Below are 57671 nucleotides of genomic sequence, written 5' to 3'. Positions count from 1 at the left end.
CGCTGGAAGCATTTCACTTGTAGTCGCTTTTTGACTTCATGAGAAATGGTGAAGCGACTCGAGGGGATAGGCGCTGGAGCTAGACATACAGAAAGCAGAAATGGCCACAACATTTTAACAATGCTGTAGCCATTTTTCTTTATAGCAAACTAGAATCTAATAATTTCATAAAATATTAAACAACTTCCATTATGCGTTTATAGTAGCATATTGCTCAATGTAAGATAAAGTCACTGCTCCTAGTGTTTTGGCAGCAATTAACATAGCCTCTTCATCAATATTAAACTTAGGGTGATGATGTGGATAAGCTTTTTCCCATGTAGGGCTCTTTGCTCCTGTGAAAAAGAATGCGCCTTGTACATGTTGAAGATAATACGCGAAATCCTCTCCTCCCATAGAAGGCTCACACGTAATAACTTCATCTACACCAGGTACATTTTTCGCTATATCCATTAAATACTGAGCTTCAGCTTGATGATTAATTACAGGAGGGTAACCTCTTGTAAAGTTAAATGTATAATCCGCATCAGAAGAAAGGCATGTTCCTTTGACAACTCTCTCTAACTCTTGTTCAATTAGATCTCTCACTGTCTCATCAAATGATCGAGCTGTACCAATTAGAACAGCAGAATCTGATATGACGTTAAATGGATTACTCGCCTCAAAAGACCCTACAGAAATTACTGCCGATTGTAAAGGGTCTACTCTTCTAGAAACTATTTGCTGCAGATTTGTAACAAGTTGTGCTCCTATAACTACTGAGTCTTTTGTAAGGTGAGGCTCTGCCCCATGACCTCCTTTACCTTGTACAGTAATTTCAAATCTATCAGCGGCAGCCATGAGTGCACCTTCCCTACATGAAATCTGTCCAACAGGTGAAGTTGCCCATAAGTGTGTTCCAAAAATTACGTCAACACCATCAAGGCAGCCATCATTAATCATGTCAATCGCCCCTCCTGGAGCTACCTCTTCTGCGTGCTGATGAATAAAGACGATATTTCCTTGTAACTCTTCCTTCATCATATTTAACACCTTAGCTAATACTAACAATGTCGCAGTATGACCATCATGTCCGCAAGCATGCATAACTCCGTCAACCTTTGACTTATATTCCACATCATTTTCTTCATGGATTGCTAATGCGTCAAAATCAGCTCGAAGTGCCACTGTCTTTCCAGGTTGACCACCTCGTAACGTAGCAACAACTCCACGTCCTCCTACTTCTGTTCTAACCTCATGGCCTAAGTGCTTATGATAATCGGCAATGTATGCAGGTGTTGTTACTTCTTTAAAAGAAAGCTCAGGGTGCTGATGTAAATGTCTCCGGATTTCCACCATCTCATCATAATGGTTTTTAAGAAGTTCATATAACCTTTCCATTACTTCCACCTTCTTCATTTAGTATTCATTACTTTAAGTATATATAATTCTATGGTCAAAGTGGAAGTCCCGACCACACATAATAACCTATATTTGATTCAAAATAGTACTTTCGAACTCGTACATCCTTGTCGGTTGCCTCTTTTGTCTTTCTGCTTGTTTATATGAGGTCCCCTTCTTTGTCACATTGGATCAATAATTCCAGCGCACAATCAACATTATTTATGCTATATAATTGACCTACATTACTTAATCCCTGTTATTGATTTCTTCAATATTGTTTGTATTCTTTATGCTTGAGGTTTTACTTTTTCTCTCTGAAGTAAATCTTCCATTATACGTATAACGGAGGACTTTATCTCGTCATTTTTCATAGAAAACTCTAATGTCGTTTGAATAAAACCTAATTTTTCACCCACATCATATCTCACACCATCAAAATCATAAGCAAAAACACGTTGTATTTCATTTAACTTTTGAATGGCATCAGTCAACTGTATTTCGCCCCCAGCCCCTACTTCCTGCTTATCCAAAAATCGAAATATTTGTGGTGTTAATATATAGCGACCCATTATTGCTAAATTTGACGGAGCTGTACCTTGCTTTGGTTTTTCTATAAATTCACTAACTTGATAACGTCGGCCATTTTTTTCTATAGGGTTTATAATTCCATATTTTTCAGTCTCATGCTCTTGTACTTGTTGTACACCTATAATTGGTGCTTCTGTTTCCTCATATTCATTAATTAACTGCCTTAAGCAAGGTGGGTCTGATACGACTATGTCATCCCCTAACAAAACAGCAAATGGTTCATCATTAATAAACTTTCTTGCACTCCAAATAGCATGTCCTAAACCCTTCGGTTCTTTTTGCCTAATGTAATGAATATTAGCTATATTAGATGCTGCTTGAACTTTATGAAGCAGGTCATATTTTTCCTTTTCTATTAAGCTCTGTTCTAACTCAAAAGCTGTGTCAAAATGGTCTTCAATTGCGCGTTTACCCTTTCCAGTGACAATCATAATATCCTCAATACCTGAAGCAACTGCCTCTTCCACAATGTATTGGATAGTAGGCTTATCTACAATTGGAAGCATTTCTTTAGGCATTGCTTTTGTTGCTGGTAAAAACCTAGTGCCTAAGCCTGCGGCAGGGATAATTGCTTTTTTTACAGTTTTCATCTACTGACCTTCCTTCTTTATAAGTAGTTAGTATTTTATGATAATTACTTGTTGGCTGTTTTCGAATTATTTGTTGCTTTTCGCTCTAAGATATAAATACGTAGATATCTATTGTTCCAGGGCATCTTTTCTTCTCTAGGAACTATAAAAAGACGTTTACGAAAAGAGCCCTTTCTTGACCAACCTTACTTTAAACATAAATTAATTAATTAATTTATTTATTATTCCATTTCTTTGATGAGTTTAACGGTTCTTTGTCCTACTGCTGGAGAAAGTTTATACCCTCCACCACTCCATCCAGCTGATATTATTAAGCCTTTTAACCCAGATACTTCTTCTAAAATTCCTACTTCATTATTTGTGTAACCATCAAAACTTAACCTTCCACCAGAAAAGGTGATGTTGTCAAACCATTGAAAACGCTTCTTAGCGATCTGGTTTACCTTTAATGTTTCATCATAATCCATTGCACGTACATCATCGGGATTTATATCCCACTGATTTGTTGGATAGCCAACTAGTACAAGATCATGAGTATCTGGTCTACTAAATAACTCTGTCGTATTATCAATGAAAGCTGGTGGTATCAATGCTTCTTCAGGTCTCTTAACAAATTGAATTTGAATACTTTTACTCCGAATTCGATAGTTTAATTGAAGCTGCTGTATAAAAGTTGAACTCCAAGCACCTGTAGCTAGAATAACTGCCTTTGCTTGGATAAAACCTGCTGTCGTGTTGACTCCTACTACTTTCTCATTATCAAGTACAATATCTGTGACTTCTGTGCCTTCCATTGCTATTGCTCCTAAAGATCTAGCTGCATCAATCCAAGCTTTTGTTGTTAGAACTGGATCTGCAAATCCACCTTCTGGTTCATAGGCAACTGCTCCGACTCCATCAAACGAAAGAGAAGGGAACAGCTTTTTCGCTTCATTTATTGTCAAAGCTTCAATTGAATATTCATATTGTTGTTGTAGCTTTTTTACTTCATCTAACATGTAGGTAACTTGATTGTCAGGTATTAAATGTAGCAATCCTGTTTTTACGTAACCACAGGACCTACCTATTTCTTGTTCGAAATTTTTGAAAGATGAAAAGCTTTCCATCGACATCTCCGTTAAAAGTGGATTAGAGTGGTAGACTCTTATGAACCCACCAGATTTTGCAGTTGAACCGCAAGCAAAATGACTTTTCTCTATTAATGCAGCATTATTATATCCATTTTTCGATAAATAATATAATATGGATGCACCAATGACTCCTCCACCAATTATAACTACATCTCTTTCCATCAAGTTACTTCACCTCTAATTCTCTTAGACATTCCTTAATAGGAAGAAAGAATGTATCCTGGGAACTAGAAATTCGTAAATTACCTTCTATTATGATTGGATTATATTCCCATTTAATTGGTTCGTTTATTCCTAGGCATTTCCAAAGTAACTGTGAAAACTGTGGCATAATTGGCGCAACTAATATTGCTAATTGTTTTGCCGATGTCAGTTCTAGCGATATACTTGTTTGATAGTCATCAATTAGTGAGGTAATATCACCTAAATATTGCTCGGATTCACCAAAAGCTGAGGATTTACGAACAAACTCATTTAATAATCTAGTTACTTGTTGTGGTGAAAAGCTATCTGCTTCATATGCCTTAGTTACTTCAGTGACAGTGGTTTTTATCATTTCATAAAAAGATAGATGCCTATCTGACCAATTACCTACGTGAGGAGTTACTCCATCGTATCGATGATTTACTTTATCTAATAAGTGTTGCAGCCAATTTTGCCACTCATTCATTAACACCTGTTCATTCGTGTGCTCAAATTCTAATAAAGAGAAATTTGTTTGTCTATTTTCTGGACGAATGTAGGAAAGAAAAAAACGGACTTGGTCAGTTGGAATTTTTCTAAAAATATCCTGACCCCAGATAGCGTGACCTCTACTCGTAGAAAACTTTAAATTATCTAATTGTAAAAATTCATTCGTTACAAAAACATCAGGTAAATGCATGTCAGAATCAAATGCCATATGTAACGCTGGAATAAGGACTGCATAATAGAAACCATTATCAAAACCAAAAAATTGTATATTTTTTGATTGATCATTTTTCCATATCGTTTTCCAACTGTCATTTGTCTCATATTGCTTTAAACACTGATCGGTTGCAGCCAAATAACCTGGTGCCATTTCAAACCAAACGTACAAAATTTGATCATTATACGTATCTAATGGTACTGGTATTCCCCAATCTGAAATATGGGTGATACGAATGTCGGGTAACCCGTCTGATAATAGCTTTTCACAAAGCGAACGTAGATGTGAACCCATCGTAACTTTTTTATAGTATTCACGTAGCTGATTATTATAATTTTGAAGAGGAAAGTATAAATGCTTTGTCATTTTTATTGAAGGAATATGATCACACTGCTTACACTTTACATCGAGCATATCTGTGCAATCATTCGGTTGACCACACTTCTCACACCCATTTCCATCACTGCTTTCTAAACAGTGAGGACAATTTCCCTTGACATGAGCACCATATAAATAACAATTACAATATTCACAAAATAAGGATGGTACTTCCTTTTCAATTAACTTACCTTGGTTATATAGTTTCATAAAAAATTGTTGGATAAAATCTAAGTATTCAACAGAGTGGTTTGGTCTGTATAAATGATCCATTTTTATCGAAGCTAAAGAAAAAGTATCTTCAATCACTTTACCAAAAGAATCGGCTACTTCTTTTGGGGATCTTTTGAGCTGATCTGCTTTAAGGGGAACATAACTTTGAAAGTCATCTGTCCCGCTTATATAATGGCTCTTAAGATCTTGTAGCTTCAAAAATCGATTAAAAATATCTGCGCCTAAATACGGCCCAGATAGATGACCAAGGTGTAAATCGCCATTAGGTGTTGGTGGCGGGGCAGTAATTAACGTCTTATGCGCATAATTATGAGAACCTGTATCGAGCGCTTCCTCTAGTAATTTACTATCTTCCCACCATACGGCTAAAAATGTTAAATCTTTATGGTTCGTATTATTTCTTAAAGAGTGCGTACTAAAAGCATTTAAATAAATGACGTCCCCACTCTCAACTTCTGCTATCTCATCATCAACTTCAATAACTCCGCAACCATCTAATATATAAAATAATTCGCCTTCATGGTGATTATGTGGTTCAGAAGAATGGCCTGGTTTAATAACACAATATGAAGATCCAAAAGGAGGATCAGGAACATTCTCCCAAGCAGCAATTCTTTTACAAAGTATTCCATATTCGTGAGAAAACTCATTTTCGTTAAGCTTTTGAATATTCAATTTTGTTGCCTCCCAATTATTTAAGTTTTCCTGCTATATAATCGGATAATTGTTATTCTACAAAATTATTAAGCTGTAAACTCTTTAAAATTTCGCCAGCTCTAAAAGGTAAAATTGATAATAATGTGTCACTTAAGCCATTATTTTGTTCATTAAAACCCTGCACATAAATTGATGGTGACAAGGAGTCTTTAACAACTAATTTATGGTCTCTATCTACCTTGACTTGACCTTTTTCGTCTTTTTCCATATATTCAGTAATACCATCTATTAATGATGGAATTTTTCTTTGATAGCCAGTTGCTAAAAATATGCCATCAGCTGATATCTCTTCAAGTTCATTTTTCATATTTAAAAACTCACCAGCTAAATCCTCGCCCTTTTCAACAATATTTTTCAAATCCATAAATGGTTTTATTTCACATCTGTTTGAACCAGATAATTTTTGAATATATATCATTTTATAAATATCCTTAATTAATTGCGCATCTACTACAGCATAATTCGTATTTTGATGTTCATCTAAAAAAGATGATCTTTGCTCAGATGTTAAATTGTTAAGAAAATCTACCATTGAATGGTGGTATAACTCGTTTACAAACGGGCTATCATCTGTTTGCCTATAGGCATAGTTTTTAAAAGCAGCAGTTACATGGGCATTTTTATAATGATTCATTAAATAATAAAAAATTTCTGCTGCACTTTGACCAGATCCCACTACTACAAAACGATATGGCTTATTAGTATCTGGATAGTTTTCTTTTAGTTTATAAAGAAACTGGTTTGAATGAATAACTTTATCAGAGTTTATTTCGAGATGTTCTGGAATGTTTGGTTTACCACCAGTAGCTACGATAATATTTTTCGCTAAAAACTCTGTAACATCTCCAGTCTTTAAGTTTTCTGTAGTCATTTTAATATATTTAATTCTATGATTTTTTTCTTCACCATACGGCTCAATTCTACTGACTTTTGTTCCATAGTGTACCTGATTAGCAAAATGACCTGCTGCCCAACGAAAATAATCATTATATTCTAACCTTGTTGGGTAAAAATCTCGTAAATTAATAAAATCATTTAATCGATTTTGTACTTTTAAATAGTTTATAAATGAAAAATAGCTTTGTGGATTTCTTAAGGTTACTAGATCCTTTAAAAAAGAAACTTGTAGCTGCATTCCATCTATTAACATATTAGGGTGCCATGCAAAATGATCTTTACCTTCAAAAAACACACTAGAAAAATTGCTATCAGACTCTTCAAGTGCTATAGCTAATGCAAGGTTTGATGGTCCAAAACCTATTCCTGCAATATCAACAACAGGCATATTATCAATTATTTCATTTACTTCCTCTTTCATGACAACCTCTTCCACACAAATCCCCCCAGATTTATATAATTCAAATCTACTAATACACTATATGTATTGTAGTGGTGATTATGCCCATATAATTAGAATTAATTGTATATTCATGGCTGTTTTAATTAATAGTTAGATCGTTTTAACAGTGATAATAGTGAAAAAATGAATTTAACTTTATCTATTTTTCTCGAAGTAAGTAATGTTCAATTCGAATGTAGTTTAGTAGATTTTAAATGGCCTATAAAAGTGACCGTGGGCTTTATTAATTTCGAAGACAGGACTATAGTAAAATGCATCACACTAGACATTTTTATTTTGCAATAAATATCAGGATACTATGATAGTATTGTACATAGAACGATCTATTAATTATCCAAATAGCTTGCCCGCCATTAAACTATTTACAATTTAATTAATTGAATATTCTTGTAATAACTCGTGATAATTCAAAAAGTGACAATAATCGAAATATCTTAACCCATTAATAAAATTTATGCCAAGTACACCATAACTAATAGTATTTTGATAAAATTGCTTAAACTTCTATATCACAATCCAATCTACTTGATTGGTATTAACACTTAGTCTATCGATAGAGTAATTCTAAATTGCTGCCCCATGAACTTGCTTTAAACCTATCTCTGCAGGATAACATCCAGTAACTAAACTATCAGACGCTATTCCCATGATAGAGATATTCATAATTTATCCTCTTCAATTTCTTATCTTAAATATGCTGGTAGATTCCCCCTTAAAATATATTATTATTAAAAAATGGTATGGAAATAGCAGTGACTAAATTAATATATAAGATTATATTTAATTGTTAATTAGTTTATGCTATATATCTCATTTACTTTTGTAAAAACATAGATAGAAGCTTTGATCCTAGTATAATTCCATGGACACAGCTTCATTATGTCCTAAAACAGTACAAGGATAGGTTTTGTGTATAATGATGGATAAAAATACGGATAAAAAGCTATGATTATGAACGGTCTTTATCGTTCTAGTAGATGAAGAATTTAAAGTGAAGTAACGATTTGTTTTCTTTTATTGAGTAAGAGTATGGTAACAGGTGAGGACCTTGTCAACAGGCTGTTTTGCCTTGATTGTTGCTTTTCGTACTTACATATCAGCACGCTGGTATTTTTCCTTCCTTTTTACAATTATTGAACTCTCGTAATACGCTCCATTCTGTTCGTTTTAAGTAAAAATTACAACAAAGATTACTAACAGAGTCAACCAAAGTGAAACAGCAAATGCACCATAGCAAAATCTTTAACAAAGACTATTGCTGCATTCGCAAATAAGAAAACAAATAAAAATAGACATCTCATTATGTAAAGATGTCCATTTCTAACCCTTTTGTTGAATTTTGGTTTAATATAAACCTTACACGTTAACTAATTGCTTTTTTTTTAGCTTTTCCAACATATCTACTGTCATTTTTTCTAAGTCATAATTCACACTGAAATCCCACTCATCCTTAGCAGCTGAGCAATCTATGGCATTAGGCCAACTATCTGCTATTGATTGTCTGACAGGATCAACATCGTAGTATAGCTTGAACTCTGGAATATGTTGTTGAATAGCTACCTCAATATGCTCAGGTGCAATGCTAATTGCAGATACATTAAAAGAATTTCGATGCTTAAGACGTGTTTCATCAGCCTCCATTAATGTAATAACTGCATGAACAGCATCTGCCATATACATCATATCCATATACGTTCCTTTATTAATAAATGAAGTATATTGCTTCTTTTCAATTGCTTGATAGTAAATATCGACTGCATAATCAGTTGTTCCTCCGCCAGGTGGAGTCATATAAGAAACTAATCCTGGAAAACGTAGACCTCTCGTATCAACTGCAAACTTATGATAATAATAATCACATAATAATTCACCAGATACTTTATTCACACCATACATTGTTGTTGGTCTTTGAATGGTGTCTTGTGGTGTTTGTTCTTTTGGCGTGTTCGGTCCGAAAGCACCAATTGAACTTGGAGTAAAAAATTGACACCCTAGTTCCCTAGCTACTTCTAAAGCATTAACAAGTCCTCCCATATTAAGATTCCATGCAAGTAATGGCTTTGATTCAGCAGTAGCTGACAGCAGCGCTGCCAAGTGAATAATCGTATCTACTTCATAACCTTTAGCTAAATCGAACATTTTCTTATCATCTGTTACATCAAGAATCTCAAATGGACCTGAGTGTACCACTGCACTATCAATATTTCTAATATCAGTTGCAATGATGTTGTTCGGTCCATAAATATCACGCATTTTCATGACTAACTCGGAACCAATTTGACCTAATGCACCAGTAACCATGATTTTTTTCATCTTACATCCCCCAAATCATTTTGATATGGAGTTTCTCAAGGGTATCATGCTATAGCTACACTCCCTTGTTCTTCTCCGCCTTTTGAACCGAACTATTAGAGAACAGCTAATTCTTTTCCTACTTTTTCAAATATACCAATCGCCTGATCTAACATTTCCTTCGAATGTGCTGCTGTAGGCATATTACGAATCCTTCCCGTTCCCTTTGGTACTGTTGGAAAAACAATTGACTTAGCATACACACCTTCTTCATTTAATCTCTTACTAAATTGTTGAGTTTTCACTTCATCACCGATGATTACTGGGGTTATTGGTGTTTCACTATGACCAATATCAAACCCTAAGTTGCGAAGACCTTCCTTTAAATAATCTCCATTTCCCCATAATCTTTCCTGTAATTCCGTACTACTCATTAATATATCAATGGCTTTCGTACATGCTGCTACATCAGCTGGAGTTAATGCAGTTGAGAATAAAAATGGTCTGCTTCTTACTTTTAGCCAATCGATTAAATCTCTTTTTCCTGCAACGTAACCACCTACAACACCGATGGCCTTTGACAGCGTACCAATTTGAAAATCTACTTTATCAGATAAACCAAAATGCTTAACTGTTCCCGCACCTTTCCCTAGAACACCAGAGCCATGGGCATCATCTACATATGTAATCAGGTCAAACTCTTCAGCTATTTCAACGATTTCAGGTAATTTTGCAATATCTCCGTCCATCGAAAATACGCCATCTGTAATGACCATAATTTTGTTATAAAGTCCAGATTGTTTCGCTTCCTTTACCTTTTGACGCAAATCATCCATGTCAGAATGATTGAAGCGAATAATTTTTGCTTTTGAGAGACGGCATCCGTCAATAATAGATGCATGATTTAGCTCATCAGACAAAATCGCATCATTCTTATCCATTACAGCTGAAATTGCTGCCATATTACAATTAAACCCTGACTGGTAAGCAATTGCAGCTTCTGTATGTTTAAATTTTGCTAACTCTTCTTCCAACTTAACGTGCAAATCCATCGTTCCATTTATCGTTCTGACTGCACCTGCACCCACGCCATACTCTTCAATCGTTTTTATAGCAACTTCCTTCAATCGTTCATCAGTCGCTAAGCCTAAATAATTATTAGAAGATAAGTTAATCAATTCTCTTCCAGCAATTTTGATGATCGGCCCATTCGGGCTTTCTATTGGATCTATGACATTATATAGTCCGTTGTTTTTTAAATCCTCTAAGTTATTTTGTAAAAAAGAAGCTAAAACATGACTTGACATGGTTAATCCCTCCAATATGTTGTCTCGTTTCCATTTTCATATTTGTGGTAAGCTGTCATCTAAAGATAAACAGTTGTCCTTGTGAAAAACACATAATAATATTTTAAAACGCTATAAAACAAGGTTATTTAATTGATATTCTATCATACATTAAATTATATGTTTATATATCATGGACAAATTCTAAAAATTATTTTTCTTTTTGATCATTTTCACATTAGTTATTCTTGTTCTACTAGGCTCTTTTCGTAAACTTTGTTGCTATTCTTATTAACAATGGATAGTAAGACAGGACCTGACCCTAGAAAAAGTAGAAAAGATGCCACGACCGCTTGGTTATTTCTTAGAACGAAACCAATACGAAAACAGCCTTCTAATAAAAACTCTAGCTATACAGTTAGCTATTCATTACATTTTTTCTACAACATTCATCAATACGGATTGAATAAAACCTCTCTCTACTCCAATAGATAGTAAATTGCAACAAAGTTGCCACATGGTCTTTCTTATCGACATATACCTGACAATATATATATTGGTAAGAAATAGTCTTTTTCATACAAGAGATTAAATGACGGAGGTTCTTTCATATTTTTTTCTTGAGGCTACTTTCGTATTGAAATAAGCCCGAAAAACCAGTTCCAGACATCAATTCTTCGTTTATAATGCCACCTTGCGCTTTATGTGCGTGTCCATAGCCCAAAGTTAAAAAGCTACTGCAACAATGGTAAGCAATCTCATGAAATGTTAAGTAGCTTCAAATATTTAGTCCTTCAAATTAAAATGGGGCTGGGACAAAACCCACCTTTGAGATGAAAAAGCCGGTGAAATTTTTACAAGAAGTAAAATTTCACCGGCTTTGTTTATTTTGGAATTAAAATAAGGACCACTTCTGATAAAATAAAGTTACCACACCAAATTTCATCGGAAAGAAGGGTCCTTATGTTTAAAAATTATATCATGAATCAATTAATTTTGCCTTTAGATCTAGAAGTAAAATTACAAAAGAACGATATTGCCTTCCATGTCCATCATTTAGTTGAAAGTATCCCTCAGGAAGCGTTTGAACCATTTCTCCGAAATGAAGGCTGTCCTGCCTATCATCCACGCATGATGCTTAAAATAATTCTATGTGCCTACACGCAATCTGTCTTTTCTGGACGCAAAATTGAAGCCCTATTAAAAGACAGTATTCGTATGATGTGGCTAGCTCAAGGATATGAACCAAGCTACCGCACAATCAACCGATTCCGTGTTCAACCAGAAGTGAAAGAATTAATTCGTGAATGTTTCGTACAATTCCGTTGCCAATTGATCGAAGAGAAACTTATTGATCAAGAAGCGATTTTTATTGATGGTACAAAAATCGAAGCAAATGCGAATAAATTTACGTTCGTCTGGAAGAAATCCATAGAGAACTATCATGAGAGTTTAATTGAAAAGTCAAACCAGCTGTACAATGAGTTACTTAAGAATGAAATCATACCTGAAATTCAACGTGAAACGGCTGAACAGTTATCATTGGATGAGCTCGCTCAATTGGTTCAAAAAGTAGACGATGTCGTAACCAAGTATGATAAACAAATTGAAGATACGTCAGACGTTTCAGAACGAAAAGCCTTAAGAAGTGAACGTAAGTACCCAAAACAAATTCGAAAGCAATTGATTGATTTCGTCTCACGTAAACAGAAATATCAACAAGACTTAGAAACCTTTGGCTCACGTAATAGTTATTCTAAAACAGATCCCGATGCGACATTTATGCGAATGAAAGATGATTATATGAAAAACGGACAATTGAAAGCTGGTTACAATGTACAAATCGCAACGGAAGGTCAATACACACTTGCCTATAGTTTGTTTTCAAACCCAACAGATACACGTACATTAATTCCATTTTTAGATGAAATTGAGCAACATTATTTCGAGTTACCGAACCACATTGTTGCAGATGCAGGTTATGGTAGTGAACAGAACTATAATGATATCCTTTCTAATAGAAAACGAGAAGCGCTTATTACGTATAACTTATATTTAAAGGAACAAAAGAAAAAGTACCGACAAAACACATTTAATCCCGAAAATTGGGAGTATGACGAGGAAACAGATACATATACATGTCCTAATCAAAAGCGCCTTCAATTTCAATATCATTCTATTCGCAATGACCGTACAGGATTTGAACGGAAGTTCAAAGTCTACGAGTGTGAAGACTGTTCCGCATGCCCATTCCGTTCATTATGTACAAAAGCAAAAGAAGGCAACAATCGAAAACTAATGGTGAATGAAAAATGGGAACAGCAAAAAGAATATGTAAGAGCGAAGCTTTCAGAAGAGACAACGAGTGCCATCTATCGAAAACGAAAAATCGATGTGGAACCAGTTTTTGGATTTTTGAAGGCGAATTTGTGTTTCTCTCGATTTTCTGTACGTGGAAAATCGAAGGTGGAAAACGAAATGGGCCTTGCGTTAATGGCTGTGAATTTAAACAAAATCACTGCCAACAAATAAGGTAATAGAGGCCCTACCACTCTAAATAGAAAAAAGGTGAATTTGAGCTCACTCAAATTCACCTTTTTCATTTTTTGAGGCTAGTTATGTCCCAGCCTCACGGTTTTTATCTATTTACAAGCTTTAAAAATTGCTTCGTGCGCTCATGTGTTGGATTTTCAAAGAAATCTTTTGGAGCAGCCGTCTCAATTATTGTGCCTTCGTGTAGCATAACAATTCTATCTGCTACGTCTCGTGCAAAATTCATTTCATGGGTAACAATAACCATTGTCATTCCTTCTTTGGCAAGGTTTTTTATTACTTGGAGCACCTCTCCCACCAGCTCAGGATCGAGTGCAGAAGTGGGTTCATCAAACAACATTGCCTTTGGTTTCATAGCAAGTGACCTTGCAATTGCTACACGTTGCTTTTGACCACCTGAAAGCATATGAGGATACGCATGTGCTTTGTCCTGTAGTCCAACTTTTTCTAACAATGCTAAACCCTCTTGTATAGCTTCGTTTTTATTAACTTTTTTTACAATTATAGGTGCTTCAATAATATTTTCAATAACTGTTTTATGGGGAAATAAATTAAAATGCTGAAAAACCATCCCTACCTGCTCTCTCACCTTCGATAAATTGTCTTTTTCGGGAGATATTTTCTTATGATCAATTAATATTTCTCCACTATCAATTGTCTCCAAAAAATTAAAGCACCTTAGCAATGTACTTTTTCCAGAACCACTAATTCCAACCAAAACTACTACCTCTTGAGGCTTAATGTGTAGATCAATACCTTGCAACACTTGAAGATCACCAAATGCTTTAAATACATTCCTAGCCGTTAGCACTGTTTATTATTCACCTCACTTTTTCAACATCGACCCTTTTTTCCACCACATGTAATAAATACGTAAATATCATCACTAAAACTAAATAATATAGTCCAGCAACAAAGAATGCTTCAAACTGCTGGAATGAGTTTGCCGCCTCCATATTTGCTAAAGAATAAATCTCAGCAACCCCAATGACATATACTAACGAAGAATCCTTTAAACAAATAATAAATTGGTTTCCAAGTGGGGGGATCGATCGTTTAAATGCTTGTGGAAAGATAATTCGATACATACTTTGTGTTCTCGTCATACCTAGTGAACTACTTGCTTCGCGTTGTCCTTTATCAATGCTTTGAATGGCTCCCCGAAATATTTCAGCTATATACGCACCATTATGAATAGCTAATGCGATTGACCCTGCCCAAAATCCAGATAAAACAATAAGGGAAGAGATACCAAAATACAAAAAAGAAATTTGTACTATTAAAGGGGTGCCACGAATTAGCGTAATATATATTGAAGCAATTGTTTGCAATAGCTTAGATTGAGAGATTTTAAAGAAAGCAAAAATAATACCTAACAATGAACCTAGTGTTAGACCTACGATCGTTAACCGTATAGTCATCCAGCTAGCTTCTATAAATCCGGAAAATGTTCTTAAGAACAAATCAACAATAACCATAGGCCGCACCCCCTATCCGCATAATAAACCTACTATTATTTATATATTTCAACACCTTCAAGATTGACATCTAATAGATTCGTACCAAAAAAATCATTTGAAATGTCTACATACGTACCGTCCGTAACAATTTCTTCTAACACTTCATTTAAAGCTTCCAACAATTCTTCGTCATCTTTTCTAACCGCAATACCAATTCGTTCGACCCACAGACGGTCTCCAGCATCTTTAATAGTTAAACCTGCTGCTTGAGCTTCAAAGCCAACGATTGAATCCGTAATAACCGCATCTAGCCGACCTTTTACTGTTAAATCATTGAGTGCTGTAACATCACTGTTATAATACTTAATATCGTCAGTATACTTCTTCGCAGCTTCATCATATGTGCTCTGTGCTACAACGCCAATTCGTTTCCCAGCTAAATCATCTGCTGATTTAATTTCTTTATTTTCATCCGAAACAAAAACTGTACCACCTGAATAATAATATGGGTCTGTAAAGTTAACTTGTTTTAATCGATCATCTGTTATAGCCATACTTCCTAAAATAATGTCAAATTTTTCTCCTTTTAAACCTTGCAATATTGTTTCCCATGGTGTGGTAACAGGATTTGGCTCAAGTCCAAGCTTTTCTGCTAGTGCATAACCAATCTCAACATCAAATCCTTTTAGTTCTCCGTTTTCTGAGTAGTTAAAAGGTTTATACAAGCCGCTACTAGCCCACGTTAGTTTTCCTTGTTCTACTAAGTCGAAATTTTGATCTGCTCCACTGCTATTGGTAGTTTCGTTCGTTCCACAAGCTGTAGAAAATATCACTACTAAAAGCAACATCAATACTACATCACGCTTTCTCATTGAACCTCTCCTCAATTCTTATTTTTGCTATCAACCACTTACCGCTACGCTTGTCCTCTTTGGCTGTATACCTTCATACGACAATGCTGGCTACAATAGGCATTTCATCTTATTTCCAATAGTATGTTTAGAATTTTATACTTATTCATACCAAACAAATATTATTTAGATGTAGTATAGTAGAATTACAATAGTTTCTATTTTGAAGTTGGAGATGAAAAAATGAAATCGATTTGTGTATTTGCGGGTTCGAATGTTGGTGTAAGTGATGAATATTTACAAAAGGCACAAACTTTAGGTAAAATAATTGGCCAAAATGGCTACAGACTTATATATGGTGGCTCTAAAATTGGCTTAATGGGTGAGGTTGCAAATGCAGCATTATCTCATGGGGCAGAAGTTGTTGGAATTATGCCATCTGGTTTATTCAGAGGTGAGATGGTGCATCAACAATTAACAGAGTTCATTGAAGTTGATAGCATGCATGAACGAAAAGCAAAAATGGGAGAACTAGCTGACGGATATATCGCATTACCGGGTGGACTCGGTACTTTTGAAGAATTATTTGAAGTGTTATGCTGGGCTCAAATAGGTATACACGAAAAACCTATAGGTTTATATAATGTAAACAGCTATTTTGATCCATTAGTCGAAATGGTCAAGCATAGTGTTCAAGAAGGGTTTTCTAATGATTCTCATTTAGACTTAATGATTAAATCAGCGGATGCCGAAACGTTAATCGAAACAATGCAAAACTATACAAGACCAACATTGAAGAAAAAATGGAAGCAGCTTGATTAATTAAGTTAGCTTTTTATCCAATAGAATGAAGGGTATGTTAACTTTTTGCCATTAGAAAGGGGGGATCAGTCTAATTTAGACTGATCCCCCCTTCAAGTAAATATTATTTTTTAATGTGCGTACTCATACCAAGGAGAATCATACGCTAATTGGCTTTTTTCGTACGTATAAAAGAAATTAATTGAGTCTCCTGCTTGTAAACCATTAACAGTATATTCCCAGTTCTCTCCGTTTTTCACAGCTCTTACATTTTGTTGAACCTCATCATTAACCTTGTAATGGAAATCTACAAATGCAGATGATCCTGCGTTAGGCGTAAAAATAAACTTAGCATTTTGCCCATCATTGATCATTTCAATTGTATAATCATCTGCGGTAATTACATTACTATCGTCATCAACAGGATCATTAGTGAATGTCAACCAATTTAAATTACCCATTCCAGCATCTGTTTCACCTTTGAACACTACATATAGGTCATGTATACCTGTGGCATTAGTAATAGCCCCAGTGTTTGTTACCCAGTTTTGCCATCCACCTGTAGGTGTAATGTCTACTGTACCGATTAACTCTCCTTCTATACTATCAAGTCTTAATTCAATCGTTCCTCCAGCTGATTCTGTAGCTACCCTAGCTTCTACACCAGTTGCACCAGTCCCAAAATCAACACGATTAAATACTAGATAGTCTCCATTATCAATCCAACCTACGTTTAAGCCGCCGCCTACATCAGTCGTCTGCTCAGTTTCAATTCCACTCATTGAAGTGTATTGCTCTGCTTCGATTTGGTCGAAAGCATTAATAACTGGATCGTCTCCTGGGTTATCCCCTGGATCTCCGCCTGGATCTCCACCTGGATCTGTAGTTCCTGTCCCGTTACCAACATTGAATTGATGTGGTTCAACAGTCACTGTCGCGCCATCTGAGAATGTCACTGTTTTTACTGAATCTGTCATATTATAAACGACATACGTTTTTACATTACCTTTCGTAAAGACTGCATGGATTGGATAATCTGCTGTAATGGTAGGGTCAGCATTTCCTAATGCATTTAAATTGTGAATCCAGTGATACGTATTTGCTTTGGAATTTCCAGCCTCTGGCTCAAATATATCCGCTCTAGCATTAAACTGCCTTATTGCATCATCAGGGTTCTCAATGGCACGGTACATCCAAATAAGATCTTCCCAAACATTCCAATCTTCGCCGCCATTTTCAGCTACTAGTGCATCGTAATTTCGTTTCGTGTATTCTGGATATTGTGTCAAATATAACGAAGCCCCTGTAATAGGTAACCAGTTAATACCGTGAACTTCCTCTGGGTTATTCGTCCACCATACTGCATCACCGACAGTTTTTCCTCCCCAAACCATACTAGCTGTTTCTCTAGTAAATCCTGGGTCATGATTTTCTCCTGTAACATCAAACCAATATTCATTAATGGCATTCATTTCAGTCGTAAATAAGTAAATACCTAAATCACGTAATTCCTTATTGTCTGTAGCTTCTCCCCAAAGAATGAGACCAGCCCAAGCATTCATTGCTTCTGATGATGATTCATTGTTGTTACCATCAAAGAATTTAGCATGACCAGAAGCCCAAGTATGCCCTGCATACATGTCAAAATTCCTTAAAAATGGAAACGTTTCATCATTGCGATCAGCGTTTGCAATATCTCTAATTAACAGCTCTATCATTTGTCCCCACTGGCTATTACTAGCCCAGTTTTTATCAACACGTGCTATTTCTGCAGCAGCTTTAATAAAATATCCGTAATGGAAATGGTGATCATTCATTTCTTCAACTGACCCAAAACTGTCTGGATATCCTAACAGCGTACCCCAATTATCATTGTAATAAAATAGGCGCTCGTTGTTTAAATTGCCACTTTGATCACTTGCTGTTAACCAATCCTCTAAGCCAGCTTTCATTTCTTGGCGGAATTGATTAGCTGCATCTGTATCACCAACTTGCTCAGCAATTGGTGCAAGTGTTGCAAGTTCACCTAAACGTTTACCATACCAATACGTATCAGTTGACGAGTCAACTTCAGTTTGTGCCTCATCTATATAACTTGCTAATGTTGCCTTATCATATGTCCCTAAATCAGGTAATGATGGTAATACACCATTAAAAGCCATTGTTGTCTTGAATGAACTGCCTTCTGCAACCTTCATCGTCCCACGAACTGAATCAAATGTATAGTCTAACAATGGTTGATTTGTATTTTTCCACTGATGTGGGTATAAAGCGAATATCGTCCCTTCATTAGAACCCTCTTTTGCCTCTGTTACAAAGTTGTACGTTGTTTCTACCTCACTTGTTGACTCATTATAAGACCAGTCAACCTTTGTATCTACAACATGAGAGTATGCATATTGTTCAAATTTCTTTAATGTCTCTAAAGAATTATCAGGTAAAACAGCTATAGAAAAGTAATTCTTACCGTTTAGATGGTTTGTTAACGTCTTAGTGTCTAAACCTGACCAAGTTGAACCAGTTGGACCAAATAGTGCATAATGACTACCTTTTTCAGTTGTAATACCTAGCACATTACTATTTTCATCACCATACCAAACGGTCGGCGGAATAGAAGGGAGTGTAATTTTTGGGTCGCCCCCTTCATAGGTCGCATAAACAAACGGTGAACCATGACCATACGTAACGTTTAAAACGTTTGATCCACTTTTGGATTCATTTGTGACGAACCAATCACTAAATCCATCAACTTTCGTATCTCCAAATGAGCTTGTTCCAGTATGCCCAAGAACAAAATCATCTATATCATTCATCCAACCTTTCGTAAATCCACCTAAGCCTTCTATATTATTGCTAGGGTTATAGATTCGAAGCCCAGCTGATTCATTAATCATGGCTAACGGATGAGGATATTGGGCGTCAGAATATTGCACCCATGCTGTAGAGCTCCACCAATCATTTGTTGGCATCGCTCCAGCTATGTTTGAAGTCTTATAAATCATTTCTTGCACATCAGATACATTACTAGGCTTGACGGTCGAATAGCTTCCCGCACCTGCATTAACTTCTCCTGAAAACGCTTTCGTAGATGGGGAAAATAAAGAACCTGTAAGGAGTGTTACTGAAGCAATTGTAAGCAGCTTTTTCATACTTTTTCTCCTTTTCGAATAAATTTATCCCTGTTTCGTAATGGGGATATGTTTAGAATAAACGAGAAAAATTACTACTACAATAGGAATATACATGTATTTATTGTAACAGAATTGTAACACTGGACTAGCATACATACAGATATAAAGACCTACTTTTTTTGTATTATCTTACTGTTTTTCAAAACATTTGATTAGTTTAGAAATACTTGGTTTCACGAAACACTTTCGTTTTAACAGACTTCTAAGAAGATAAAAGTTTCACACCAACTCATTTTCTGATCATAAACCAAATTTACTATATCTGTTACCTCATAAAATCTACTAATATGCTAGTAAATATTTCATTTTATAGCTCAGTCATCTTTAAGCCTTCATGTTATACTTCCATGTACAAGTTACAACATGGCATCCTAATTTGAGGAAAACACTATTCGTGGTTTACCTTTACATTGAGTTCAAACATGAATATAAGTACATATACATTTAATGTTGTTGGCATCTTTTCTACTATTAAACAGAGCCTTTTATTTGTTTCTCTGTCCAAACTCACCTTCTCGGTCTAGGGACTGAGCTACAACCAATCAACAGACTGTTACAATACGTCCTTTTATCAAATATACTGATCCTAAAGAAAAAACGATAAGGAGAAAAAAATGAAAAAGACTTTTGCCGTTTTTAAAAACCGTAATTATACGAAAGTGTTTTTTGCACACCTTACTTCACAAATGGGTTCGGTAATTGGTTTGACAGCTTTTCTATTTTACTTATTAGATCGTTTCTCGAGTCAACCTGCCTATGCCACAATTAATGAAATGATGTATTCTCTTCCGACATTAGTAGTGTTTTTTTTCGTTGGTGTATTAGCTGATCGCATGGATCGGAAAAAAATAGCCATATACAGTGATTGGATTCGAGCTATATTATCAGTTTTTTTTCTCGCTTCAATATGGCTTGGATGGATGCCACTTATTTTTTCAATACTATTTTTAAGAAGTGCTGTATCAAAATTCTTCATACCTGCAGAAACGGGTATTATCCAAGGAATTTTACAAGAGGATGATTATACAACGGCTGCTGGATTAAATCAAATGCTAGGTAGCTTATTTATGTTATTTGGAAATGGACTTGGAGCTATAGCTTATTGGACAGTAGGAATTGAAGGGGCAATTATCGTTGACTGTATATCATTCATCATAAGTGCAATACTTCTTCACACATGTAATATTCCAGAATCAGTACGCTTACCTAATGGAAAACATACGATTAAAGACTTGCAAATTAAAATGATTGTTAAAGATTTCAATTCAGGCTTACGCTATATTTTTGGGAATCGACTATTAGCTTCCTTAGTAATCGGCTTTCTCATCTTTGGGATCATTAATGGTGGCTTTTCAGTTATGCAAGTATTTATACTTAAATATAAATTAGCATCTGACACGTACGAAGAAATGGCCGTAATCTCAGGAATTGTATTTGGCGTTGGGGTTTTAATTGGCAGTGTCGTCGCCTCCATAGCAGCGCAAAAATTCAAGCTATATCAGATGATGATCTTTGGATTGTTATTTAGTGGTTTATTTATTGTCGCAGCAGCATACGCAACAAACCTTGTATTGTTTTTCTCAATTATGTTCATTGTAGCTTTAAATATACCAATGATTAATGTAGCAATGGGTGGTTGGCTTCCTAAAATTGTAGATCCAAAAATGATGGGAAGGGTGCAGGGCTGGATTGACCCATTAATGATGTTTTCTCAAACGATTACTTTGGGTATTATTGCGGTAACTTTCCCAGCAATTATTACCGTTGAAGGTTTATACTGGCTCGTCGGTATTTGTGTCTTAGTAGTAGGAATTTATTACGCGGTTGCATTACCTAAGTTTGACAGGGAACAAACAACGATTACTGCTAATGAAGGTGTAAAAGAGCACGGCTAAATGTATAGGTGCATTTTTAAAACCCCCAGTTTCTTCTTGAGCTGGGGTCTTTATATTTAGCTTTTTGCGCATTGATTGTTGCTATCCATTTTAAGATATAAACACTTATACATTTAGTGATCGGGCTTCTTTCCTACTTTTACAATGATTAAGCTCTAATAAATTTTTAATAAAAATAGCAACAAAGTTTACTAAAAAATCCTTTTATTTTTTGCTAAATTTTTTTCAAATTCATCGTTATTCATAGCATCGTAGCCCTACTCTTCATTTTAAAAGATGATAGGTGTAAATATGATCTCACTTGTTGTTTAAATTAAATTACAATAATAACAACTAAAAGAACATCCTGCTATAGTGATTTCGCATTAGCGATAGGATAGAGATGTCCTCCAATAGTAAATGATATGTTCCCTGATTCTTCAGAAACAATTAATACTAACGCATCACACCTCTCCGTTAAACCAAGCGCTGCCCTATGGCGTGTCCCTAATTTGCTTTTGCCTATATAGTGATTTGAAAGTGGGAGAACATTGGCTGCTGAAACTATTTGATTTCCATGAATAATGACGGCACCGTCATGAAGTGGATTTCCCGGAAAGAAAATAGACTCTAATAACGAGGAGGTTAGTTGAGCCTCAATCGGTATATTAGATTGGATATACGAACTAAGAGGATCTTGTCGTTGTACAACAATTAAGCCGCCATGTCGACGATCCGACATATGTTGAATACTAAGTGAAATATCTTCATATTTATCAGTATAAGAGGATAAATAACAATTTAAATAAAATGATGCTGCGTTCATTTCAATCTGTACAAAGCTTTTTTTAATATCTTCTAACTCTCCTAACAAACATTTTTTATCATCATCAATTGATTGTAAACTTTCCTCTAAGTTAGTTATTACCTGCTTCATATCTGCCTTCAACTGTTGTTTCATAGGTGAAAAATCACATTCAACATTTTTCATAACTACTCAGCCCCAATCTCCATCACTCTATCAGAATTTCGTTTATTAGCATTAGTTTTATTCAATTTGATATATTTATCCTCATAAAATGGATTCATATAGCATCATTGACATTTATCTCAACTCTAATATGTTCTGTTACAATATGTAATTAAGAAAGGTGCACCCAAACACAGCATCCTTTGTAACAATTTGATTCGTTTAATCGTCAAATATATGTGAATAGAACTTAAAGTATGAGGGGAGGGTAGCTGATGAAATACGTTAGATTATGTCTCACATCGTTACTGGTTTTCATGTTATTAATACCCATGTTAACTACAAAAGCTAATGCCTGCTCTTGTGTCCCATCACCCCCAGTTGAAGAAGCCTACGAGCAGTATGGCGCCATATTTTCAGGAAAAGTCATCAATGTTTCTAAAAGTAAATCATTTCTCCAATCTCATTTTTCCGATGTCGAGGTATTGTTCGAAGTAACTAGTAGCTGGAAGGGTATTGAACAATCACAAGTGAAGGTTTTTACAGCAATAGACTCAGCAAGCTGTGGTATTAACTTTTCATTACAACAAGACTATTTAGTGTATGCACACTTGGATGCAGATAACAAACTTGTATCATCCATTTGCAGTCCAACAAAATCAATGGGGTCTGCGCAAGACGATATTGCGACTTTAAATAGTATACAACAGCCTACAACAGCAGATAATCTTGAGCAGATTAATCTTGACAACCCATTGAGTAACATTAACTATGTTGCACTCGGCATACTAATTATTATTTCAGTTTTCATACTAACTTTTATAAAGAAGAAGAAAAACTAACCACATTTTAAAGGAACGAATAAGAGTCTTCTCCACCACAAGGTTAGAAAAGACTCTTATCACATTATCCCAACTACACAAATACCTCGTTTTTGTCACCTTCACTATATGTATACCTAGGTCAAAAATGAATATTTATTTCGTAAACTTTGTTGTTATTTATACAAAATTACCACAGTAAAAAAGAAGTCTTTTGTGATTATCATCATATTATAGAAGAAATGATGCTACGAAACTATAGTTTGATCCGTGTTTATTTTGTACGAAAAACAACCAAAACGAAAACAGTCTTTGGAATAATAGCTAAATTAATCAACAGAGGTTATTCGTTACGATATGAAGTTATGATTTGTACATCCTCATATTGCTTTGCCACATCTGCTATTGTGCTCGTTACTTGACCATAAATATATTTTTCAAAAAAGGTAAGAATAAAGTCGTGTTGAATGCTTGCACCCTCTCTCCCGTCAAGCTTTCCTGTAATGTTAAAATATTTGCTTAATGGTGAATACATATAAATCATAGAGAAATCTTGATGACCGGTATTGTTAATTTGATATAACTCAGGAGCTATGCTACTGCCTAACAATAAATACAAATGCTCATTATTATAGCCTTGCTCCCACTCATGACTTCTTAAAAACAGAGATGGAATTTGTAGTCCGCTATCCAGCTCTTGTTCTTCTATAGGTTCAACCCATGCATCCAATCCAATTAACGCCTTTATTCGTTTATCATGGAGTGCAGTCGCTACAGCAGCCCCTCCCCCAGTAGAGTGACCGATCACACCGATATTGGCTAAATCTAATTTACCTTTCAAAGGAGAACTATTTTGCTCTGTGTTCATCATTTCTAACTGATCAAGTGTAGCTTCAATATCTCCTGCAAATGTTTTTACTAACGTATTAGCATAAGTTAAAAAGTTAGGAGTTTCTTCACGATCTGGTAATGCTTCATCATTAACATAAGCTACTTCACCATCATTAAAAGCAGTGACAGCTGACCCGTATGTATGATCAATCGCTACTACAACAAACCCATTACTCGCTAATAGTTCTGCAACATCTGTATGAATATTTCTGAATCCTGTCCAGCCATGAGACAGAATAATGACAGGGTATTGTTCCTTTTCATTACTAATAGGGGCATTAAGGGAGGCATTCGACTTCACTAAAGACGTGTGACTAAGAACAAAATCCGGAAATCCCATTAATTTCGAGACACCCTCTGCCACTATTTTACCGTCCTGTAGCCACGGAACTTGCTCATACGAACCTACATTTTGTGCAGGATACCAAACTTGTAGCTTTATTTTCCTATTGTCGGTTATATCTTCACTATAAATAGCCTCCCGACTATCATCTATTAAGTCAAATGATATCGTACCAATTTCATGTGGTCCTGATGGTGTAGGAATTTTGTATACAGGGAATGCATAGGAAAATAACACTGTTAATAGGAATCCGCTTATGACAATAGGCAAACTCATTCGTATCAGTTTTTTGTCATTTTCCAACCTTCGCTTCTTTAATAATCCTACTCGAAATAATATTGTAATTAAAAACTGAAACACAATAATTATGTAAACAGGATAAAGCTGCCATCTTATTCCTTCAAATAACACATGTGGAATAAACACAAGTATTGCTAGAAAAGGTATTAATTTTGCTATTTTCATATTCCCAAAGCTTTTAAATATGATAGCTACTATTGTTAAGAAAACAAATAGTAACATGAGAACCTCTAAGACTCTTATTTTTACTCCCCTCCATAAAAAAACTATAGTGTTTTTATTATATCTAATTTTCTATTAATCTGCCTGTTAGAACATACAAAAGGTCAAGCCCCTCTTTGTCATATGAAGGCTGAACTTCTCTTTCCAATAACGATCCTTGACCAACAATAAAGCAGCTATGTGTTTAAAATCACTCCCCCATTTACATGTATTGTTTGACCTGTCACATATCGAGAATCATCAGAAGCTAAATATACAAAGGCAGGTGCAAGCTCAAAGGGCTGCCCAGCACGTTTCATCGGTGTTTCTAAACCAAATTGTGTTACTTGCTCTGCCGAAAAGCTCGAAGGAATTAGCGGGGTCCAAATAGGGCCAGGAGCGACATTATTTACTCTAATTCCGTGTTCAACTAATGATAAAGATAGCGAGCGTGTAAAAGTAGTGACAGCCCCTTTCGTAGCAGAATAATCAATTAAGAATTTTTGACCTTGAAAGGCTGTAATAGATGCCGTATTAATGATTGAGCTTCCATTTTTTAAATACGGAAGTGCTGCTTTTGTCATATAAAATATTGCAAAGACATTCGTTCGAAATGTATTTTCAAGCTGTTCAGATGATATATCAAGAATGCTTGATTGCACGTATTGAACAGCAGCATTATTGATGAGAATATCTAACTTTCCGAACGTTTCAATTGTTTGCTTGACTACTTGCTGTGACGTTTCTTCCTTACGTAAGTCCGCACTTATGACTAAACATTTTCCTCCTAAGCTCTCTACCCTTTCCCTCGTTTCAGCTGCATCCTGGTGTTCATTCAAGTAAACTATCGTTATGTTGGCACCTTCTTTGGCAAAAGCTATGGCAGTAGCTCTACCAATTCCACTATCTCCACCTGTGATGATAGCAACTTTATTGTGCAGCTTATTGCCACTTCGATAATGAGGATCTTCGGAAATTGGCCTCGGTATCATTTCATATTCAAGCCCAGGATGAACTTCTTGATGCTGTGGCGGAAATGCAATAGGAACCTGTTGTGTTACTTGCTTAAACCCGTAATATGGGTATTGAGGATACAAATGATCGCCTCCATTTAATTGAGAGTGCTAAAACAAAATGGACAAAAAAGCAAAGAATTATGTTATATAGGCATTCGTTTATATCATATTATTTTTTTCATAAAAAGTTCCTACCAACATATCCCCCATACTACTTATAATAGGTTGAAATGTCATATCATGATAACCCTCTAACAGAAAAGTAATTAGCTCTATGAGTAAACTTTGTTGCTTACTGATATACGTTTGTCATCTTTAACAATGAAGAAATACCACCCATGCCAGCTGTATACTTGTATAGGTTGTCAGTCGATAAAGCAACAATTAGTGCAAAACCTAATGTAATAGCTATCATGCTCAATGTTTCACAAAGTCGTCATAATAATTTTATACCAATCGTTTTTTTACACAGTATAATTAAATTACATTAAGTTTGTGATAGTTTTCACAAACTTAACTCATTCATTTACAATTAACATAACAAAAGGAGAGGTTTCGAATGAAACAAAAAAACCGTTGGTTAATTGCTTTATCAGCGATTGCCATCCATATTTCAATCGGTTCTGTATACGCATACAGTGTATATAAAAAACCAATTCATGATGAATTAGGGTGGAGCAGTACTGAAACTGCCTTAGCATTTACAATTGCTATCTTTTGTTTAGGAACATCTGCAGCATTTTTTGGCAAGCTAGTTGAGAAGAAAGGCCCTCGTTTTTCAGCTATCGTTGCAGCCATTTTATTTTCAACAGGTCTTATAGGGACTGGATTTGCTATTCAACTTGAATCATTATATGGCTACTATTTAACGTATGGATTAATTAGTGGAATGGGATTGGGAATAGGTTATATAGCACCAGTATCTACATTAGTTAAATGGTTCCCAGATCGCCGTGGTTTAGCTACCGGAATGGCAGTTATGGGGTTTGGTGCAGGTGCATTAATTTGTAGCCCAGTAGCGAACTATTTAATTGAGAACGTTGGATTATCACAAACATTTTTCATTCTAGGCATCACATATTTTATTCTCATGATTTCAGGAGCATTATATATAGCTCGACCTGAAGAAGGATGGGTACCAGCTGGGATGAAGGAAGCGTCAGAAAAAGGAAAAGTAAAAATCAAAGCTGACCTTGCTCAGCTTACTGCTAACGAGGCAGTAAAAACAAAACGATTTTGGATGTTATGGTTAATGATGTTTATTAACATATCTTCAGGAATCATGCTCATTTCAGTTGCTTCACCAATGGCTCAAGAAAAAGTAGGTATGACAGCTGTAGCCGCTGCAAGTATGGTAGGTATTATGGGCTTCTTTAACGGTGGTGGACGCATCGGCTGGGCTACTGCATCAGATTATTTAGGTAGAACAAATGTGTTTACGATATTTTTCTCAATTCAACTCGTAGCATTTTTAATCTTACCAACAGTTTCTAGCCAGGCGATATTTGTTACATTGATTTTCCTTATTTTAACCATTTACGGTGGAGGATTTGCCTCTTTACCAGCATTTATAGGAGACTTATTCGGTACAAAGCAATTAGGTGCAATTCATGGGTATTTATTAACATCTTGGTCTATGGCAGGCGTGTTTGGACCAATGCTCGTATCATATATTAAAGATACAACAAACAGTTATAATGCTACATTTTATATATTTGCAGCATTTTTAACAATCGCGTTAATTACTTCTTTCCTTATCCGTATGGATATTAATAAAATTAAAGCGCAACAAAAGTCTGCTTCTCAAAAAGGTAATTTAAAGCAACAAGTTGCACAGTAATTTAAACAAAAAGCTCTTGTTACCTTAGTTGCTAGATGTTTGTCTGTGAGACATCATTTTTAAAAAGTCCCTAAGTGTTTAAGAAGTTATATCATAATGCGCAAACAACGAAACCAATTGAGCAGGCTTTTCTTCCTGCTCTTTTTTTGTTTTTCAAGATTTGGAATTTATTTGGTTGGAAAACAAACTTCTATGTTGAATAATTCCCTATTAAAGTAATGGGTGGGTGCAAGTCATTGATGTGTAAAAGGATATTGTTAACTTCGGTGATTTTAAGAAATGGAAAATGTTATTCAAGACTTCAAAGCTAGTAATCATCCTGTCATAATTATGAGACATGTAGATGATGAAGAGGATAGTCCGTAATTCCAAGCTTAGACATTAAGAATTTTGTTGGAACTTTTTTACATCTGTTGAATGCTATTGAAGTATTAGACAACGATGAATATGTAGAAGAAACAAAGAAAATATCTCATAAGCGAAGAGATGCCTCGGCATCCCTTTTGTTATTCACCAGTAATTTGAATAAACACTACCTTCAAGTAGTTACCTTCTTCAAACTCTTTCACCGTTCTAAAGTCTTCTGGGAGAGAAAATTGTTCAATTATTTTGTAGCGTCTCCCCATTTCTTTAAAAGCAATTTCAATAAACTTTTTAAATTTATTCATATTAAAGGCACTTGAATTCGTTGAAGCAACGATCATCCCGTTATGTTCGGTAATTAAAATAGCTTGTTTTATTAAATCTGTATAATCCTTCGCTGCACTAAAAGTAAATTTCTTTGATCTGGCAAAACTAGGCGGGTCTAGTATGACTACATCAAACTTTTTCTCCTTTTTCACAGCATACTTAAAGTATTTAAAAACATCCTCTACGATGATGTCGTGTTCTTTATAGTTAATGCCATTCACTTCAAATTGTTCTATAGTCTTACTTAAGCTTCTATTCGCTAAATCAACACTCGTTGTTTTTGATGCACCACCCGAAGCCGCAAAGACCGAAAATGCGCCAGTGTAGGAGAACAAATTTAACACTGATTTGCCTTCTACATATTTATCTCTAATCGTTTTCCTTACCTCTCTTTGGTCTAAAAAAACACCAACCATCGCTCCATCTTCTAAGTACACGGCAAAATGAACACCGTTTTCCTTTACTAAAATTGGAAACTGCCCTCTTTCACCAGTTACAAAGCCATCCTCTTCAATATATTTACCGTCTGTTGCAAACCTTTTTTTCTGGTATATCGCTTTATAGTCGACAAGCTCACTTAACGCGTTAATGACATATTCGCGAAATGTATATATGCCTTCGCTATACCAATTAATGACATAGTAGCCATCGAAATAGTCAATTGTTATACCACCTAAGCCGTCACCTTCCCCATTAACAACCCTAAATGCAGTTGTATCTTCCTTACCGAAAAAATGACTTCTTCCATGAAGCGCTACTTTAATTTTTTCCTTAAAAAACTGTTGATTAAGCTGTTCACCATTATTTCGGGTTAAAATCCAGCCATATCCTTTGTTTTGTTTGCCATAATAGCCTCTTCCGATAAATGAGTTTCGATCATCGACAACCTTAACAACTGTGCCCTCTTCTTTTAAATCATTGATATTGACAATTGCTTCTTTCGTAATAAGCGGATAACCATTTTTAAATTTGTTTATAAATTTTGGTTTTACCTTTAAACGTATCTCAGCAGCCATCGTGTCATCCTATCTTCAAATTTTTATTATCATTATGTTAGTAACAGTTTTGCCATTTTATCCTACCACAAAACAAAAAGCATGTCGTAGAAATGTATGATCTACAACATGCTTTAATATTGAATGTTTACAACTCTTACCTAATATTTCACATCATAATAACGACTAGACTTCATGTATGTGTTTCTAACGAGTTCAGATGCCAAGTAAAACAACAATCAATGTGTATATTCATACCAAGCTGAATCATATGCTGGTGTTCCAATTGTATATGTGTAGAAAAATTCAATGGTATCACCCGTTGTTAAGCCATTAATTGTATACTCCCACGTCCCAGCATTATTTGTCGTACCGACATTTTGCTGTGCACCACCATTAATCGTATAATGTAAGTCTACAAAATTAGAAGCTTCTCCTGTTGGTGTAAAATGAAATGTCGCACTACCACCATTGTTTTCAATATCAATTGTAAAATCTTCATGACTAATTGTTCCGTTATCTGGATTTCCGTCAATTGGTGGCGCCTCTGTTGTAACATCTATTGTACTTCCAGCTGATTCATTACCAGCAGCATCTCTTGCAATCACTTCAAAGGAATAGGTTGTGTCTCCTGATAGTCCGGTAATTTGATAGGTAGTTAATGCTGTATTATCAACGTACACTCCGTCTTTATAAATATCATAACCCACTACTCCGACATTATCAGAAGCAGCTTCCCAAGTAATTGTAATAGTCGTTTCACTTTGTGCAGTGCTTATAAGACCCTGAGGAGCGGTTGGTGCTTCTGCATCATTTGGTGGACTTCCTGAATCCGATCCTGCTATATAACTGTACGTTTCAGACACATATGCAGGTTGACCTAATGTGTAAGTATAGGAATGATCTACTGTATCACCTTCGCTCAACCCTTGAATTGTATATTCCCATGTCACACCATTTTCGATCATCCGTACGTTTTGCTGTGCACCATTATTAATTTTATAATGTAAATCAACGAAATTAGAAACATTACCAGTTGGTGTGAACTTAAAAGTGATATCTGTTCCTTGATCAATTATATTAATCGTATAATTATCTGTAACAATCTCATTATTCCCACCACTACCTGGTGTTGCATCAGTTGTTATTATTAATTGATTACTAGCTACAGATTCATTCCCTACTGCGTCTTTTGCAATGATCTCAAATGTATAGGTTGTATTTGTTGTTAAGCCAGTCACTTGGTACGCTGTCGCTGTTGTCGATCCAACATATACACCATCTTGATATACATCGTAGCCTTCTACCGCTATATTATCAGTTGCTGCTCTCCATGTTAAATCGACTGTCGTCTCACTCTTACTTGAATAGTCCACATTTGTTGGCGCCGTTGGTGCTTCATTATCATCAGGAGCAGGATCTGTTGTTACGATTAAACTATTGCTTGGATTTGACAAATTACCTGCTGCATCTCTAGCAATGACTTCAAATGTATACGTCGTTTCACCTGTTAATCCAGTAATTTGATACGTTACACTTGGTGTGCTTGCTACTTGCTCACCATCTTGATAAATGTCATAAGCCACTACGCCAGTATCGTCCGTAGCCTCTGCCCATGTTAAATCTACGGTACTTGCTGTTTTTCCAGACAACTGGAGATTTTCTGGTGAGCTAGGAGCTTCTATATCAGGATCTGTATTACCTCCACCAGGAGGTGTTGCAGAGCAGTTTCCACCAGGGCTAACTGCAGTTTCTTGAGCCATTGCGTTAGCTGGGACTACTAATTCAAAGCAATCAGAGAATGTTACTGTTTGCTCAAAATCTGATGCATTGTAAGCAACGTATGTGTTATTCCCATCTTTGGAGAATACAGAATATAATGGGCTATTCGCTGTAATATCAAAGTTTGGTAAGCCATACACATCTAAAGATCTTATCCAATGATACGTATGCGCCCTCGTTTCACCAAACTCTACTCCAACCGCTGGGTCTACTTCTGAATCCTCATCCTTCCATTTTGCTAACGCTTCCGCTGGATCATACAATGCATAGTATGACACTAAAATGTCCTGCCACGTATCTGGATTATCTAGACCCTGCCAACCATATTGAGCTTTTTTCTGTAAATAGTTTGGAAACTCCGCATACGTATTATCGTAGTTATGCTTCACATAATTTGGATCCCTACCTAGGTAAAGTGATGCAGGTGTAATCGGTAACATCTGAATCCCATGTGCTTCTATTGGATTCTCTGTCCACCAAGTAGTATGGTTATATTTGCCTCCCCATACCATTACTGCATCATCATTTGAAAACTCTGGTTCAAATACATCTCCATAAATGTCAAACCAATAATTATTAATAGCTTGCTGCTCGGTTGTGAACATATAAATTCCAGCATCTCTTATTTCTGAATTCCCTGTAGCTTCGCCCCAAAGTATGAGTGAAGCCCATGCATTCATCGCTTCAGATGAAGACTCATGGTTGTTCCCGCCATATCTCCAATCATCTGCATCTATGAAGCCCATGCCATTTGCCCAAGAGTGACCAGCATATGGATCGAAGTTTCTTAGAAATGGGTAGTCATCTGAATTACGATCTACTGTTGCGATGTCATCAACTAACTCATTAACCATACCTCCCCATTGTGAGTTACTATCCCAAGCGTTTGCTGTGTTTGGTTCCTGTAGAGCAACTTGTGCTGCTGCATAAATCCAATAACCCCAATGGAAATGGTGGTCATTTAATTCCGTATCTGAAAAATAATTTGCACTATAACCAATTAACGTTTTCCAATGGTCATCATAATAAAAATAATTGTCTTCAATTGGTTGCCCAGCTTCATTATATTTTGTCGGTGTAAACCACCATTCTAGTGTTGATTTAATTGAGTCAATAAATTCTCCCTTTTTATGTTCGTCGTTTAGTTGATCGGCAATTGGCATGATATTAGAATTACGTCCTAAATTTTTCCCCATCCAATACGTATCATAGCCGCCATTACCACCATCTGCTCCAGCTTGAACAAAATTTGGATTTAAAGACATTCCATAATCAAAATATTGCCTTACATAATCTTCTAATTTTGCAATATCAGCAGGATCTGTAAGCTCTGGCATTGTCGGTAATATTCCGTTGTAAACGTATTGTGTACTAAAAGACGTTCCAGAAATCGCTTTCATATTTCCCCGAATTGAATTGTATTCGTATAAATGCGCTGAGTTTGGAATAAGAGGGTTGTTTCTCCATTGATGTGGATATAACGCTGTAATTGTCTCTCTATTGGCACCTTCCATTGGTGTAGTTGTAATTGTATAATCCGTCGTTAACGTACTACTTGCTTCATGATAATTCCAATCTACTCTTGTATCTGTAATAAACGCAAAAGCGCGTTCTTTATAGAAGTTAAATGTGTTTTCACTACCGTCAGGTAAGCCAGCAACTGTAAAGTAATTTTTCCCATCTGGTAAATCTGCAACTACTTCAGTTCCATTCATAGTCCATGTAGAACCTGCTGGAGCATATAGCCCATAGTAGTTTGTTTGACCATTATTATCTACGGATAACTGTAGATATGCATTATCATGCTTTACAATCGTTGTTGGGTTTTTAAAAACAACTTTAGGCTCGCCACCCTCAAATGTGAAGTATGCATATGGACTTCCATGAGCAATCGTAGCTTTCATATTTTTACTACCGTCTGGACTTGCCATTAAAATGTCAGCCGCCCAATCAGAAAGTTTATCTGCTCGTGCATCTACCGGAGAAAATGTTGTCGCTTGAACCTCAAGATCTATTTGTCCAGGTCTATGCTCCCTTTCTAGTTCATTTTCTCCATCCAATAATGTATTAACAGTTTTAGGAGGGTTACTTATTTCGAAACCAGTTGGAGTTGCTTGGTATGACAAAGGGTGTGCATATAATGCCCCTGAATATTGATACCATAATACTGAGCTAATCCAGTCATTTGTAGGTAATGGCTTCCCATCTAAATTACTTGTTGAATAGTCAAAATCCTGTGGTGTTCTTCTTGGGTGAAGTTCCCACCCATACAATTGCGTCCCTTTGGCAACTGTAGAATATCCACCTGCACCAACGGGTACATCATTTTCTGAAATTTCAGCTGTAGCTGGTAAAGATGGGAGCATCATAGACGCACTAATTGTAACCGCTGTCAAAACAGATAATATTTTTTTAAATTTCACTCAACACACCTCGTTTAATAGAATATAGCAAAATAATCATAAGAGTTTAAGTTTACTAAATGTTTCGTAAATTTAAATTACAAGACTTTAAAGTGAACACAAAGTTACTAGTTTCCCCCCCTCTATAAAAAACTACACCGTTTAAAATACGCACGACCGTTACATGAATATCATTGCAAAATACATCATATTTGTATATGCAACTTTCGTCATAAATTGTCGAATAATGCTAAAGAACGAATTTTTTCGTGAAACTATTCACTATTTATAACGATGCTCCATGAAATCGTATGTTTAAAACGTGTAATTAATTTAAAACATATGGGATTTGCTTTAAAATATGCCTAGAAACCTTAATATAGTAAAAATATTTCGTGTATGTTTTATAATCTAGGTAATTTTACCGAAAAAAATAAAATTACAAGTAACTACTGACGCGAAATAATTTCGAAAAGAATAATTATAGACTAGCTAAGAACTTTGAACCCTGCCTCCACCCATAAAAAAAGACATAGAAAAAAGCAAAGAGCAGCTCGCTACCTATTGCTTTTTTCTATGTCTTTAAATTTAGTTATTATTTTTCTAGTATAATCGACAAGCTGTTTATTTTCCTGAACGCTAAATACCATAATAGCTTTTTCAAGAAATATTATTGCCTCATCAAACCGTTCCAGTTTATTTAATGTAAGAGCCTTATAATATAATAATTGTCCATGTAAATATAAGCTATCATTTTCTTTACACAAGTTAATTCCTTTATTAGCTAGTTGAATAATTTCCGTATATGACCCGGACTGATACAACAAACGAATATAATTGTAATAAATTTTTTGCATTGTCTGAACTTTTATCGCTGCTGGATACCTCTTCACAATATCAAAAGCTTGTAGAAAGTATGGTTTTGCTTCTGACCATTTTTCTTCTTCAGTATGAATACTTGCAATAGCAACTAATGCTTCAATGTCCTCTGAATGATATAAACCTTGAGTATGTTCATCTGTAGATAAAGTTTGATTTAGTATTTCTATAGCTTTTTTAGCATCATGGTCAAGAAAATAACAACACAACGCTTTATGATAATTCATAAATTTTTGCATTTTAGTTGAACTCATAAACGGATTTTGTTCCTGTCTTTTTAGTAACTGACGTATTTCTGCATAATCATTTTTATACCTTGCCTCTTTTATGAGCTTTATCAATTCGTCTTGATACTGGTACATTAAATTTTCCTGAACGTCAAAGAAATAATTAATATCAACCCCTAAACGAATAGCAAAGGCATGTAATATTGTTGCAGATGGTGATATTTCACCTTTTTCAATCATGCTAATATATGACTGAGTACATATCCCTTCAGCTAACCTTTTTTGAGATATTTTTTGAAACTTTCTCAACTCTCTCAGGTTTAATGCTATTTTTGGTAACAGGTTCTCTGTATTCATGAAAACGAATTCCCCTTTCCATAAAAAATCAATATGTTTATATTAATTGACGAATTCTGAAGAAATCACGAGCATGATAGTCCTAATCTCGCATAATACTCATTTATCACAAATTTATCGTTAGACGGTATATAGTAAAATATAATTAGTTATTGAGAGGTGGGATAAATAATGAAACGTGCGAAGAAAATCATATTAACACTTTCTGTGAGCCTAATAATTGTTGGTGCGTTAGGGTCAACAGCTCTAGCATCTAAAGAAGATCAATTACCACCATCATTGTCTATTACTGATACAAATTAATAAGTTAGGAAATATAACACCGCTAATAATTAAAAAGCGGTGTTTTTTTGGTTGTTTTTGCATAGACTGTTGTTTTTCATACTGATAAAAAAACACTAATACAATTTACTTCTCTAAAATGATAAGTATTGATTAAAATGACACTCTTACTTTCTAGTTTATGAACTATAACAACAAAATTTACGAAAAGATCATTATTTTTTAAAAATTCTGAAGAAGTTTATGTAGTACTAGTCTACCATAAACAGTATCTTTCTACTATAAATATATTTATGTAATTAGCACCTTAACAATGTTGTAAAGAAACATGGCTCAAATACTTGTAAGCCAGACCTAATTAACTACCAAAACAGTTTATTGTGACAACTACTGCTAATGATATTCATCCTTTTCATCCTCATCTTTATCCACACTCATCAAAGCCTTTGCCAAATTAGGTTTATTTCTTATTAACTATAATAAATACTTCACCACAACCCCTATTTACCTGTTCATATATTATTAAAAATAAAACAAATTTATGAAAAGAGTCTGCAATGAATACATGCCCATTCTATATATAAACACTAATAGAATTAGTTCATTAGTCTCGTTTTTTTGCTATTTATAGTATTTTTTACCTATAACTTAAGTATCTTTTTCCGCTACAAATGTCAATTTTTTTCGCCATACATTGACATCCATTTACATAATCGTACAATAAGATTAGAATTTACCACTTTAGGCTTCAAAAGGTGTATAATGATGATTAATACTACTCTAGTAAGTATTTAATACCATTCTATCTGATAAACAATAATTTATTCATACATTGAGATAGGAGAGAAAATGATGGCCAAGGATACAAAGAGCAATTCAAGAGGTTGGTTAAAAGGAGTCCTATCTAATCAAAGTCAACCTGAACAAAACAATATAAATATGGAAGAAGATGTTTCCCAAGAAATGATTGAAGAATCATCTATTGATGAAGAATTCAAAGAATTCGAACAATCTGAAACAACTAGTAAAAAAAACTTATTATCAAAAGATGATCAAGACAAAGTAGCCTTAGATTTAATAGTTTCTCTAGAAAATATGCTACATGACCGACAATTGATTCAATATAAAAATAAGGGACTTGAAAGCCAATTGTATTCGGCGAATGAAATGATAGGCCGCTTAAAACATAGCCAAGTAAAGAAGGAACAAATTTTATTAGATAAAGATAAGGAAATTCGTGAATTAGAATCTAACCTTACTAACAAACAAATGAGTTATGATCAGCTACTTGAAGATTTTAAAGACTATCAAAGTTCGTCGAAAATAGAGTTTGGAAATATAACAAACCAACTCGAGAAAGAAACTAATAAATATAACAAACTCAAAGAAGAATCAACTAACAAGCAATATGAACAAATGATGTTAATAAAAGAACTTGAAGAGAAAATTAGAGATTTAGAAGTAGAGAATCACAAGGTTGTAGAACAATACAAACAAAGCCAAGATGAAAAAGCAGAATTAATGCAAACAATTAATGATTTTACGGATCGGCTGTCTTTTTCTTTCTCTCCAAAAACAACTACATCTACTACAACAGAGTAAACATGAGCATGTAGCTCTTTAGTTACCTCTAAGAGAAAGGGGACAGTATGTCAGTCTATCATAGTAAGCTATTAGAACTATTATCAATAGAAAACAATCTGAACAAATCTTTTTTACGAGTCAAATATTCTTTTGAAATAGATATTGAACTCCTTTGGGAAATTGATACTGAAACAGCTATAAGCTTAAAAGAATCGACTGATTTTTCTGGGAAATTTAAATATAGAATGTCCTTTCACACCTCTTGGAATTCAAATATACAGCAACATAGAAGCTACATAACGAGAACATATAGAGACAATAGTGAAAAAATCTATTTTTCCTGCTCTGATGAGTATGTACGAGGACTAAACGCTTTTAAACATTCCAAACAAATCAATCAAATTTTAAATGATAAGCTACAACCCGCACGTAATACTGAAGTAAAACAAGAAGGCGAAATACATCCCAAAGGAAAATTTCTTAATAATAGAAAGCATAAGGTTGCTTGGATTACCGTTGCCTCATTTATTGTCATTTCTACTATTTTGCTAGGTTTTTCTAACAATTCGTACTTTAATCTTTTGTCTAGTAAAACTCCTGTGCTAGCAGAGAGTGTTGAAAAAGAAACTATTGAATCACTTCCAAAGAATGAAGAATCACCTGCAAAGGAAGAAATAAAGAAGAATGAGAATATTATATCCGAAATTCCATTTGTGCAACTGAATGATGCAATTACCTTCAGCATCCCTGATGGCAAGGTAGCATTAACCTTTGACGACGGTCCTTCTAAATATACAACAGAGATTATAGACATATTAAAGAAGCATACGGTTGGTGGTACGTTCTTTTTCACCGGTGAGAATGTTAAGAAATATCCTGAATACGTAAAGTATGCACAATCTAACAATTATTCGATCGGTAGTCATTCAATGTACCATAAAGAACTTACAAATCTCTCCCTACACAATCAAGAACATGAAATCATCCAAGCAAATCTATTAATTGAAGAACTAACGAATGAGCCCGTAACTCTATTTAGGCCTCCTTATGGTTCAAATAATGAGTCAACTATTGAGTTAATGGAAAAACATCAACATAAGATGGTACTTTGGAATAAGGATCCAAAGGATTGGAAGGTTCAGAGCTCAAACGAAATCATTAACTATATTCGAAGCTCAAACCCTTCCGGATCTATTATTCTTCTCCATGAATCACAAGCTGTCATAGACGCACTGCCAAGTATAATCAGTTATTTACACGATGAGGGTTTAGAAGTTGTAAGCTTAAAATAATTGAAGTGAAATATAGTAAATGTGGAGAGTTATTTTATACCTTAATGGAAGACTAAAAAGGGGGTTAATTGGTCCCCCTTTTGACACAACCATTCCCCTGTCTAACATCTTCAAATATTACAGTTATACTTAGCTAAATACTTCTCTATTCGAATGCATTTCCTATATCAAGTATAAGGACCGCATACCTCAATGCAAATAAGATTGATCAACACGTAAAACATAATTATGCAACAGCTCTTGTCGTAAACTTTGTTGCTAAGTTTTTATATTGTTGGTCATCGTTGTAAAAGAAAAGATGCCACGAACTCTAGTTGTGTAGGTGTTTACCTCTTAAAGCAACAACAGCCAATCATTACATCTGAAAAATCCGCCATGACCATATTCCTCCATTAATATAGCGAAAAATAGCATAGTAGATTTTTACTTACTTGTGATAAGATGATTAAAAGAATAGGCTCTTTTCGTACTTTGTTTCTACTATCGCCAAATTTGCACCATAAAAAGTGACTTTGTATGTTAGCTATCAAGTTACAGAAAAAAAGTGCCATGGTCTAACAAATACTACGAAAATAGCCAAAGAATAAGAAACAAAGGAGATTATTCTCTTGCAGAAAATCGTAGTTTTCATACTTAGTTTTGTTTCTATCATCCTATTCTATTTCACATTTCTTTCGGCCAGTAAAGTATTTCGAACTGATTGGCAATTACCAGAGACATTAGCCAAGGCAGAGTCAGACTATCGACTAGTTCTAATTACCCAAGATCTAGATACTCCATTTTGGGTTAAGGTTGGGGAAGGTGCACTTGAACAAGCACAAAGTGAAGAGGCAAGCCTTGAGATTTGGGGCAGTTATGGTAATAACAAAGAGGACTTCTTGAAGCAAATTGAACTTGCTATCTATTCACAAGTTGATGGCATCATTGTTCAAGGCTTTGATACAGATGATTTTAAGAATTTAACGAAGATCAAAGCTGCATCGTATGGCATTCCAGTTATTACAGTTGCCAATGACGTTCCGATGAATGAAAGCCTAAGACGGACATATGTCGGCTCTGACCAATACTTGGCAGGGCAGCTAATAGCTAAGCAGTTAATATCAGACATGGGAGATAAAGGGGAAGTGATTCTCATGTTTGACCGTCAGCATCAGTATTATCAGGAACAACGATTAGAAGGTATTAAAGACATTTTAAGCTCGTTTCCACACATAGAGGCTATCGAAGCAGAAACCTCTCTAACTAGGGAGAGCGTTAATGCGACAACAAAAGATATGTTGAATAAGTTCCCTCATGTCGATGCTTTTATCGCTGTGAATGCCAATATTTCTGAAACAATGGTTCTTGAGATTGAGAGCAGATCTCAAGTCGAACCTTACTATATCTATTCTTTTGATGACGACCGAGAGTCGTTATCACTTCTTAAAGAAGGAAAGCTCGATGGAATTATTGAACAATCACCTCACGAGATGGGAAAACTGAGTGTAAGCCTTATTACGCAATGGCTGAAGGATGAGAAAGAGCAACTTAATTTAGGTGGCTATTTCACAGATATAAAAGTTGTAAAGGCAATGGATGTGCGATGAACAGTCTACAAAAGAAAATATGGGCACTAGCCACAGTCATTCTATTCATCATGGTTGCAATTTGGATTTCACTCACCTATTATAATCAAAAAACGCAAAATCAATATAATGATATTCTTGAACGCTATTTAAGTATGAATGAGGTGTCAAGTGTCAGTCAGCAAATGGTCACAGATTTGAACAACTATTTACTCAATCCTTCATTAGCAAATTTGGAAGCGCTTCAACTAAACATAAATAAACTTCAAAATAAAAAGAATGAAGTGTCTAAATTTAGAAATAACCAAAATGATTTTGCCTTAACCAATTATGAAAATTTAATAGATAGTCTCGTTGAAGCAACGGAACGCTCACTTCTGTTCCGTACAGAAAAAGAAACAGAAGATTACTTAGAAGTATTAACAGAGGCTACGCACATATCTAAATATATATCTGAGATGACACTCACATTAATTGACAAAGAGCTAAACACGTACGATCGTTTCTATCGTGGAATTATTGAACAATCAGAAGAACTGAAAAAGCTTGGAATTTGGCTGTTATTGTTAATTACCTTGTTGCTCGTGCAATTTACTTACTGGTTCTCCTTGAGAATTACTAGACCAGTAAAGAAGTTGACCCAAGCCGCTATTGAATTATCAAAAGGACGATTCAATTCTAAAATTGAAGTTGATTCCAATGATGAAATTTCGTTTCTCGCTAAGATGTTTGACCGTATGCGAATTAATATTAATAACTTTCTACTGGAAGTACAACAAAATGCACAGCTCGAAAATGAACTTAAGGAGAACAAGCTCTTATTACAAGAAAGCCAGCTCCATAGTTTACAGAGCCAAATGAACCCTCATTTCTTGTATAACACCCTTAATACGCTTTCCAAAAAGGCATATATGGAAGGCTCTGAAGAGACTAGTGACCTTATAGTAAGCGTTGCCAGCTTGTTGCGCTATAATTTAAGAAGCTTAGACAAATCTACTACTCTTGCTGAAGAGGTTAACATTCTTCAGCAATATATTGATATACAAAAAGCAAGATTTACCGATCGCTTACAATTTCATATAAATTTAGACGAAAAATGTCTAGATTTACAAATTCCAAGGCTAACGTTACAGCCAATCATTGAAAATGCGGTAATACATGCTATTGAGCCAAAAGAAGAAGGTGGCATCATCTGGTTCCGTGCAATCAACAGTATTGACGAAGTGACAATTGAAATTGAGGACGATGGCCCTGGGATGAACGAACATAAAAGGAAACAAATATTAGAGGGAAACAGTATCGATACCGAAGGACACTCAACTGGGATTGGCATGAGTAATGTTGGTAAACGGTTACGACTTTTCTATGGCTATGAAAATATCATGGATATTGAAAGTACGCTTGGAATAGGTACAAAGGTTGTGTTGAAAATTCCGAAGAAAAGGAGAATCGAAAAACATGATGAAACTCCTAATCGTTGATGATGAACAAGTAGAACGAGAAGGTCTAAAATACATTTTAGAAAAAAGCTTCTCAGGTCTTGTTATTGAGCAAGCAAAAAATGGACAAGCGGCTATCGAGATGGTAGAAGAATTTTCACCAGATTTAGTCTTAATGGATATTCAGATGCCAGGAATAAATGGACTTGAAGCGATTGAGCGAATTAATAAAGATCACCCACATATTAAATTTATTATGATCACTGCTTTTGCCAAGTTTGATTATGCCCATACAGCAATGAAGCTCGGAGTGAAGGACTATTTACTGAAACCAAGCAAGACGAGTGAAATTATAGACACGGTCGGAAAAGTACTGAGTCTACTCGAACAAGAAAGACAATCCATGGCAATAAGTACGTTTCAACAACATGCTCTTCAAAAAACATTACCCATCGTTGAAACCGATGTAGTGACACAGTTGCTCTTCGATCATATGCATGACATACATTTAGACGAGTTAATTCAGCTATTAGACATTCAAATGTCAAACGAAAAATTTGTAATGAGCGTCCTGCTTCCAAAAGGAGCAGAACGTTTCTATTCGGCTATAAAAGAGAAGGTAAGAAAGACAGAACGAGGTTGGGTTGGAGCCTTATATGGTCGCCAATTGCCAATTATCGTGTTCAGACAACAAGAGAAATCATTTCGTTTACAAGCAGTTTCTCTTGCTCAATCCATTCTATCTATTCCGAAATCTACTAATAACAGTAGTTGGTTTATCGGTATAGGAAATGTATGTCATTCTTTAGACAAAATACGCCATTCTTATCAGGAGTCACTTATAGCAACTAAAGAGGCTAAGCCTCATGTAAGATTCCGTTTTTATGCCGATTTACCATCACATGATGTGAACTCAAACGATCAAAATTTAAAACAACTGGAAAAGAAGCTATTTGATCAAGTTCGAAATGGGAAATGGGAGGAATTCTCTTCATATGTGATAAATTTAATCCACCGCTATGAGAGTGAAAAAACAAACGTAATGCAATCACAGCAACGTGTACTAGAGTTGCTTTGGATTGCATCTCGCGTGTTAACTGAACTGGGAGTTGAGCCATATACCCCATTGTTCTCGACACAAATACATGATTTTCGACAGCTTCAAGCTGAGACAAGTTATTTACTTGATTATATGTGGCAGTCCTACGTAGATTATTGTAGTCAATTAGAAGATGACACGATTCAACAAATTAAACAGTACATTATTGAACATTCCCATAAAGAAATTTCACTAGATAAAATCGCACAAAAAGTTGGGCTTAGCCCTATTTATATTAGTAAAATGTTTAAAGAACAGCTTGGGGTGAACTACATCAGCTTCCTAACAGAATGTCGCATCGAAAAGGCGAAGAAGCTGATGATGAATCCTGAAAAAAGCTTAAAAGAAATTACATTCGAAGTCGGTTATCACGACCCAAACTATTTTAGTAAAGTGTTTAAAAAGCTGTGTGGCGCATCACCGACCGAATATCGTAAATCACTTATCGGAATGAAGGAATAACCAAGTCGTTAAAAAACTTCAACATTTTCGTAATCGGTGGAGGTATGCTCCATCTGATTGACAAATCCACCTGTATCGCTGGGAGCTAAAACTGTTAATAAAAGTTTTCCCTTTAAGTAGAAAAGGAGCGAACTATTCCTATGAAACGGTTATTTTGTCAAGGAAGTCTACTATTGTTCTTTTTTGCTATGCTTGCACTGACTACAGCATGCGTAAATGAAAGAGATTCGACCACAAATTCAACTCTGCCAGAACAAGAACAAACGACATTTGATTCTGCAGACGAAGAAAAAAAGCTTAAAATTGGCTTTTCTATGGATACATTATTGGAGGAGCGTTGGTTAAGGGATAGAGATCGCTTCAAAGAAGCAGTAGAGGCACTTGGCGCAGAAGTAGAAATCTTTGCTTCAAATGGTGACGATGCTTTGCAAATCTCACAAGCAGAAAAACTAATTAGTCTAGGCATCGACATACTCGTCGTTGTTCCGCACAACGCAGAATCAACAGCAATGATCGTTGAAAAGGCCCATTTAGCTGGTATTAAGGTGCTTTCCTATGATCGACTAGTGAAAAACGCTAAGCTTGATTTATACGTATCATATGACAATGAACAAGTAGGTGAGCTTCAAGCGAAAGCAATTACATCATTGGTTCCAAAAGGAAATTATGTATATATCGGCGGAGCAGAAACAGATAATAACGCCCATTTATTTAGAAAAGGTGCATTTAACGTCCTCAAGCCATTCATTGACAGAGGAGATATTACGATTGTATATGACCAGTGGACAAAAGATTGGTTACCTGAAAATGCTTATGAAAATATGAAAGCAGCTTTAATAGCGAATAATAATCAGATTGATGCTGTCATTGCTGCTAATGATGCAACTGCTGGAGCTGTCATTCAAGCACTCGCTGAACAAGGGCTTGTAGGTGAAATTCCAGTTTCTGGTCAAGATGCTGAGCTTGCTGCTGTTCAACGAATCGTTGATGGAACACAAACAATGACTGTTTATAAGCCAATTATTGATTTAACAAAACAAGCGGCTGAGCTTGCTGTTAAGCTAGCAGAAGGTCAAGTTGTTGATGTTCAGACTACCATTAATAATGGGAAGTTCGAGGTGCCTTCTGTTCTCCTTTCACCAATTGCAGTAAATAAGCATAATATCGATGAAACAATTATCGCTGACGACTTTCATTCTATTGAAGAGGTATACGACAGATAATAAAAGAATGTATCATTCACAAACCGCCAAGATGCATCCTGGCGGTTTTTAACACTTCCAGTAGATACGCATTTTTATAAGTAAGCTAGCAACTTACTAAACTAATATTAAAAAAATACAGACAATATTAAAATAGTGCTAATAGAAAGCGTTTTCATAGATGTTGGTGACTGTTATATTTGAGTTATTGAGAAACTACTTTAATTCGGAAGGGGATTTTTGATGAAAAAGAGAATGATAACAGCCATCGTCGTCATGATGCTTGCATTTGCAGCTGTAGGCTGTAGTAATGCTACAGGAGGCAGTAGCGATGTAAGTATCGGTATTGTTTTACCTACGAAAGACGAACCTAGATGGGTACAAGATGAGGAAAGATTTAAAGAAGCTTTAGCAGATTCAGACTATACAACAGAAATATTATTTAGCCAAGGATCGTCAGCTAAGGAAAAAGAAAATGTTGAAACATTACTTAACAAAGGAATCGATGTCTTAATTATTGCTCCACACGACGGGGCAGCTGCAGGGGCTGCAGTTAAGGCAGCTAAAAAAGATGATGTTACAGTTATTGCATACGATCGCTTAATTACTGATTCAAAAGATGTAGATTATTACGTTACATTTGATAATTTTGCAGTTGGTGCAGCTCAAGGACAATTTTTAATTGACAATGCAAAAGGCTCAGGTACTCCTTTATATTTATATGCTGGTGCTGCTTCTGACAATAACGCATTCTTGTTCTTTGAAGGAGCTTGGAGCGTTCTGCAACCAAAGGTCGCTGATGGCACTTTTATTATCGCAAACTCTAGTGAAGCAGAAGCTTTACAAGATAAAGCAGAGCTTTCACGTGATGAAAGGGGTAAAATACTAGGACAGGTTACGACGAACTGGGATGCTAATGAAGCGAAAAATAAGGCTCAAACACATTTAACAGCTGTAGAAGCAGATATGAAGGGAGACGTGGCAATTCTTGCACCAAATGACGGAACAGCACGCTCTATCGCTGATGTATTTGAATCTGATCCTGAAGTTTCAAGCTATATAGTGACTGGGCAAGATGCTGAACAAGCTTCTATTCAATATATTATTGATGGTAAGCAGTCAATGACCGTATTTAAAGATGTTCGTACACTTGTAAAAGATGCAATCGGAATGGCAGTTACTGTTTTAGATGGTGGCGAACCTGAAACAAATGGTTCTTATGACAACAAAAGCAAAGAAGTAGCTGCAAAACAAACTGATGTAATCGTCGTGGATAAAGAAAACGTTAAGAGCGAGCTCATTGATTCTGGTTACTATGAAGAGAGCGAATTCGTATTTGAAGATCAATAAAAGCGTGTTCAAAAAGGTGGACAATAAGGACGGCGAAGAATAAGTTGACGAAGATTTGAGCACTGAAGTGAGGACATCATTACAGCCTTGTATCGAGGAATACTCGAAGATACTTATAAAGGAAGTCCTACAAAGAACTGCCTAAACGTGTGATTAGTACATCCAATACAAGTACAGTCATCTTGCCAGACTTTTTGAACAACCTCTATAAATAGAATGCGCAGGCTTTATGGAAATAGTGATAGATACGTCTGTCACTATTTCTAATTATTTTAGTTTTTTTCGTAAGGGAGGTTAATCATGAGCGAGTATATTCTAGAAATGCATCAGATTACGAAGGAATTTCCAGGAGTCAAAGCGCTCAGTGATGTTAATTTTAAAGTAGAAAAAGGGGAAATACACTGCTTAATCGGTGAAAATGGCGCAGGAAAATCGACGCTGATGAAGGTGCTGAGTGGTGTGTATCCATACGGAACATACGATGGTGACATTGTTTATAATGGTAGCGTGCAAAAGTTTAACAAAATTAACGATAGTGTCGATGCCGGAATCGCAATTATTTATCAAGAACTTGCGCTGTTTCCTGATCTATCAGTTTATGAGAATATTTTCGTTGGCAATGAAGTGGACCGTGGCGGAGTAATTAATTGGAATCAAACAGTCGTTGAGTCCAAGAAAATGCTAGAAAAGGTAAATTTAAAAGTTAATCCTGAAACGTTAATTAAAGATTTGGGTGTAGGAAAACAGCAGTTAATTGAAATTGCCAAAGCGCTAAGCAAAGAAGTAAAGCTACTTATTTTAGATGAGCCAACTGCGGCACTCAACGAAGATGATAGTGAAAACTTGTTGAACTTATTACGAGAGTTGAAAAAGCAAGGCATCACGTGCATTATGATTTCACATAAATTAAAGGAAGTTATCTCAATTGCAGATAAAGCAACGATCCTCCGCGATGGGCAAACCATTTGTACATTAGATGCTTCCAAAGGCGAAATTAACGAAAAGATTATTATAAAAAATATGGTTGGTCGAGAGATTACAGATATTTATCCGAAGAGGAGTAAGCAAGAGTTCGGTAACAAGATTCTCGAATTAGAAAACTGGTCAGCCTATGATCCGAAAATAGGGCGAGATGTTGCCAAAAATGTCAATCTTCATGTAAAACAAGGGGAAATTATCGGAATCGCAGGTCTTATGGGATCAGGTCGGACTGAACTAGCACTTAGCATATTCGGAAACTCTAAATCTTATAAGCTACAAGGTGAATTAATCATTGACGAAGTACCACAACAATTTAAACACCCGAGTGATGCAATCAAAGCAGGAATTGCCTATGTTACTGAGGACCGTAAAGGTGATGGGCTTTTCTTACTACAAGATATTAAGAATAATATATCGGCCGCAAATATGAATGGCATTTCTTCAAAAGGCATCATCAATGACAACGAAGAAATTAAAGTCTCAGAAAAATATACAGCATCTTTAGGAATAAAAGCAGCATCTGTTCAACAGCTTGTCGGCAAATTAAGTGGTGGTAACCAACAGAAGGTTTCTCTAGGTAAATGGCTGTTTGTTGGTCCAAAGCTTCTTATACTGGATGAACCGACACGTGGTATTGACGTTGGAGCTAAATTTGAAATTTATTCTGTCATGAACGAACTAATAGAGAAAGGCATGAGTATTATTATGATCTCTTCAGAACTTGGGGAAGTTCTTGGTATGAGTGATCGCATTTATGTGATGGCTGAAGGAGAAATCAAAGGAGAGCTGTCAGCTATTGATGCCGATCAAGAGAAAATTATGCAGCTCGCTACGCAATAGGAGGTTAAGTATATGAAATTGTTTAATGAAGCAAAGGACTTAATAAAAGTAAACATCCGTGACTACGGGATGTATATTGCCCTCATTATTATCATGATTACTTTTACAATTCTAACAGACGGATTATTTATGTCTTCCCGAAACATTAGTAATCTACTAGATTCAGCTGGTTATATCGCTGTGTTAGCTGTCGGTGTTATGCTCGTTATCATCATTCGACATATTGATTTATCCATCGGTTTCTTAGCTGGATTTCTTGGAGCAATCGCCGCTATTCTCCTCACGCAAGTCGGGATGCCAGTATATTTAGTTATACCTATTATTTTAATACTTGGAATTTTGGCTGGTTTTAGTACAGGTTTTCTAGTAGCTAAAGTAGGGATTCCTTCCTTTGTCGCCACGTTAGCAGGATGGCTAATCTACCGAGGTGCAATCCTACTAGCAACTGAAAAATCCGGTACAATTATTGTTCAGAACGATGCCTTTAATGCAATAGGTAATGGATATATTCCATCTATTTTGCAAATTAACGGGTTACATTTTCTTTCCTTGCTTGTTGGTGCCTTAGGTATCATATTTTATATTTATAGCGCTATTTCTAACCGCAAAAACAAAATTAAATACAATTTTGAAGTCGTTTCTAAAGAAATTTTTATTTTACAGCTCATTTTCGTTTCAGCCATTATTGCTTATATTACATGGATTTTAGCAGGCTATAACGGCTTTTCGTGGACGGTTGTCATTATGTTGCTAGTCGTTATTTTGTATCATTTCCTTACGACAAAGACGGTACTTGGCCGACATATTTATGCGGTGGGAAGTAACCCTGAAGCAGCACACCTAAGCGGAATTAACGTCAATAAAATTATCTTCCTCGTCTTCGGTTCAATGGGGATGCTCTCAGCATTATCAGGTATTTTATTTACCGCTCGTTTGCAATCGGCAACAACAACAGCGGGTACATTATTTGAGCTCGATGCCATTGCAGCTGCTTACGTTGGTGGTGTATCTGCAGCAGGTGGAGTCGGTAAAGTTACAGGTGCGATTATCGGTGCAATCGTTATGGCTTCGTTAACAAACGGTATGAATTTAATGGGAGTCGGAATCGCTCCTCAATATATTATCCGTGGAGGCGTTTTAGCTCTAGCTGTAATATTTGATGTCATGACTCGTAAGCAACGAGCTTAATGTATACTGGGATGGTTATTCAAGGGGTTAAACGATAGTTTCATATAAAAGAGGCAGAACTATCAAAACATCATAGTGCTGTTATTTATTTTGTGATAAGGTTTATAACTTTACCGTAACATTGTCATGTACTGATAAGTCTTCCGGTTCAGGAACAAATATTAGAATGATCCTACCAATGATGAAGAGAGCAATTAAGCTGAAGACACCATTGCAGATAGAATCATAATACTTCTTGATCCAACATTTTTTGTCAATGTTATAAAGCTATAGGGAAAGTTATTTAGTAAATTAATATTTTAAGTATTAATAAAATTAACTATAATTTGACATATTTTTTAATAACTATGTAGAAATATGTAGAAATATATAGAAAATATAGAAATATGTAGAAATTTTGTTAGTTGTATGGTATCCTTGAATAGTAGTTAAAATTTTTAGATAACATCATAAATAGGAGGTGAAAATATGGCAAGAGTTGTGGTTAGGTATTGCTCTACTATAGTTTGTAGGTATGAAACAGCAACAATCTCTAGGAAGTGGGAAAAAACGGTATATGAGGATGGTCGAGTTGAGCAAGCTTGTACTTGCAGTTAGAATCATAATAATTCTTTATCCTACATTTTTAGTCAATGTTATAAAGTTATAAGGAAGTTATTTAGTAAATTGATGTTTTAAATATTATAAAATCAACCATAATTTGACATCATAAATAGGAGGTGAAAATATGAGAGTTGTGGCTAAGGGTTGCACTACTGTAGTTTGTAAGTATGAAACACCAACGATTACTAGAAAATGGGAAACATGGGTATATGAAGATGGTAGTACATATCAAGCTTGTAATTGTCATTAAAATCAAGTCTAATAGTAGTTTAAATCTTGAAATAGCATTATAAATAGGAGGTGAAAATATGAGCGATCCTGTTGTGCATAAGGCTTGTACTACTGATGTTTGTAAGTATGAAACACCAACAATCAAAAAATATTGGGAAAGATGGATTTATTGGAGTGGGTCAGTCGAGCAATATTGTAATTGCTGATAGAATATAATTAAAATCAAGTCTGAGAGGACAAGGACATTCCCTGTCCTTTCATTTTTTTTGTTTTCAATATCTAACAATGGAAAGGGGAATTTAGGTGGCATATCTGGGTTTTATACAGCTGTTTATAGCTACAATTTTCTTTATTTCTTCGTTATCTAAATGGATCAATCTAGGGGAGTTTCGCACAACGATGAAAGAATTAAAGATTCCAAAGGTGCTGATTCCGTTTGGTGTGATTGGTATTCCTCTGGCTGAATTGATTGTATCTGCTTCTTTTGTACTCGATCGTTTTACTTTCGCAGCGGAATTGCTGCTGTTTGCGCTGTTGATTTCCTTTGGCTGGTCAGTCTTTCGGGCGAGAGGAAAACACTTGAAATGTAACTGCTTTGGCAGCTTGTCTGAAGAGGAATTCGGAAGAAAAACGGTGGGACGCATCCTCGTATTTTTCATATTAGGATTAATACTTTTTTTAAATCGTAATACTCAACATCTCGCGACATTTACATTCGAAGAGTTTTTTATTTCTATAATCGCAAGTCTTGGCATATTTGCAGCATATTTGATTGCTTCAGTCTTGTATCAATATAACCAATCGTCTATTAAAATCAACTAAGGGGTGCCTTTCCATGTCGAATTTATTCATGCTATCTTATGTTATTCTGTGGGGTGTCGTTTTCTTGCTTGCGTATTCTTCGATTAGTGTAATGAAAAAACAGATCCAGATGGTGAAAGAAATACCAGACACCGATATGGGCTTAGATATTGGTACCGTGTTTCCAATTGAGAAGGCACTTACAATTGATAACAAAGATATGACGCTTTTTAAAGCTAAATCAGAAGTATCCATCGTGCTGTTAGCCTCTTCTTGGTGTGAAATGTGCAAAAAGGTGTTTCCGCTTTTTTTATCAGTCGCTAAACAGAATCCCCAATATCAATTTTCTGTTATGATGTTGGGCGATTTGGAAGAAGTTACGCAACACGTACGTGATTACGAGATTACCCTTCCTGTTAAACACGCCGAACAATTTGAGGACTTACAAACTTCGCTCATCCCGTTTGCCTATGCATTGGATGGCGAGGGACATGTTTTAGCTAAAGGACTCATCAATACAGAAGAGCATTTACGATTGCTTTTATCCATTGCCAAAAAGACGAAGCATAAATTTGCTGCATAATTCTACTATGGAGAAAGAGGAAAAAACATGGAGCTTAATACTTCACGTAAGAGTTCAGAAGTAATTAGGAATTTGTTTGTCCACATCCTTCCATTACTATGGAAAACTGCGCCAAGTTTATTATTTGGTTCAATTATTGTACGTATTGTTCATGCAGTGGTTCCAACTGCACAGATTTTGTTGACCACACAAACGATAGATGAAGCTGCTCGCTTAATTGGGAAACAAACAACCTCTATCATGCCCATGCTGTTTTGGATCGGGCTACAGGCTGTTTTGTTTGTGGTTGATTTATCCTTCTCTTCCTTAAGCAAACTTCTGTTAGTAAAAATTCAAATGAAAGCCAATTATGAATTGGGGAAGATGATTGCACGGAAATGTTCACGTTTATCTCTTATTCACTATGACCAACCAACTTACTATGATCAATTGCAACGGGTAACGCAAAACATGGCGTACAGAGGTCTGCACATTATCGAAAACTTTTTCTCTTTAATGCAAAATATTCTGACAATCAGCACGTATTTAATACTTTTATCCAGTCTGCACTATTCGTTAGCCGGTGGTATGTTATTGCTCATTATTCCTTCCTTGTTTGTGAACTTGAAAATGGGCAACAAAAGATTCGCCCAAATGATGATACAAACCCCAACAGTCCGTAAGGTTGAGTATTTGATGGAACTCATGACTGGTAAGGAAGCTTCCAAAGAAGTACGAATCTTTCGGTTGTTTCCTTATTTGCTGATGCGCTGGTCGTCCCTTTATTGGAAAAATGGGAATGAGAAGATTGCGCTAGAGAAAAAAAATCTGCAAACAAACTTTTGGATGGATATGTTTACCCGCATAGTTACACTATGCTCCATCATGATTCTTGTGTTCATTGCCATGCAAGGACATTTAACGGTCGGATCTTTTGTAGCGCTAACTCAGGCATTGAATTCCACTCAGACAAGCATCATGATTATTGCTTTAAATTTAGCTCAAGTGTATGAGGAATCTCTATTTATTAGTGAGTTATTTGAATTTTTGAACCGGCCGGAACCGATAGAACAAAAGAGAAACAACATAGCCTTTCCTCTTCAGAAGGGGATTACGGTAGATAAGCTTACCTTCCGTTTTCCCAATTCCCGTCAGCCTGTCTTGAAAAACATTAGTTTTCACATTAGGCCTGGACAAAAAGTCGCTATAGTCGGGGATAACGGAGCTGGTAAAAGCACTTTGATTAAATGTTTGCTCGGCTTATACGAACCAGATAGTGGAGTTGTGAAGTACGACGGAGTCAACGTAATGGAGATCGAAGAGATTGAAAAACACATTAGTGCAGTTTTCCAGGATTTTGTCAATTACCAGCTTAGTGCAAGAGAAAATATAGGGTTTGGGGATATCGATCAGATGGGTAATTTGTCCCAAATCGAAACAGCCGCCGGCAAGTCAGGGGCTAAAGCTTTTATTGAGGATTTACCTGAGCGCTTCGAAACGCTGCTTGGCCGGGAGTTTATGGATAGTCAGGAGCTGTCATTCGGACAGTGGCAGAGAATTGCATTAAGCCGTGCCTTTTTCAAAAACGCCGATATTATTGTGTTGGATGAACCAACTGCAGCATTAGACCCTATAGCTGAAGCATTGCTGTTTGAACGTTTTGCCCAGTTGGCTGAAGGGAACACAACCTTTATGATATCCCACCGTCTAGGCAGCTGCAGAGATGCGGATGTGATCCTAGTACTATCCAACGGTGAACTGGTTGAACAGGGAAAACACGACGAGCTAATGAGTTTGCAAGGTACTTATGCCCAAATGTTTAATACACAGGCCAAATGGTACGAGAAAACTGGCTGAACGAATAAGAGCTAAGAGAACTACTGGCTTCTCCAAGATCAGGTTGCTGAACCGAATATCCATAAAATTAAGAAATTCAATAGCGGCTATGTAGAGAAGGTGGAAAATGAATTAGGTTTGCGCTCATAGCAGTAAACTTAAGAAAGTACAACGCCATGAGTGCGAATTATCGAAAAGTTCCGAAGGAATGATTTATTAGAAAGGTTCTAATCATTTAAACCGATGATTAGAACCTTTCTTTCACTAATTTAGACTAGTTTTGTCCCAGCCACTATTATTTTTCTATACTTATTCATAAGTTTAGGAAAGACCTTTGGAATTAACTTTCCTAAGCCCTCGTATTAAGTAATAATAAAGGTGTTTAATATACATTAAGATGTTCTTAAAAAGATTAAAGTTGTTTCATTTTTTAGAACTAACAGGGAGGATTAGCTGCCGAATATGATAACTTTTCTTTTTGAAAAATGGGACTGGCTACTTAAAGAATATATTGATTGCTTATATTACAAGTTTAAATTTATCCCTTCAGCATAATAAAATTAAAGTTTAAAGAGAGGGGAAATTCAATATGACAAATTTGAAAGAGGAATTAACGATTAACAAGGAAAGCCCTTTACGATGCAGTGATGGAGCTTTTTTGGGAACCTGGATTCTTGGATTAAAGCGGAAGTTTTTATTGCGATAGTTGTACTGATACACCTTTCGGTTCAGGAACAAATATTAAAATAATTCCACCAATAATAAAGAGAACAATTAAACTAAAGACGCCCATATTCGTATGTCCTGTTAGTTGTGAGGTGAGTCCGACTAGAAATGGTCCCATAATGGCAGCAAATTTACCGAAGATATTGTAAAAGCCAAAGAATTCATTGGCATTCTCTTTAGGTATGAGCTTAGCGAAGTAAGAGCGACTTAACGCTTGAATCCCACCTTGTGACGATGCGACCAGCATAGCCAATATCCAAAAATCGAGTGTAGTTTGCAAAAAAAACGCGTAAATACAAACAATGATATAAATAATGATACCTACGTAAAGCATTTTTTTACCAGAAAAGATATCCGCTAATTTCCCGTACAATATGGCAAATGGCGCGGCAACAACCTGTGTGACAAATAAGATAATGAGTAAGCTTGTAGCAGATATACCTAAATCAGCTCCGTATGCTGTAGACATGGAAATGATCGTCCCTACCCCATCAATATAAAAGAAATAAGCTAGCAAAAATAAAAATAACGAACGGTATTTTCGAACTTCCTTTACCGTTTTCGCTAGTCGCTTAAAACTATTTCTAATAGGTTTTGGTTCACGGTCAATATAGTGAACTTGATAAACATGTTTCAATAATGGAATAGTAAAAATAAACCACCATTATGCTGTAATCATAAAGGCTATCTTACTTGCAACTGTTGTACTAATCGGCAGGATACTACTTTGAGATAACATGATGATAGCGATACTAACGATAAAAGGGATTGTACTCCCAATATAACCAAATCCAAAACCGTATGTAGACACACGATTCATGTGTTTCTTTGGTATGACATCTACTAAAAAAGCATTGTAAAAAATATTTGCTCCAGCAGATCCAATCGTTGCCACGGTATAACAAACTAGTAACAGCAGCCATTGATCACTCGGAATAAATGCTAATATCGCCGTTGAAGTCACACCTAAGAGAAGGAAGAATACGAAAAACTTTTTCTTTAACCCTTGATAATCTGCAATCGTACCTAATATAGGACTTAACATTGCTAATATAAAGGTTGCAATCGCTATTGTATAGCCTAAGTAAGCCGTGGAATTTGCCGCAGAAATTCCACTATTCGTCGCAGCTTCTTTATAAAACAAGGGAAATATAGCTGTTGTTATAATAATTGAATATGCTGAGTTTGCCCAATCATAAAAAATCCAACCGCGCTCCGCTTTTGAAAAACGCTTCATAACACTCCTCCCAACCGAATCAACTTAACTTTCATTTAAATGGCATACCAAAAGAATAAAAGTAGATTTACCATACCTTTTTCACGTCTAATAATCTTTCACTTCATTGGGTGCTCTTTATCGTTATGAAGTAACTAATAGTATGAAAGCTTGACTCACCTCTATGTCAGGTTTACTACAAAATAGGGAATATAAAGCAAGGTCGACCTTATACAAATACTAGTTTGAAATCTCGTATAAATGTCTTGCTCGACAGATAAATGATCGTAATATGATTACTAAAGAAGCTTGTATATTTACTTAGGCAATAGATTGTTTTCTTATTGATTCATTGACTTAAGTCAATGAATCATATTCATTTTTTCACTACAATACAATCAAAAGACTTAGGAGGGAATTATATGGAAGTATTACAGCAAGATGTAAATCAGCTTCGAAAATCAGCATTAATTGCAGGGATATCCTTGCTCATCATGACCGTAGCTGCATTTTTCTCTTTTGGCTATGTTCATAGTTCTTTAATGATTAGTAATAGCTCAATTGAAACATTTAATAACATTTCAGCATCAACAGGATTATTTAGAGCAGGAATACTTGGTTGGTTAGTTATATTAATAACGGATATACTCGTTTCGTGGGCATTTTATATCTTTTTAAAACCAATACATGAAGGATATGCAACGCTAGCTGCTTGGCTTCGATTGATGTATACTGCCATACTAGCTATTGCCGTCTCAAATCTCATTCAGGTAGATAATCTCATTAAGTATAATAATGAGCTGTTGAATCAGCCTGACAGTCTTCTCGCTTCTGATGTCATGATGTCTGTACTAGCATTTGAATCTGTTTGGTCGTTTGGGTTAATCGTCTTTGGGATGCATCTATTAATAGTGGGCTTTGTCGTTTCAAAAACTAAAACAGTTCCAAAGATCATAAGCATTCTACTTGTATTAGGGGGTGCAAGTTATATGTTGGTCCATCTATTAGACGGGTTTTTTCCAACGCTTGAAAATGTGACTTCAACTATCGAGATGATTTTGATGATTCCAATGACTGCTGGAGAGCTAGGCTTTTGCATTTGGCTCTTAATGAAAGGTGGTAAAACACCTATTAAATCGTATTCAACAAGGAAGGCAAACAACAATGCTGCGCAAATTTGAATGCTATAATCTTCGTTTGATACGACTAAGTGACTCAGGTGTAATACCTAAATAGCTTGCTAACTGATGTTGTGGTACACGGTTAATCAAATCAGGGCGTTTGTCAACGAGCGCCTTATACCGTTCTTCTGGGCGAGATGAAATAAACGTAGCAATATCTTCGTGCATTTCACCCATAATCTCTTCCATTAGCTTACGCGTCATCGTCTCAAGTCCTGGATGCTTGTCATACATCTGTTCCTCGTTCGATAAATCACCTACAACGAGAACACAGTCCTCCACACAGATTAACGTGTACTTTGATGCTTTATCAGAACTATGCTGATTGAAAATCGTCACCGCTTGTTCTTCTGTAAAAAAATTATATGTCGTTTCTCTCCCCTCTTCATCAACTGCAAACTGGCGGACGCAACCCTTTACGACAAAATAGCATTTCTCTGGAACCTCTCCCTGATCTAAAAGGATAGTTCCTTTTTTATATTCTGCAATAGGTATATCTGCAACAATCATCTCTATCTCTGATTCACTAGCATCAGTATAATGTTTCAAATATCGAATAAGGATATCACTCATGTGAGCTACACCTCCATATTTCTCTTTAATATTGTTATAGCATATCACTTAGCTATGAAGCTAACAAAATATGACTCATATTACGATTTAAATAAGTAGACTTAATAAAGACTACTAGAAGATATATTCGTAGGACTCCTGAAGAAGATGATATGACAAGATGAGGCCACTTCAACATATGCAAATGTATTATTCTTTAGAACAACTAAAGTATGATGAGTGGTGTGGCAGGTTGGGATAGTAAAATGGCTGTTTTGGATAGTAAGCTGTGTTATTTCGATAGTAAAAGGACTGATTTGGATAGTAAGCTATGTAATTTGGATAGTAAAGGAGCTGATTTGGATAGTAAGCTGTGTAATTCCAATAGAATATAGTCGATTTGGACAGTAAACTGTGTGATCTGGATAAAAATTGTATCAGTTCTGCAGCAATATCTCGTTGATGTTTGATTAACGTAATTGCACAAAAAATAATGTAGTAAGAAGCGGATAAATCCTGTTTAACAACTTCACACTACGAAAATTCTAATAAACATGGTAATTTTTTTGGCCCTATTTTGTGTGATGATGAATCCTATTTGAAAGTAACTTTTGTTAAAAATTCTCCATCCACAGCACATATCACTTTGAATCAAACACCCAGTCCACTATAATAGAGAGTAAGAATTATCATAATAGTCTAACACCTATTTGTGGCAAGATGTAATGTTATCTTCGACTAAATGTTCAAAAATAGGAAGGAGAATGATGAATGGAAAACAACAATTATCCTGACCAAAAAGAACACACAGCTGCAGCTGCGGGGCAATGTCCTGTAACTCATCACAAAGATAGTGCAATCACGACAACGACAGCGCCTAGAGGTACGACGAATAAAGACTGGTGGCCGAACCAATTAAATTTGGGTATTCTTCGCCAGCATGACAAAAAATCCAACCCAATGGGAGAAGACTTTAATTATAAAGAAGAATTCTCTAAGCTCGATTATGATGCTCTAAAGAAAGATCTTCATCACTTAATGACAGATAGCCAGGATTGGTGGCCTGCTGATTACGGTCACTACGGTCCATTCTTTATTCGTATGTCTTGGCATGCAGCAGGTACATATCGGACGGCAGATGGACGTGGGGGTGGCTCAACTGGATCACAGCGCTTTGCTCCTCTGAACAGCTGGCCGGATAATGTCAATCTTGATAAGGCCCGCCGTCTGTTATGGCCTATTAAGCAAAAGTATGGAAACAAGATTTCATGGGCGGATTTACTTGTATTAACAGGTAACGTGGCACTTGAATCTATGGGCTTAAAAACTTTTGGTTTTGGAGCAGGACGTGAGGACATTTGGCACCCTGA

The 57671-nt window shown here is 35.7% G+C and carries 41 protein-coding genes and 1 pseudogene (1 of these 42 cut by a window edge); 23 read left to right on the top strand and 19 right to left on the bottom strand.

The window, feature by feature from the left end; genetic code table 11:
• Window positions 1–189: 189 nt before the first annotated feature.
• The 7 genes from V1503_RS10835 to V1503_RS10805 form a co-directional block, all read right to left on the bottom strand.
• Window positions 190–1380: a M20 family metallopeptidase gene (locus V1503_RS10835; RefSeq protein WP_410626834.1), complete on the bottom strand. Its 1191-nt coding sequence runs from the start codon at window positions 1378–1380 to the stop codon at window positions 190–192.
• A gap of 290 nt (window positions 1381–1670) precedes the next feature.
• Entirely contained in the window at window positions 1671–2561 is an 891-nt protein-coding gene (galU, locus tag V1503_RS10830) for a UTP--glucose-1-phosphate uridylyltransferase GalU (protein ID WP_214482888.1), read from the bottom strand.
• Window positions 2562–2782: 221 nt separating this feature from the next.
• Window positions 2783–3853: an NAD(P)/FAD-dependent oxidoreductase gene (locus tag V1503_RS10825; protein WP_410626832.1), complete on the bottom strand. Its 1071-nt coding sequence runs from the start codon at window positions 3851–3853 to the stop codon at window positions 2783–2785.
• Between the two features lie 4 nt (window positions 3854–3857).
• Entirely contained in the window at window positions 3858–5885 is a 2028-nt protein-coding gene (locus V1503_RS10820; protein ID WP_410626830.1) for a class I tRNA ligase family protein, read from the bottom strand.
• Between the two features lie 52 nt (window positions 5886–5937).
• Window positions 5938–7260, bottom strand: a complete 1323-nt coding sequence (locus V1503_RS10815; RefSeq protein WP_410626828.1) for a lysine N(6)-hydroxylase/L-ornithine N(5)-oxygenase family protein — start codon at window positions 7258–7260, stop codon at window positions 5938–5940.
• A gap of 1383 nt (window positions 7261–8643) precedes the next feature.
• The gene (locus V1503_RS10810) at window positions 8644–9600 is read right to left on the bottom strand and encodes an NAD-dependent epimerase/dehydratase family protein (RefSeq protein WP_410626827.1); all 957 of its coding nucleotides are present in this window, start codon (window positions 9598–9600) and stop codon (window positions 8644–8646) included.
• Between the two features lie 95 nt (window positions 9601–9695).
• Window positions 9696–10886: a glycine C-acetyltransferase gene (locus V1503_RS10805; protein ID WP_410626825.1), complete on the bottom strand. Its 1191-nt coding sequence runs from the start codon at window positions 10884–10886 to the stop codon at window positions 9696–9698.
• 942 nt (window positions 10887–11828) lie between these two features.
• Here V1503_RS10805 and V1503_RS10800 point away from each other — a divergent pair.
• Window positions 11829–13397, top strand: coding sequence for an IS1182 family transposase (locus V1503_RS10800; protein WP_410626823.1), 1569 nt, complete (start codon window positions 11829–11831; stop codon window positions 13395–13397).
• Between the two features lie 106 nt (window positions 13398–13503).
• Here V1503_RS10800 and V1503_RS10795 read toward each other — a convergent pair whose 3' ends face one another.
• The 3 genes from V1503_RS10795 to V1503_RS10785 are packed head-to-tail and all read right to left on the bottom strand — an operon-like array spanning window position 13504 to window position 15750.
• Complete coding sequence (locus V1503_RS10795; RefSeq protein ID WP_410626821.1) at window positions 13504–14229, bottom strand: amino acid ABC transporter ATP-binding protein; 726 nt, start codon at window positions 14227–14229, stop codon at window positions 13504–13506.
• Between the two features lie 10 nt (window positions 14230–14239).
• Entirely contained in the window at window positions 14240–14896 is a 657-nt protein-coding gene (locus V1503_RS10790; RefSeq protein WP_214482881.1) for an amino acid ABC transporter permease, read from the bottom strand.
• A gap of 35 nt (window positions 14897–14931) precedes the next feature.
• The gene (locus V1503_RS10785; RefSeq protein WP_410626817.1) at window positions 14932–15750 is read right to left on the bottom strand and encodes a transporter substrate-binding domain-containing protein; all 819 of its coding nucleotides are present in this window, start codon (window positions 15748–15750) and stop codon (window positions 14932–14934) included.
• 222 nt (window positions 15751–15972) lie between these two features.
• Between V1503_RS10785 and V1503_RS10780 the strand changes: the two genes are divergently transcribed.
• Window positions 15973–16551, top strand: a complete 579-nt coding sequence (locus V1503_RS10780) for an LOG family protein (RefSeq protein WP_410626815.1) — start codon at window positions 15973–15975, stop codon at window positions 16549–16551.
• A 110-nt stretch (window positions 16552–16661) separates the two neighbouring features.
• On the opposite strand, the gene V1503_RS10775 is transcribed toward V1503_RS10780, so the two are convergent.
• Window positions 16662–19679, bottom strand: a complete 3018-nt coding sequence (locus V1503_RS10775) for a glycosyl hydrolase (protein WP_410626813.1) — start codon at window positions 19677–19679, stop codon at window positions 16662–16664.
• A gap of 656 nt (window positions 19680–20335) precedes the next feature.
• On the opposite strand from V1503_RS10775, the gene V1503_RS10770 reads away from it, so the two are divergent.
• A complete protein-coding gene (locus V1503_RS10770) occupies window positions 20336–21616 on the top strand; it encodes an MFS transporter (protein WP_410626811.1) in 1281 nt (426 codons plus the stop codon).
• A 349-nt stretch (window positions 21617–21965) separates the two neighbouring features.
• Here V1503_RS10770 and cdaS read toward each other — a convergent pair whose 3' ends face one another.
• The gene (gene cdaS / locus V1503_RS10765) at window positions 21966–22586 is read right to left on the bottom strand and encodes a sporulation-specific diadenylate cyclase CdaS (protein WP_214482876.1); all 621 of its coding nucleotides are present in this window, start codon (window positions 22584–22586) and stop codon (window positions 21966–21968) included.
• A gap of 254 nt (window positions 22587–22840) precedes the next feature.
• Between cdaS and V1503_RS10760 the strand changes: the two genes are divergently transcribed.
• A complete protein-coding gene (locus V1503_RS10760) occupies window positions 22841–23407 on the top strand; it encodes a hypothetical protein (RefSeq protein WP_410626809.1) in 567 nt (188 codons plus the stop codon).
• 322 nt (window positions 23408–23729) lie between these two features.
• On the opposite strand, the gene V1503_RS10755 is transcribed toward V1503_RS10760, so the two are convergent.
• Entirely contained in the window at window positions 23730–25142 is a 1413-nt protein-coding gene (locus tag V1503_RS10755) for an alpha/beta fold hydrolase (RefSeq protein WP_410626807.1), read from the bottom strand.
• Between the two features lie 176 nt (window positions 25143–25318).
• On the bottom strand, window positions 25319–26218 hold the full coding sequence (locus V1503_RS10750; protein ID WP_410626805.1) for an SDR family oxidoreductase: 900 nt from the start codon (window positions 26216–26218) through the stop codon (window positions 25319–25321).
• 478 nt (window positions 26219–26696) lie between these two features.
• Between V1503_RS10750 and V1503_RS10745 the strand changes: the two genes are divergently transcribed.
• Window positions 26697–27977: an L-lactate MFS transporter gene (locus tag V1503_RS10745; RefSeq protein ID WP_410626803.1), complete on the top strand. Its 1281-nt coding sequence runs from the start codon at window positions 26697–26699 to the stop codon at window positions 27975–27977.
• Window positions 27978–28483: 506 nt separating this feature from the next.
• Here the strand turns inward: V1503_RS10745 and V1503_RS10740 are convergent.
• The 3 genes from V1503_RS10740 to V1503_RS10730 form a co-directional block, all read right to left on the bottom strand.
• Complete coding sequence (locus tag V1503_RS10740; RefSeq protein WP_410626801.1) at window positions 28484–29683, bottom strand: class I SAM-dependent rRNA methyltransferase; 1200 nt, start codon at window positions 29681–29683, stop codon at window positions 28484–28486.
• A 218-nt stretch (window positions 29684–29901) separates the two neighbouring features.
• On the bottom strand, window positions 29902–33867 hold the full coding sequence (locus V1503_RS10735) for a glycosyl hydrolase (protein WP_410626799.1): 3966 nt from the start codon (window positions 33865–33867) through the stop codon (window positions 29902–29904).
• 536 nt (window positions 33868–34403) lie between these two features.
• Complete coding sequence (locus V1503_RS10730) at window positions 34404–35309, bottom strand: helix-turn-helix domain-containing protein (protein ID WP_410626797.1); 906 nt, start codon at window positions 35307–35309, stop codon at window positions 34404–34406.
• A 171-nt stretch (window positions 35310–35480) separates the two neighbouring features.
• Here V1503_RS10730 and V1503_RS10725 point away from each other — a divergent pair, with 171 nt between their 5' ends.
• From V1503_RS10725 to V1503_RS10650, 16 genes are all read left to right on the top strand, one after another.
• Window positions 35481–35612 (top strand): hypothetical protein, encoded by a 132-nt coding sequence (locus V1503_RS10725; protein WP_410626795.1) that lies wholly within the window; start codon window positions 35481–35483, stop codon window positions 35610–35612.
• Between the two features lie 831 nt (window positions 35613–36443).
• Window positions 36444–37193, top strand: a complete 750-nt coding sequence (locus V1503_RS10720; RefSeq protein WP_320257905.1) for a hypothetical protein — start codon at window positions 36444–36446, stop codon at window positions 37191–37193.
• A gap of 47 nt (window positions 37194–37240) precedes the next feature.
• The gene (locus V1503_RS10715; protein WP_410626793.1) at window positions 37241–38467 is read left to right on the top strand and encodes a polysaccharide deacetylase family protein; all 1227 of its coding nucleotides are present in this window, start codon (window positions 37241–37243) and stop codon (window positions 38465–38467) included.
• Window positions 38468–39075: 608 nt separating this feature from the next.
• Window positions 39076–40053, top strand: a complete 978-nt coding sequence (locus V1503_RS10710; protein WP_410626791.1) for a sugar ABC transporter substrate-binding protein — start codon at window positions 39076–39078, stop codon at window positions 40051–40053.
• Entirely contained in the window at window positions 40050–41513 is a 1464-nt protein-coding gene (locus tag V1503_RS10705) for a sensor histidine kinase (protein ID WP_410626789.1), read from the top strand. Before V1503_RS10710 ends, V1503_RS10705 begins: the two co-directional genes overlap by 4 nt.
• Window positions 41491–43032, top strand: coding sequence for a response regulator (locus tag V1503_RS10700; protein WP_410626787.1), 1542 nt, complete (start codon window positions 41491–41493; stop codon window positions 43030–43032). Before V1503_RS10705 ends, V1503_RS10700 begins: the two co-directional genes overlap by 23 nt.
• A gap of 140 nt (window positions 43033–43172) precedes the next feature.
• On the top strand, window positions 43173–44255 hold the full coding sequence (xylF, locus tag V1503_RS10695) for a D-xylose ABC transporter substrate-binding protein (protein WP_410626785.1): 1083 nt from the start codon (window positions 43173–43175) through the stop codon (window positions 44253–44255).
• A 222-nt stretch (window positions 44256–44477) separates the two neighbouring features.
• The gene (locus V1503_RS10690) at window positions 44478–45584 is read left to right on the top strand and encodes a sugar ABC transporter substrate-binding protein (RefSeq protein WP_410626783.1); all 1107 of its coding nucleotides are present in this window, start codon (window positions 44478–44480) and stop codon (window positions 45582–45584) included.
• A gap of 300 nt (window positions 45585–45884) precedes the next feature.
• Window positions 45885–47405, top strand: a complete 1521-nt coding sequence (locus tag V1503_RS10685) for an ATP-binding cassette domain-containing protein (RefSeq protein ID WP_410626781.1) — start codon at window positions 45885–45887, stop codon at window positions 47403–47405.
• A gap of 12 nt (window positions 47406–47417) precedes the next feature.
• The gene (locus tag V1503_RS10680; protein ID WP_410626778.1) at window positions 47418–48593 is read left to right on the top strand and encodes a sugar ABC transporter permease; all 1176 of its coding nucleotides are present in this window, start codon (window positions 47418–47420) and stop codon (window positions 48591–48593) included.
• A gap of 468 nt (window positions 48594–49061) precedes the next feature.
• The gene (locus tag V1503_RS10675) at window positions 49062–49190 is read left to right on the top strand and encodes a hypothetical protein (RefSeq protein ID WP_410626768.1); all 129 of its coding nucleotides are present in this window, start codon (window positions 49062–49064) and stop codon (window positions 49188–49190) included.
• Between the two features lie 130 nt (window positions 49191–49320).
• A complete protein-coding gene (locus V1503_RS10670; RefSeq protein WP_410626766.1) occupies window positions 49321–49446 on the top strand; it encodes a hypothetical protein in 126 nt (41 codons plus the stop codon).
• Between the two features lie 58 nt (window positions 49447–49504).
• Complete coding sequence (locus tag V1503_RS10665) at window positions 49505–49633, top strand: hypothetical protein (protein WP_410626764.1); 129 nt, start codon at window positions 49505–49507, stop codon at window positions 49631–49633.
• A gap of 97 nt (window positions 49634–49730) precedes the next feature.
• Entirely contained in the window at window positions 49731–50249 is a 519-nt protein-coding gene (locus tag V1503_RS10660) for a MauE/DoxX family redox-associated membrane protein (protein WP_410626762.1), read from the top strand.
• A gap of 13 nt (window positions 50250–50262) precedes the next feature.
• Window positions 50263–50811 carry a thioredoxin domain-containing protein gene (locus tag V1503_RS10655; protein ID WP_410626760.1) on the top strand — a complete coding sequence of 183 codons (549 nt, stop codon included), beginning with the start codon at window positions 50263–50265 and terminating at the stop codon, window positions 50809–50811.
• Between the two features lie 27 nt (window positions 50812–50838).
• A complete protein-coding gene (locus V1503_RS10650) occupies window positions 50839–52647 on the top strand; it encodes an ABC transporter ATP-binding protein (RefSeq protein ID WP_410626758.1) in 1809 nt (602 codons plus the stop codon).
• 673 nt (window positions 52648–53320) lie between these two features.
• Here V1503_RS10650 and V1503_RS10645 read toward each other — a convergent pair.
• A pseudogene (locus V1503_RS10645) lies at window positions 53321–54589 on the bottom strand (MFS transporter).
• A gap of 401 nt (window positions 54590–54990) precedes the next feature.
• Here V1503_RS10645 and V1503_RS10640 point away from each other — a divergent pair.
• Entirely contained in the window at window positions 54991–55749 is a 759-nt protein-coding gene (locus V1503_RS10640) for a DUF4386 domain-containing protein (RefSeq protein WP_410626756.1), read from the top strand.
• 3 nt (window positions 55750–55752) lie between these two features.
• Here the strand turns inward: V1503_RS10640 and V1503_RS10635 are convergent, their stop codons facing one another.
• Window positions 55753–56322 carry a Crp/Fnr family transcriptional regulator gene (locus V1503_RS10635; protein ID WP_410626754.1) on the bottom strand — a complete coding sequence of 190 codons (570 nt, stop codon included), beginning with the start codon at window positions 56320–56322 and terminating at the stop codon, window positions 55753–55755.
• 750 nt (window positions 56323–57072) lie between these two features.
• Between V1503_RS10635 and katG the strand changes: the two genes are divergently transcribed.
• A protein-coding gene (gene katG / locus V1503_RS10630; RefSeq protein WP_410626752.1) for a catalase/peroxidase HPI crosses the window boundary here: on the top strand, window positions 57073–57671 show its 5' end (the start). The gene runs 1621 nt beyond the window's last position; the window shows 599 of its 2220 coding nt (coding positions 1–599); its start codon is at window positions 57073–57075; its stop codon lies off the right edge, out of view.

Source organism: Nanhaiella sioensis, from assembly GCF_046557775.1.
GTDB classification, from domain to species: Bacteria; Bacillota; Bacilli; order Bacillales; family SM2101; genus Nanhaiella; species Nanhaiella sioensis.
Note: the sequence above shows the minus strand (reverse complement) of the source record. Positions and strands in the feature narration are given on the sequence as shown.

Bases quoted from the DNA above. Each gene is read 5' to 3' on its own strand.
- V1503_RS10700 (WP_410626787.1), top strand. From the start codon at position 41,491: ATGATGAAACTCCTAATCGTTGATGATGAACAAGTAGAACGAGAAGGT.
- V1503_RS10825 (WP_410626832.1), bottom strand. From the start codon at position 3,853: ATGGAAAGAGATGTAGTTATAATTGGTGGAGGAGTCATTGGTGCATCC.
- V1503_RS10670 (WP_410626766.1), top strand. From the start codon at position 49,321: ATGAGAGTTGTGGCTAAGGGTTGCACTACTGTAGTTTGTAAGTATGAA.
- V1503_RS10680 (WP_410626778.1), top strand. From the start codon at position 47,418: ATGAAATTGTTTAATGAAGCAAAGGACTTAATAAAAGTAAACATCCGT.
- V1503_RS10805 (WP_410626825.1), bottom strand. From the start codon at position 10,886: ATGTCAAGTCATGTTTTAGCTTCTTTTTTACAAAATAACTTAGAGGAT.
- cdaS (WP_214482876.1), bottom strand. From the start codon at position 22,586: ATGAAAAATGTTGAATGTGATTTTTCACCTATGAAACAACAGTTGAAG.
- V1503_RS10715 (WP_410626793.1), top strand. From the start codon at position 37,241: ATGTCAGTCTATCATAGTAAGCTATTAGAACTATTATCAATAGAAAAC.
- V1503_RS10675 (WP_410626768.1), top strand. From the start codon at position 49,062: ATGGCAAGAGTTGTGGTTAGGTATTGCTCTACTATAGTTTGTAGGTAT.
- V1503_RS10780 (WP_410626815.1), top strand. From the start codon at position 15,973: ATGAAATCGATTTGTGTATTTGCGGGTTCGAATGTTGGTGTAAGTGAT.
- V1503_RS10770 (WP_410626811.1), top strand. From the start codon at position 20,336: ATGAAAAAGACTTTTGCCGTTTTTAAAAACCGTAATTATACGAAAGTG.
- xylF (WP_410626785.1), top strand. From the start codon at position 43,173: ATGAAACGGTTATTTTGTCAAGGAAGTCTACTATTGTTCTTTTTTGCT.
- V1503_RS10755 (WP_410626807.1), bottom strand. From the start codon at position 25,142: ATGTTACTATTTGTTTTCTTAACAATAGTAGCTATCATATTTAAAAGC.
- V1503_RS10665 (WP_410626764.1), top strand. From the start codon at position 49,505: ATGAGCGATCCTGTTGTGCATAAGGCTTGTACTACTGATGTTTGTAAG.
- V1503_RS10775 (WP_410626813.1), bottom strand. From the start codon at position 19,679: ATGAAAAAGCTGCTTACAATTGCTTCAGTAACACTCCTTACAGGTTCT.
- V1503_RS10725 (WP_410626795.1), top strand. From the start codon at position 35,481: ATGAAACGTGCGAAGAAAATCATATTAACACTTTCTGTGAGCCTAATA.
- V1503_RS10650 (WP_410626758.1), top strand. From the start codon at position 50,839: ATGGAGCTTAATACTTCACGTAAGAGTTCAGAAGTAATTAGGAATTTG.
- V1503_RS10810 (WP_410626827.1), bottom strand. From the start codon at position 9,600: ATGAAAAAAATCATGGTTACTGGTGCATTAGGTCAAATTGGTTCCGAG.
- V1503_RS10685 (WP_410626781.1), top strand. From the start codon at position 45,885: ATGAGCGAGTATATTCTAGAAATGCATCAGATTACGAAGGAATTTCCA.
- V1503_RS10785 (WP_410626817.1), bottom strand. From the start codon at position 15,750: ATGAGAAAGCGTGATGTAGTATTGATGTTGCTTTTAGTAGTGATATTT.
- V1503_RS10745 (WP_410626803.1), top strand. From the start codon at position 26,697: ATGAAACAAAAAAACCGTTGGTTAATTGCTTTATCAGCGATTGCCATC.
- V1503_RS10705 (WP_410626789.1), top strand. From the start codon at position 40,050: ATGAACAGTCTACAAAAGAAAATATGGGCACTAGCCACAGTCATTCTA.
- V1503_RS10720 (WP_320257905.1), top strand. From the start codon at position 36,444: ATGGCCAAGGATACAAAGAGCAATTCAAGAGGTTGGTTAAAAGGAGTC.
- galU (WP_214482888.1), bottom strand. From the start codon at position 2,561: ATGAAAACTGTAAAAAAAGCAATTATCCCTGCCGCAGGCTTAGGCACT.
- V1503_RS10790 (WP_214482881.1), bottom strand. From the start codon at position 14,896: ATGGTTATTGTTGATTTGTTCTTAAGAACATTTTCCGGATTTATAGAA.
- V1503_RS10655 (WP_410626760.1), top strand. From the start codon at position 50,263: ATGTCGAATTTATTCATGCTATCTTATGTTATTCTGTGGGGTGTCGTT.
- V1503_RS10690 (WP_410626783.1), top strand. From the start codon at position 44,478: ATGAAAAAGAGAATGATAACAGCCATCGTCGTCATGATGCTTGCATTT.
- V1503_RS10635 (WP_410626754.1), bottom strand. From the start codon at position 56,322: ATGAGTGATATCCTTATTCGATATTTGAAACATTATACTGATGCTAGT.
- V1503_RS10740 (WP_410626801.1), bottom strand. From the start codon at position 29,683: ATGGCTGCTGAGATACGTTTAAAGGTAAAACCAAAATTTATAAACAAA.
- V1503_RS10640 (WP_410626756.1), top strand. From the start codon at position 54,991: ATGGAAGTATTACAGCAAGATGTAAATCAGCTTCGAAAATCAGCATTA.
- V1503_RS10730 (WP_410626797.1), bottom strand. From the start codon at position 35,309: ATGAATACAGAGAACCTGTTACCAAAAATAGCATTAAACCTGAGAGAG.
- V1503_RS10835 (WP_410626834.1), bottom strand. From the start codon at position 1,380: ATGGAAAGGTTATATGAACTTCTTAAAAACCATTATGATGAGATGGTG.
- V1503_RS10800 (WP_410626823.1), top strand. From the start codon at position 11,829: ATGTTTAAAAATTATATCATGAATCAATTAATTTTGCCTTTAGATCTA.
- V1503_RS10760 (WP_410626809.1), top strand. From the start codon at position 22,841: ATGAAATACGTTAGATTATGTCTCACATCGTTACTGGTTTTCATGTTA.